Origin of the sequence: Citrobacter sp. XY323, from assembly GCF_025106035.1 — a bacterium.
GTDB classification, from domain to species: domain Bacteria; phylum Pseudomonadota; class Gammaproteobacteria; order Enterobacterales; family Enterobacteriaceae; genus Citrobacter; species Citrobacter braakii.
In genome coordinates this window covers 170420-228090 of record NZ_JANYUK010000002.1, presented here as the reverse complement: position 1 = coordinate 228090, position 57671 = coordinate 170420, and the positions used below count along the sequence as shown (strand labels likewise).

At 52.1% G+C, this 57671-nt stretch carries 52 protein-coding genes and 3 tRNA genes (2 of these 55 running past the window's edge); 19 read left to right on the top strand and 36 right to left on the bottom strand.

The window, feature by feature from the left end; genetic code table 11:
• Both mfd and N0B36_RS04580 read left to right on the top strand, forming a co-directional pair.
• On the top strand, positions 1–1614 hold the end of the coding sequence (gene mfd / locus N0B36_RS04585) for a transcription-repair coupling factor (protein ID WP_259686134.1). The gene continues 1833 nt to the left of window position 1, outside the view; only the last 1614 of its 3447 coding nucleotides appear in the window; its start codon lies beyond the left edge, outside the window; the stop codon is at positions 1612–1614.
• A 148-nt stretch (positions 1615–1762) separates the two neighbouring features.
• Positions 1763–2728, top strand: coding sequence for a L,D-transpeptidase family protein (locus N0B36_RS04580; protein ID WP_016156209.1), 966 nt, complete (start codon positions 1763–1765; stop codon positions 2726–2728).
• Between the two features lie 86 nt (positions 2729–2814).
• On the opposite strand, the gene bhsA is transcribed toward N0B36_RS04580, so the two are convergent.
• The gene (gene bhsA, locus N0B36_RS04575; RefSeq protein WP_029139491.1) at positions 2815–3072 is read right to left on the bottom strand and encodes a multiple stress resistance protein BhsA; all 258 of its coding nucleotides are present in this window, start codon (positions 3070–3072) and stop codon (positions 2815–2817) included.
• 243 nt (positions 3073–3315) lie between these two features.
• Between bhsA and comR the strand changes: the two genes are divergently transcribed.
• Entirely contained in the window at positions 3316–3951 is a 636-nt protein-coding gene (gene comR, locus N0B36_RS04570; protein WP_016156207.1) for a TetR family copper-responsive transcriptional repressor ComR, read from the top strand.
• Positions 3952–4205: 254 nt separating this feature from the next.
• Positions 4206–6386 (top strand): TonB-dependent siderophore receptor, encoded by a 2181-nt coding sequence (locus tag N0B36_RS04565; protein ID WP_259686133.1) that lies wholly within the window; start codon positions 4206–4208, stop codon positions 6384–6386.
• A 57-nt stretch (positions 6387–6443) separates the two neighbouring features.
• On the opposite strand, the gene N0B36_RS04560 is transcribed toward N0B36_RS04565, so the two are convergent.
• The 8 genes from N0B36_RS04560 to hinT all read right to left on the bottom strand — a co-directional run bounded on the left by N0B36_RS04560 (position 6444) and on the right by hinT (position 12488).
• Entirely contained in the window at positions 6444–6983 is a 540-nt protein-coding gene (locus N0B36_RS04560; protein ID WP_003030814.1) for a glycine zipper 2TM domain-containing protein, read from the bottom strand.
• A gap of 167 nt (positions 6984–7150) precedes the next feature.
• Positions 7151–8455 (bottom strand): NADH-quinone dehydrogenase, encoded by a 1305-nt coding sequence (ndh, locus tag N0B36_RS04555; protein ID WP_016152676.1) that lies wholly within the window; start codon positions 8453–8455, stop codon positions 7151–7153.
• 236 nt (positions 8456–8691) lie between these two features.
• Positions 8692–9234, bottom strand: coding sequence for an alpha/beta hydrolase YcfP (ycfP, locus tag N0B36_RS04550; protein WP_003030817.1), 543 nt, complete (start codon positions 9232–9234; stop codon positions 8692–8694).
• Positions 9235–9255: 21 nt separating this feature from the next.
• A complete protein-coding gene (nagZ, locus tag N0B36_RS04545) occupies positions 9256–10281 on the bottom strand; it encodes a beta-N-acetylhexosaminidase (protein WP_047359323.1) in 1026 nt (341 codons plus the stop codon).
• Between the two features lie 10 nt (positions 10282–10291).
• Entirely contained in the window at positions 10292–11116 is an 825-nt protein-coding gene (gene thiK, locus N0B36_RS04540; protein WP_259686131.1) for a thiamine kinase, read from the bottom strand.
• Positions 11097–11738 carry a penicillin-binding protein activator LpoB gene (lpoB, locus tag N0B36_RS04535; RefSeq protein WP_016152673.1) on the bottom strand — a complete coding sequence of 214 codons (642 nt, stop codon included), beginning with the start codon at positions 11736–11738 and terminating at the stop codon, positions 11097–11099. Before lpoB ends, thiK begins: the two co-directional genes overlap by 20 nt.
• Before the next feature lie 13 nt (positions 11739–11751).
• Positions 11752–12126: a YcfL family protein gene (locus N0B36_RS04530; RefSeq protein WP_019076489.1), complete on the bottom strand. Its 375-nt coding sequence runs from the start codon at positions 12124–12126 to the stop codon at positions 11752–11754.
• Between the two features lie 2 nt (positions 12127–12128).
• Positions 12129–12488, bottom strand: coding sequence for a purine nucleoside phosphoramidase (gene hinT / locus N0B36_RS04525; RefSeq protein WP_016156204.1), 360 nt, complete (start codon positions 12486–12488; stop codon positions 12129–12131).
• A 348-nt stretch (positions 12489–12836) separates the two neighbouring features.
• On the opposite strand from hinT, the gene fhuE reads away from it, so the two are divergent.
• Positions 12837–15023, top strand: coding sequence for a ferric-rhodotorulic acid/ferric-coprogen receptor FhuE (fhuE, locus tag N0B36_RS04520; protein ID WP_259686128.1), 2187 nt, complete (start codon positions 12837–12839; stop codon positions 15021–15023).
• 76 nt (positions 15024–15099) lie between these two features.
• Here fhuE and N0B36_RS04515 read toward each other — a convergent pair whose 3' ends face one another.
• A complete protein-coding gene (locus N0B36_RS04515; RefSeq protein WP_200010162.1) occupies positions 15100–15990 on the bottom strand; it encodes a LysR family transcriptional regulator in 891 nt (296 codons plus the stop codon).
• 145 nt (positions 15991–16135) lie between these two features.
• On the opposite strand from N0B36_RS04515, the gene N0B36_RS04510 reads away from it, so the two are divergent.
• The 5 genes from N0B36_RS04510 to N0B36_RS04490 are packed head-to-tail and all read left to right on the top strand — an operon-like array spanning position 16136 to position 21985.
• Complete coding sequence (locus tag N0B36_RS04510; RefSeq protein ID WP_047501958.1) at positions 16136–16735, top strand: cysteine hydrolase; 600 nt, start codon at positions 16136–16138, stop codon at positions 16733–16735.
• The gene (gene hypE, locus N0B36_RS04505) at positions 16732–17769 is read left to right on the top strand and encodes a hydrogenase expression/formation protein HypE (protein ID WP_049282090.1); all 1038 of its coding nucleotides are present in this window, start codon (positions 16732–16734) and stop codon (positions 17767–17769) included. Before N0B36_RS04510 ends, hypE begins: the two co-directional genes overlap by 4 nt.
• Positions 17744–20077 carry a carbamoyltransferase HypF gene (gene hypF / locus N0B36_RS04500; protein WP_259686122.1) on the top strand — a complete coding sequence of 778 codons (2334 nt, stop codon included), beginning with the start codon at positions 17744–17746 and terminating at the stop codon, positions 20075–20077. Before hypE ends, hypF begins: the two co-directional genes overlap by 26 nt.
• A gap of 22 nt (positions 20078–20099) precedes the next feature.
• Positions 20100–20819 carry an HAD family phosphatase gene (locus tag N0B36_RS04495; RefSeq protein ID WP_200046489.1) on the top strand — a complete coding sequence of 240 codons (720 nt, stop codon included), beginning with the start codon at positions 20100–20102 and terminating at the stop codon, positions 20817–20819.
• A 17-nt stretch (positions 20820–20836) separates the two neighbouring features.
• A complete protein-coding gene (locus tag N0B36_RS04490) occupies positions 20837–21985 on the top strand; it encodes an MFS transporter (RefSeq protein WP_259686121.1) in 1149 nt (382 codons plus the stop codon).
• 98 nt (positions 21986–22083) lie between these two features.
• On the opposite strand, the gene N0B36_RS04485 is transcribed toward N0B36_RS04490, so the two are convergent.
• Positions 22084–22159, bottom strand: a tRNA-Asn gene (locus tag N0B36_RS04485).
• A 160-nt stretch (positions 22160–22319) separates the two neighbouring features.
• On the opposite strand from N0B36_RS04485, the gene N0B36_RS04480 reads away from it, so the two are divergent.
• Entirely contained in the window at positions 22320–23807 is a 1488-nt protein-coding gene (locus tag N0B36_RS04480; RefSeq protein WP_049040618.1) for an EmmdR/YeeO family multidrug/toxin efflux MATE transporter, read from the top strand.
• A 99-nt stretch (positions 23808–23906) separates the two neighbouring features.
• Positions 23907–23982 (top strand) — tRNA-Asn (locus tag N0B36_RS04475).
• Positions 23983–24024: 42 nt separating this feature from the next.
• On the opposite strand, the gene cbl is transcribed toward N0B36_RS04475, so the two are convergent.
• Both cbl and nac read right to left on the bottom strand, forming a co-directional pair.
• Positions 24025–24975: an HTH-type transcriptional regulator Cbl gene (gene cbl / locus N0B36_RS04470; protein WP_016152661.1), complete on the bottom strand. Its 951-nt coding sequence runs from the start codon at positions 24973–24975 to the stop codon at positions 24025–24027.
• Between the two features lie 101 nt (positions 24976–25076).
• Positions 25077–25994 (bottom strand): nitrogen assimilation transcriptional regulator NAC, encoded by a 918-nt coding sequence (gene nac, locus N0B36_RS04465; protein ID WP_016156200.1) that lies wholly within the window; start codon positions 25992–25994, stop codon positions 25077–25079.
• A gap of 60 nt (positions 25995–26054) precedes the next feature.
• Here nac and N0B36_RS04460 point away from each other — a divergent pair, with 60 nt between their 5' ends.
• The 5 genes from N0B36_RS04460 (at position 26055) to N0B36_RS04440 (ending at position 31293) form a co-directional block, all read left to right on the top strand.
• Positions 26055–26207 (top strand): hypothetical protein, encoded by a 153-nt coding sequence (locus N0B36_RS04460; RefSeq protein ID WP_194831205.1) that lies wholly within the window; start codon positions 26055–26057, stop codon positions 26205–26207.
• A gap of 113 nt (positions 26208–26320) precedes the next feature.
• Positions 26321–26396, top strand: a tRNA-Asn gene (locus N0B36_RS04455).
• Positions 26397–26609: 213 nt separating this feature from the next.
• Positions 26610–27926 (top strand): shikimate transporter, encoded by a 1317-nt coding sequence (gene shiA, locus N0B36_RS04450; protein ID WP_016156198.1) that lies wholly within the window; start codon positions 26610–26612, stop codon positions 27924–27926.
• Between the two features lie 118 nt (positions 27927–28044).
• Positions 28045–29499: an AMP nucleosidase gene (locus tag N0B36_RS04445; protein WP_016152657.1), complete on the top strand. Its 1455-nt coding sequence runs from the start codon at positions 28045–28047 to the stop codon at positions 29497–29499.
• 15 nt (positions 29500–29514) lie between these two features.
• Positions 29515–31293 carry an aminopeptidase P family protein gene (locus tag N0B36_RS04440; RefSeq protein ID WP_235116497.1) on the top strand — a complete coding sequence of 593 codons (1779 nt, stop codon included), beginning with the start codon at positions 29515–29517 and terminating at the stop codon, positions 31291–31293.
• A gap of 55 nt (positions 31294–31348) precedes the next feature.
• Here N0B36_RS04440 and ptsG read toward each other — a convergent pair whose 3' ends face one another.
• The 14 genes from ptsG to yceD all read right to left on the bottom strand — a co-directional run bounded on the left by ptsG (position 31349) and on the right by yceD (position 43841).
• Entirely contained in the window at positions 31349–32782 is a 1434-nt protein-coding gene (gene ptsG / locus N0B36_RS04435) for a PTS glucose transporter subunit IIBC (RefSeq protein WP_016152655.1), read from the bottom strand.
• A 293-nt stretch (positions 32783–33075) separates the two neighbouring features.
• Positions 33076–33873, bottom strand: coding sequence for a metal-dependent hydrolase (locus N0B36_RS04430; RefSeq protein ID WP_016156196.1), 798 nt, complete (start codon positions 33871–33873; stop codon positions 33076–33078).
• Positions 33874–33883: 10 nt separating this feature from the next.
• A complete protein-coding gene (holB, locus tag N0B36_RS04425) occupies positions 33884–34888 on the bottom strand; it encodes a DNA polymerase III subunit delta' (RefSeq protein ID WP_259686118.1) in 1005 nt (334 codons plus the stop codon).
• Positions 34885–35526, bottom strand: a complete 642-nt coding sequence (gene tmk / locus N0B36_RS04420; protein WP_016156195.1) for a dTMP kinase — start codon at positions 35524–35526, stop codon at positions 34885–34887. The genes holB and tmk overlap by 4 nt, the downstream gene beginning before the upstream one ends.
• The gene (gene yceG, locus N0B36_RS04415; RefSeq protein ID WP_019076480.1) at positions 35516–36538 is read right to left on the bottom strand and encodes a cell division protein YceG; all 1023 of its coding nucleotides are present in this window, start codon (positions 36536–36538) and stop codon (positions 35516–35518) included. The genes tmk and yceG overlap by 11 nt, the downstream gene beginning before the upstream one ends.
• A gap of 2 nt (positions 36539–36540) precedes the next feature.
• Positions 36541–37350 (bottom strand): aminodeoxychorismate lyase, encoded by an 810-nt coding sequence (gene pabC, locus N0B36_RS04410; RefSeq protein WP_259686117.1) that lies wholly within the window; start codon positions 37348–37350, stop codon positions 36541–36543.
• 135 nt (positions 37351–37485) lie between these two features.
• The gene (gene fabF / locus N0B36_RS04405; protein WP_003036260.1) at positions 37486–38727 is read right to left on the bottom strand and encodes a beta-ketoacyl-ACP synthase II; all 1242 of its coding nucleotides are present in this window, start codon (positions 38725–38727) and stop codon (positions 37486–37488) included.
• A gap of 85 nt (positions 38728–38812) precedes the next feature.
• Positions 38813–39049 (bottom strand): acyl carrier protein, encoded by a 237-nt coding sequence (acpP, locus tag N0B36_RS04400; RefSeq protein ID WP_000103754.1) that lies wholly within the window; start codon positions 39047–39049, stop codon positions 38813–38815.
• Between the two features lie 155 nt (positions 39050–39204).
• Positions 39205–39939 (bottom strand): 3-oxoacyl-ACP reductase FabG, encoded by a 735-nt coding sequence (gene fabG / locus N0B36_RS04395; RefSeq protein WP_016152641.1) that lies wholly within the window; start codon positions 39937–39939, stop codon positions 39205–39207.
• Positions 39940–39951: 12 nt separating this feature from the next.
• On the bottom strand, positions 39952–40881 hold the full coding sequence (fabD, locus tag N0B36_RS04390; RefSeq protein WP_019076478.1) for an ACP S-malonyltransferase: 930 nt from the start codon (positions 40879–40881) through the stop codon (positions 39952–39954).
• 15 nt (positions 40882–40896) lie between these two features.
• Positions 40897–41850, bottom strand: a complete 954-nt coding sequence (gene fabH, locus N0B36_RS04385; RefSeq protein ID WP_016152639.1) for a beta-ketoacyl-ACP synthase III — start codon at positions 41848–41850, stop codon at positions 40897–40899.
• Between the two features lie 77 nt (positions 41851–41927).
• Positions 41928–43007 carry a phosphate acyltransferase PlsX gene (gene plsX / locus N0B36_RS04380; protein WP_071601761.1) on the bottom strand — a complete coding sequence of 360 codons (1080 nt, stop codon included), beginning with the start codon at positions 43005–43007 and terminating at the stop codon, positions 41928–41930.
• Between the two features lie 122 nt (positions 43008–43129).
• A complete protein-coding gene (gene rpmF / locus N0B36_RS04375; RefSeq protein WP_003036242.1) occupies positions 43130–43303 on the bottom strand; it encodes a 50S ribosomal protein L32 in 174 nt (57 codons plus the stop codon).
• A gap of 16 nt (positions 43304–43319) precedes the next feature.
• On the bottom strand, positions 43320–43841 hold the full coding sequence (yceD, locus tag N0B36_RS04370) for a 23S rRNA accumulation protein YceD (RefSeq protein ID WP_003036239.1): 522 nt from the start codon (positions 43839–43841) through the stop codon (positions 43320–43322).
• 197 nt (positions 43842–44038) lie between these two features.
• Here yceD and N0B36_RS04365 point away from each other — a divergent pair, with 197 nt between their 5' ends.
• A complete protein-coding gene (locus N0B36_RS04365; protein ID WP_016152637.1) occupies positions 44039–44623 on the top strand; it encodes a nucleoside triphosphate pyrophosphatase in 585 nt (194 codons plus the stop codon).
• 90 nt (positions 44624–44713) lie between these two features.
• Here N0B36_RS04365 and rluC read toward each other — a convergent pair whose 3' ends face one another.
• Positions 44714–45667 carry a 23S rRNA pseudouridine(955/2504/2580) synthase RluC gene (gene rluC, locus N0B36_RS04360; RefSeq protein WP_049259723.1) on the bottom strand — a complete coding sequence of 318 codons (954 nt, stop codon included), beginning with the start codon at positions 45665–45667 and terminating at the stop codon, positions 44714–44716.
• A 698-nt stretch (positions 45668–46365) separates the two neighbouring features.
• Here rluC and rne point away from each other — a divergent pair.
• Entirely contained in the window at positions 46366–49614 is a 3249-nt protein-coding gene (gene rne, locus N0B36_RS04355; protein ID WP_181220561.1) for a ribonuclease E, read from the top strand.
• Between the two features lie 242 nt (positions 49615–49856).
• Here the strand turns inward: rne and flgL are convergent, their stop codons facing one another.
• From flgL to flgE, 8 genes are all read right to left on the bottom strand, one after another.
• Positions 49857–50810, bottom strand: coding sequence for a flagellar hook-associated protein FlgL (flgL, locus tag N0B36_RS04350; RefSeq protein ID WP_016152634.1), 954 nt, complete (start codon positions 50808–50810; stop codon positions 49857–49859).
• Positions 50811–50824: 14 nt separating this feature from the next.
• Positions 50825–52483 carry a flagellar hook-associated protein FlgK gene (flgK, locus tag N0B36_RS04345; protein ID WP_046274758.1) on the bottom strand — a complete coding sequence of 553 codons (1659 nt, stop codon included), beginning with the start codon at positions 52481–52483 and terminating at the stop codon, positions 50825–50827.
• A 64-nt stretch (positions 52484–52547) separates the two neighbouring features.
• Positions 52548–53498, bottom strand: a complete 951-nt coding sequence (gene flgJ, locus N0B36_RS04340; RefSeq protein WP_016152632.1) for a flagellar assembly peptidoglycan hydrolase FlgJ — start codon at positions 53496–53498, stop codon at positions 52548–52550.
• Positions 53498–54574, bottom strand: a complete 1077-nt coding sequence (locus N0B36_RS04335) for a flagellar basal body P-ring protein FlgI (protein WP_019076467.1) — start codon at positions 54572–54574, stop codon at positions 53498–53500. The genes flgJ and N0B36_RS04335 overlap by 1 nt, the downstream gene beginning before the upstream one ends.
• 33 nt (positions 54575–54607) lie before the next feature.
• A complete protein-coding gene (gene flgH / locus N0B36_RS04330; protein WP_016152630.1) occupies positions 54608–55306 on the bottom strand; it encodes a flagellar basal body L-ring protein FlgH in 699 nt (232 codons plus the stop codon).
• Between the two features lie 57 nt (positions 55307–55363).
• The gene (gene flgG / locus N0B36_RS04325) at positions 55364–56146 is read right to left on the bottom strand and encodes a flagellar basal-body rod protein FlgG (RefSeq protein WP_003036202.1); all 783 of its coding nucleotides are present in this window, start codon (positions 56144–56146) and stop codon (positions 55364–55366) included.
• Between the two features lie 13 nt (positions 56147–56159).
• Positions 56160–56915, bottom strand: a complete 756-nt coding sequence (locus N0B36_RS04320; protein ID WP_016156188.1) for a flagellar basal body rod protein FlgF — start codon at positions 56913–56915, stop codon at positions 56160–56162.
• 20 nt (positions 56916–56935) lie between these two features.
• Positions 56936–57671, bottom strand: the 3' portion of a protein-coding gene (gene flgE, locus N0B36_RS04315; protein ID WP_153690524.1) for a flagellar hook protein FlgE. 518 nt of this gene lie beyond the right edge of the window; the window shows 736 of its 1254 coding nt (coding positions 519–1254); its start codon lies beyond the right edge, outside the window — the gene reads right to left on this strand; the stop codon is at positions 56936–56938.

Genomic DNA, 57671 nt, shown 5'->3' with positions numbered 1-57671 from the left:
GTACTCAGCGATATGTGTCAACCACTGGCCATGGACCGCCTGGTGTGTGGCGATGTCGGCTTTGGTAAAACCGAAGTCGCAATGCGTGCCGCCTTCCTCGCCGTAGAGAATCACAAGCAGGTTGCCGTGTTGGTACCGACCACTCTGCTCGCTCAGCAGCACTTCGACAACTTCCGCGACCGCTTTGCCAACTGGCCGGTACGCATTGAGATGCTGTCCCGTTTCCGTAGCGCCAAAGAGCAAGCGCAGATTCTGGAGCAGGTTGCCGAAGGTAAAATCGATATTCTCATCGGCACTCACAAACTGCTGCAAGCGGATGTGAAGCTAAAAGATCTGGGTCTGCTGATTGTCGATGAAGAGCACCGTTTCGGCGTTCGCCACAAAGAACGTATCAAGGCAATGCGTGCGGATGTAGATATTCTGACTCTGACAGCAACGCCAATTCCGCGCACGCTCAACATGGCGATGAGCGGCATGCGCGATCTGTCGATCATCGCCACACCGCCCGCTCGTCGTCTGGCGGTCAAAACCTTCGTGCGCGAATATGACAACCTGGTGGTACGCGAGGCTATCCTGCGTGAAGTTATGCGCGGGGGACAAGTTTATTATCTCTTTAACGACGTCGAAAATATCCAGAAAACCGCTGACAGATTAGCGGAACTGGTGCCGGAAGCGCGCATTGGTATCGGCCACGGGCAAATGCGCGAGCGCGAGCTGGAACGCGTGATGAACGATTTCCACCACCAGCGTTTTAACGTGCTGGTGTGTACCACCATTATCGAAACCGGGATCGACATTCCCACTGCCAACACCATCATCATTGAACGAGCTGACCACTTCGGTTTAGCGCAATTGCATCAGCTACGGGGTCGTGTGGGACGCTCACACCATCAGGCATACGCCTGGCTGCTAACGCCGCATCCAAAAGCGATGACCACCGACGCACAAAAACGCCTGGAAGCCATCGCCTCGCTGGAAGATTTAGGTGCAGGTTTTGCGCTGGCGACCCACGACCTCGAAATTCGTGGCGCTGGGGAACTGCTGGGCGAAGATCAAAGTGGCTCCATGGAAAGCATCGGCTTCTCACTGTATATGGAGCTGCTGGAAAACGCTGTCGATGCGCTCAAAGAAGGGCGTGAACCGTCGCTGGAAGATCTCACCAGCCAGCAAACCGAAGTCGAACTGCGCATGCCATCGCTTCTGCCGGATAACTATATCCCGGATGTCAACACGCGACTGTCGTTCTACAAGCGCATTGCCAGTGCGAAAGGCGAAACCGAGCTGGAAGAAATTAAGGTCGAGCTGATAGACCGTTTTGGCCTGCTGCCCGACCCGGCCCGGACGTTGCTGGATATTGCCCGTTTACGCCAGCAGGCGCAGAAACTGGGGATCAGAAAGCTCGAAGGCAATGAAAAAGGCGGTACTATTGAGTTTGCCGAGAAAAACCACGTTAACCCGGTCTGGCTAATTGGTTTACTGCAAAAACAACCGCAACACTTCCGTCTGGATGGTCCAACACGCCTGAAATTCATGCAGGAGTTGGGCGAGCGTAAAGCACGGATCGACTGGGTTCGCCAGTTTATGCGCCAGCTTGAAGAAAACGCCGTAGCCTAGCGTCAAGCCGGGTGAGCCCTCCGCTCACCCGGCCTGATGAATTTACAAACTCTTTGCACTTCCCTGCACTTCCCGACACTGCAAACCGCCATAATTCTTGTTTACTTTTACATAATAAAAACCACGTAAAAACAATGGATTTATGGTGATGTTAAACAATAAACGACTCTCTCGCTGGTTAGCATTTTTTACGCTTGCCGCGACCTTCGCGTTAGCACTTCCGGCCCAGGCAAATACCTGGCCGCTGCCGCCACCGGGAAGCCGCGTGGTGGGTCAGAATGCCGTTCACGTTGTCGAAGACAATGGCGGTTCTCTGGAAGCGATTGCGAAAAAATACAATGTCGGCTTTCTGGCGCTGCTACAGGCCAACCCCGGCGTTGACCCTTACGTACCACGACCTGGCAGCGTGCTGACTATTCCGTTGCAAACCCTGCTGCCGGACGCGCCGCGCGAAGGCATTGTTATCAACCTCGCCGAACTGCGTCTTTATTATTACCAGCCGGGGACAAATTCGGTGACCGTGTATCCTATTGGTATTGGCCAGTTAGGCGGTGACACGCTGACGCCCACAATGGTAACCACCATCTCTGATAAACGTGCCAACCCGACCTGGACGCCTACGGCAAATATCCGCGCGCGATACAAAGCGAACGGAATCGACCTTCCTGCCGTGGTGCCTGCCGGGCCGGATAACCCGATGGGCCATCATGCCATTCGCTTAGCGGCATACGGCGGCGTGTACCTGCTGCACGGAACTAATGCTGACTTTGGCATCGGAATGCGCGTCAGTTCCGGCTGTATTCGTCTACGCGACGGTGATATCGAAACCCTGTTCCGTCAGGTGAAGCCAGGGACCAAGGTCAATATTATCAATACGCCAATCAAAGCATCTGTTGAACCTAACGGCGTGCGCCTGGTTGAAGTACACCAGCCGTTGTCCGAAAAAATCAATGACGACCCGCAATTGCTGCCGATCGTGCTGAACGCATCCATGCAGACGTTTAAGAATGCGGCGCAAACGGACTCTGCCGTCATGGAACATGCGATGGAGATTCGCTCAGGCATGCCGGTCGATGTCACCCGTCATCACGACGTTGCTCAACAACCGCTGTAAACTCAGCGCATAAAAAACCCCCGCTGGATTTTATTCCAGCGGGGGTTTTTTATTTAACTCGCAGTGGCATTGCGATGGGTTAAATCTTATTTGTAGATAACTGCAGTCCCGTGGAGGGTGTTAGGACCGGTAACGGAAGTAATACGGAAAGACTTCGCCCCCATCTCATCCGCTTTCTGCGCCAGTTGATCTTCCAGAGAACCTAAGTTAGTCCCCGCATTCGCAGAAATAGTACCGACTTTCTGTTGGCCCGCAGGTGTGGCCTGAACTTCAACGGCAGCAAAGCTTGCAAATGAGAGTGAGCTAAGAACAGCAGCAACAAACAGAGTTTTTACGTTTTTCATGATAGTGACCTTTAGCAGATGAATGTGTGTCGCAAAGATTAACTTAACGATCGATAGGTAAATCATAGATGTGATCCAGGTCACACGTCAACACTTTTTTGTAATGATCGTTATATAAAATACAAAGACCTTATTTTTCATATCAATAGCGTTAAATTATTTTTATCGCTAATCCGCTGGAGTGTGCAGTCGAATATTTTTATAATGGTTATTCAATAAACCCAACAAAGGTACATCGGCGCCATGACAACTGAAATGACAGGTTGTGCTAAAAAAAGCCGTGGCCGACCAAAAGTGTTCGACAGGGAAGCCGCGCTTGATAAGGCCATGACACTCTTCTGGCAGCACGGGTATGAAGCGACATCGCTCGCCGATCTCGTAGAAGCAACTGGCGCAAAAGCGCCCACGCTGTATGCGGAGTTCACCAATAAAGAGGGGTTGTTTCGTGCCGTACTGGACCGCTACATCACTCGCTTCGCGGCGAAACATGAAGCCCAGTTATTTTGTGAAGAAAAAAGTCTTGAGTGCGCGCTGGAAGACTATTTCACCGCAATAGCGACCTGCTTTACCAGTAAAGACACCCCGGCGGGATGTTTCATGATTAACACATCTGCGACACTGGCGGCCTCTTCCCGGGATATTGCGCACACGGTGAAATCCCGCCATGCAATGCAGGAACAGACGCTTACCCAGTTCCTTCACCAGCGCCAGCAACGAGGCGAAATTCCGGCCCATTGCGACGTGCAAAAACTGGCCGAATACCTGAACTGTATTTTACAGGGTATGTCGATCAGCGCCCGTGAAGGCGCGACGTTTGAAAAACTGATGCAGATCGCACACACGACTCTGCGACTGTGGCCTGAACTTATCAAAGTTTAACCCTTTCCCGCTATTTCCCCGCAGTACTGACACCACCGGGAGCTGATTAAGCCCCCGGTTAGATTCCCGCGGATTATCCCTACATTATTCAGTGTTTTCAGCATCTTATCCGATCATTTTTTGTAAAATGTATTGATAACAACAATTATTATCAGCAATATTCGCATTTGTTTTAACGCCTGTTTCACAATGTAACCATCGGTTTCTCTACCGCCATAACAAAAACAGATCGACTCTTTTTAAAAGGAATACAAATGCATAAGCGTCTCTGGGTGCTCAATCCTCTCTTGTTGTCTTTAACTCTCCCAGCCATCGCGGCTGAGGAAGATAACCTCATCGTCAGTGCCAACCGTAGTCAACGCACCGTGGCAGAAATGGCGCAAACGACCTGGGTTATTGAAGGAAGCGAGATTGAACAGCAAGTTCAGGGGGGGAAAGAGTTCAAAGATGTTCTTGCTCAGTTAATCCCAGGAATCGATGTCAGCAGCCAGGGGCGCACAAACTACGGCATGAATATGCGCGGTCGTGCCATCGTAGTACTGATAGACGGTGTCCGTCTGAACTCCTCGCGTACTGACAGTCGCCAACTGGATTCTATTGACCCGTTTAACATCGCACACATTGAAGTCATCTCAGGTGCAACCTCACTGTATGGCGGCGGCAGTACCGGTGGGTTAATCAACATTGTCACCAAAAAAGGCCAGCCGGAGCGTGAAGTAGAACTCGAACTGGGGAGTAAAAGTGGCTTCAATAACAGTAACGATCATGATGAACGCGTTGCCGCGGCGGTGAGCGGAGGAACCGATCGCGCTTCCGGGCGCATGTCCGTCGCGTATCAACGGTTTGGCGGCTGGTATGACGGCAATCACGATGCCCTGCTGCTGGATAACACCCAAACCGGTCTGCAGCACTCCGATCGTCTGGATGTGATGGGCAACGGAACGATTGAGCTTGACGACAACCGTCAGTTACAACTGGTTACGCAGTATTATAAGAGCCAGGGGGATGACGATTACGGACTGGATCTTGGCGAGAACATGTCCGCCGTGACGGGAAACGGTAAGGCTTATACCAGCAGCGGACTGAATTCCGATCGTATTCCCGGCACCGAGCGTCATCTGATCAGCCTGCAGTATTCAGACGCGGATTTCTTCGGCCAGAACCTGGTCAGCCAAATCTATTACCGTGACGAATCGCTGAAATTCTACCCCTTCCCTACGCTGAGCAAAGGTAAGGTCACCAGTTTCTCCGCATCGCAGCAGGACACAGACCAGTTTGGTGCCAAAATCACCCTCAACAGCCAGCTGATGGACAACTGGGAGCTGACGTGGGGTGTCGATGCCGATCACGAAACCTTTGATTCCAATCAGAAATTCTTCGATCTGGCCTGGTCCCTGCCCTCCGGCGGTATGGACAACCGAACCGCTTATACCACCGGGCGTTACCCCGGTTACAGCATCACCAACTTCGCGCCTTTCCTGCAGAACAGCTATGACATTAACGACATCTTTACCCTCAGCGGCGGTGTGCGCTATCAATGGACCGAAAACAGGGTGGATGATTTCGTGGGCTATGCTCAACAACAGGGAATTGCCACCGGTCTGGCAAACTCCGCCGATACCATTCCTGGCGGTAAAACCGATTACGATAATTTCCTGTTTAACGCCGGTATTCTCGCCCACCTGACCGACCGTCAGCAGACATGGTTTAACTTCTCTCAGGGCGTGGAGCTTCCGGACCCGGGGAAATATTACGGTAACGGCACCTATTCCCTGGTTGGCGATCATTACCAGCTCCAGCGCAGCGTCAACGTGGCGGATTCACGCCTGGAGGGGATTAAAGTTAACTCCTACGAACTGGGATGGCGCTACACTGGCGACAGTCTGCGCACGCAGTTGGCCGCTTACTACTCTACTTCGGATAAATCGATCGTTATCAACCGCAGCGATATGACCATTAACGTCCAGCCCGACGATCGCCGTATTTATGGCCTTGAAGGTGCGGTGGATTATTTCATTGCGGATACGGACTGGAGTCTGGGCGGCAACTTCAACGTCATTAAATCGGAAGTGAAGCAAAACGGTAAGTGGCAGAAATGGGATGTCACCCTGGCTTCCCCGTCCAAAGCCACCGCGTGGGTCGGCTGGGCACCTGAACCGTGGACATTGCGCGTACAGAGCCAGCAAACATTTGATCTGACGGACGCCAGCGGCAATAAGCTGGACGGCTATAACACGATGGACTTTATCGGCAGCTATCAGCTCCCGTTGGGTAAACTGACCTTTAGCGTGGAAAACCTGCTGAATGAAGAGTACACCACGCTGTGGGGACAACGTGCGCCACTGCTGTACAGCCCAACCTACGGTAGCCCGTCACTGTATGAATACAAAGGCCGGGGCCGCACCTTTGGTCTGAACTACGCCTTAACCTTCTGATAAAAAAAGCCCCCCAGCCTGAGCGAATGGGGGGCTAATGTTCAGGATAATGCTATTTTACGCTTTGTTATTCAGTACCAACTGTCCGTTGTTATCCAACGGAATTTGCGCGCCGGGGTCCTTATCCATACGGATTTTCCCCTGCTGATCGCCAATTTTGTACGTCACGTCGTAGCCCAGCATTTTTTCAGATTTGTCATACACCGTTTTACAACGCTGCTGCGTGGTAGTGTACGTATCATTTTCTTGCATCGAACCCTGGATCTGGTTACCTGCATAACCGCCGCCTAAAGCACCGGCCACGGTAGCAATATCTTTACCGCGTCCGCCGCCAAACTGATGGCCGATAACGCCACCAGCAACCGCACCCAGCACGGATCCCGCGATACGGTTTTCATCTTGTACCGGCTTACGGTGCGTGACCGTCACGTTCCGACACTCCTGGCGCGGTGTTTTTACCGACTCTTTAATCGGTGTTGCAGAGACAACTTGTGCATACTGTGGGCCACGCTCGAAAACGTTAAGACTGGCCACCGCTGCAACACCCAGCGCAGCAGCTACGCCAATCCCTATACCCGCCAACATAGATTTATTCACGGGACTTCCTCCTTTTTTGCTATTAGCAACAACTTTGCAACAGAAGGTAAGGAATGCCAATCAGATTACGGATGAAAATAGCACGAGGAGGAGCGAAGGCAGGATGATTCGGAGAACTCTGAAGGAAGGCGCCGGATAAGTATAAACATCCGACGCCATAAGCCGTATTAATGCAGTTTCAGACGCGGGCGGATCACCCGGTTAATGCTGCCAACCAGCATCATCAGACCGGTTTTAAAGTAACCGTGCAGAGCAATCTGGTGCATGCGGTACAGTGAGATGTACACAAAGCGCGCAATACGCCCTTCTACCATCATCGAACCACGGGTCAAGTTGCCCATCAGGCTACCCACGGTAGAGAAGTTAGAAAGTGAAACCAGAGAGCCGTGGTCTTTGTACTGATACGCTTTCAGCGGCTTGCCGTTCATCTGCGCCAAAATGTTGTTCATTGCGCAGCTTGCCATCTGGTGCGCAGCCTGAGCGCGCGGCGGCACAAAACCACCTTCCGGGCGAGCGCAGGAAGCGCAGTCGCCAATCGCGTACACGTCGGGATCGCGCGTGGTCTGCAGAGTCGGCTCAACCACCAGTTGGTTAATACGATTGGTTTCCAGACCGCCAATGTCCTTCATAAAGTCTGGCGCTTTGATCCCCGCAGCCCACACCATCAGATCGGCTTCAATGTACTCACCATCCTTGGTATGCAGTCCGCCTTCATCAGCGCTGGTTACCATCGTCTGGGTCAGTACGCGTACGCCCAGTTTGGTTAACTCATTATGCGCAGCACTGGAAATACGCGGCGGCAACGCAGGCAGAATACGCTCACCGGCTTCTACCAGCGTAACGTTCAGCGCTTCGTTGGTCAGCCCTTTGTAACCATAGCTGTGCAGCTGTTTTACCGCATTGTGCAGCTCGGCTGAGAGTTCAACCCCCGTCGCACCGCCGCCGACAATGGCGATATTTACTTTGCCGTTAGCGCCCAGATTCGCGGAGTACTTCAGGAACAGATTCAGCATCTCCTGGTGGAAACGACGCGCCTGATGCGGGTTATCCAGGAAAATGCAGTTTTCTTTGACGCCCGGCGTATTGAAATCGTTGGAGGTACTGCCCAACGCCATCACCAACGTGTCATACGGGACTTTGCGCTCAGGAACCAGCAGCTCGCCCTTCTCATCGCGCAGCTCGGCAAGAGTAATGGTTTTCGCTTCGCGATCGATATCCACCACCGAACCCAACTGAAACTGGAAACCGTGGTTACGGGCATGCGCCAGATAGCTCAGCGCATCCACGCCTTCGTCCAGGGAACCCGTCGCGACTTCATGCAATAACGGTTTCCATAAATGGCTGTGGTTTCTGTCCACCAGCGTGATTTTGGCCTTTTTCTTGCGCCCCAGCTTTTTACCCAGCTGCGTCGCCATTTCCAGTCCGCCAGCACCGCCGCCGACAATCACGATTCTTTTTAATGGTGTAGTCAACGTGACCCCCTTAAATTTATTAACCAATTGTTAATTAAAAGTTATAGGTATAGCCTTTAATTAACAACAAGTTACGATAATGAAAATGTTCTTCGAGAGTGAGAATAACACGAACGGTGCATTGGTCATACCAAAATTGATGTGTATCAAGTTTTGATGCTGAAAAGATAGACAACACGAACTTTAAGAACAAAAAAACCAGCCCGAAGGCTGGTTTTTTACACGTTCATTGAGGATTAACCTAACGTCTTGAACGCTTTGATGCGCTGCAAATGCGGGGAGATATTCTTAAACTTGTGCGTCTGCTCTTCGTCCCAGACTATCTCGTAAAAGTGATGCAGCTCTTCTGACGAACGCTGACTATTGAGCGCTTCATCATGACGTGACAGGATCACCAGGCAGCGATCGCGATTCTTTTCGCGGAAATTGGTCACGCATTTTGTCGCGATATCGGCATACTCTTCAGGCCTGTCGATTTTTCCTTCCATGTTCTCATACGGGAACAGGTTGGGATTAAACACTACCTGACGAATATCACACAGGAAACCAATCCGTTCAGCCCAATATCCCCCGAGCCCCACGCCACAAATCAGCGGACGGTCGTCCACATTAAGCTGCAGCATTTTGTCCACTTCTTTCAGTAGATGCTGCATGTCATGTTTAGGATGCCGCGTACTGTAGCTAATCAGCCTGACATCCGGGTCGATGAACTGCAGCTGCAACACCTTTTCGTGGTTGCCCGGGCTGTTAGAGTCAAAACCGTGTAAATAGATAATCATCGCATCCTCGCCAAACTTGCGTTAATGACCTGCTTTCTCTTCCTGCCAGCGCTCATGAAGCTGGTTGAGCTGGGCGCTTACCGTCTTCCAGCGTGCCGAGTCCATCAGTTCCTGACGTGAAAATGAACCTTTATGATACAAACGTGTAACACGTTCTGCATTGATCGGCGACAGATTATCTAACACACTGACCGCGCCTTTACGATTATTGCAGACCAGGATCATATCGCAACCCGCATCCAGCGATGCCTGACCACGCTCAGCATAGCTTCCCATAATCGCCGCCCCTTCCATCGACAAATCATCGGAGAAAATGACGCCATCGAAACCAAGCTCCTGACGCAGCACCGTTTTCAGCCAGTGTGGCGAACCGCTCGCCGGACGCGGGTCCACGTCACTGTAGATGACATGCGCAGGCATAATGGCATCGAGTTTGTTTTCCGTAATCAACGTCTGGAACACGGACATATCTTTTGCACGAATTTCGGCTTCTGAACGTGGATCGGTTGGGGTTTCTTTATGCGAATCCGCCGTCACAGCCCCATGCCCGGGGAAATGTTTACCGGTAGTTTTCATGCCAGCAGCATGCATACCGTCAATGAAGCGAGTCGCCATAGCCAGCGCTTTCCGCGGATCGGCATGGTAAGAGCGTTCGCCAATCGCCGCGCTGATATGCCCCACATCCAGCACCGGCGCAAAACTGATATCTATATCCATTGCGATCATTTCGCTGGCCATTAGCCATCCGGCGTCCTGAGCCAGATTGCCGCCTTCTTCCAGACCGTGCAGTGCTGCAAAGGATTGGGCCGCGGGCAGACGCGTAAATCCTTCGCGAAAACGCTGTACCCTGCCGCCTTCCTGATCTACCGCCACCACCAGATGATTGCGTGATGCCGCGCGAATCTGGCGCACTAATTCACGCAACTGTTCCGGGTCATGATAATTTCGGGTAAAGAGGATCAACCCACCTACCAGCGGATGCGCCAGAATCTCGCGCTCTTCAGCGTCCAGCTCATACCCTTCGACATCCAACATTACTGGGCCCACACTGCTCTCCTTATCCTTTCATTATTAGCTGCCGCCAGGTTTCATCGGCCAGCCTGATAAATTGTCGATCGCCGGTTTGTCGCCAGCGATACTCAAACCACCCCGCTTTCAGCATTATGACCCAAGGCCGCCATCGTCTGACCTGCCGCCACAGCGCGTTTTGTTCAATGTGCGCTCGTTGGGCGTAGGCGCTAACCAGCCGTTGGTGCTGAGATTCGTCCTTGACCCAAACCGCCGCCAGCTCCAGAGCGATATCACCGTCTCCGGCATATTCCCAGTCAATCAGCCGCAGCCCTGATGCTGTACGAACGATGTTGTCACCGTGGATATCCATATGCAGAGGCCCCAGACGCAAAGGTCGAGGCTCACCGCTTTTCCTGAGTCGCTTCAACGCTCGCAACCAGCATGGCGTACGACGCGCCGGATCGCCACACTGCCAGTACTGTTCGAGTAGCGGCAGCAGACTGATTCGCCAGCCCAATTGGGGTTGTTGGTGCAGATGATACAATAAGCCAGCGAGTTCGTCGGCGTCCGGTAATCTGGATTCAACCTTACCGTGAAAAAAGTCGACCGCCATCCACCCACGTATATAAAAGCGGGGGCGCGGCGCAAGGCTTTCAGGCAGGTGCTTTAACGCGTGATAGTGGCGTAAGAAATGCGATTCCGGCGCGTCAGGGTCGTGATGACAGCGCAACACTAAGCGGTGGGTATCGTGTTCGATGATGCAGCTCCCGCCGCTCAGGCCGCTCTGGTTGGCTACGACGGGATAATACTGCGGGAAATAGCGCGACAACACCTCGTCGCGCCTTAGCCGGTTATTGTTGCTGTACGGCACCTTTACCTGACCAGATTATCTCGCCAGTTTGTACCAGCATTAATTGCATTTGCAGGGCCGGCGAATTGACGTTGCCGGAGGCGCTGGAATAGAGCACATACTGTGCGCCAACGTTACGGGCGATACCAATCGCTTTGCTGCGCGTTCCCAGACTGTCGTTCGGCGACAGACCTAACTGCTGTTTGGCGACAGCCAACTGCTGGGCGGAAACCAGGGTAAACTTGCCGTTATTCGCCAGCGCGTTCCTCAAGGTCTCGGTGGCTTCACCAGCATTCAACGAGCCGTTGGTCCGGTTATTCACGCTATCAACCAGCAGAACGCCTCCCGCTTTGACGCCGTCAGCCTGCAGCATTTTACCGACCATCGGCTGCATAGCCCCATTCCAGTCATAGTGACGTTGACGTGGCGTCGGCTGCGCCGTTTGGTCCTCGTGCTCAATCGGACCCGGCTGCTGCGGTATGCTTGGCACCGTTGGTACAACCGGCACCGGTTGTTGCGGCTGCGCGGGCTGTTCCGGCACTGGCTTTACTTCCTCTACAGGTGCGGGCTCACGTTGCGCCACACAGCCAGAGAGAAACATCGCCAGCGCGGCAATCAGTGCGTAGCGATTCATTTTGATCATCAAGATTCACCCCTTACAAATAAAGATAAAGTCTAACCTTGTGCGCCCCCAGAAAATTGGCGCTGCCGTACAGCGTCACCGACGAATGAGCCGGGATAGTCACGCTGCGTGGCGCTTCCAGAGGATGCATTTCCAGTCCTCTGGCGTCATACCAGTAAAACCGATAATGAACGGTAACGGGTTCTTGTCTTTCGTTATAAAGTCGCGAGGATGCTGAGGCCTGAATATCAGACGTGGTTAACGTCGGCTGTTCTGCTGTAATGCCCGACGCCAGAATCGTTGATTCCATCACCAGCGACTGTTCATCACTTACCGGGATTTCAGGATGTGCCCGACAGCCAGCCAGTAGCAGCAAGCTCAGTGAAAGTGCAATGCATCCTCTGGTCATGCTTAGAGACCTTTATGCGCAAGCATTGGACCCAGCGCACGTCCACCCAGCAGGTGCATATGAATGTGATACACCTCCTGACCGCCGTGACGATTGGTATTCATAATTAAACGATACCCATCCGCAGCAATGCCTTCCTGCTCGGCGATTTTCGCCGCTACGGTGATCATGCGACCCAACGCCTGCTCGTGTTCCGCTGTCACATCGTTGACGGTCGGGATCAGGACGTTAGGAATGATCAGAATGTGCGTAGGTGCCTGAGGGGAAATATCACGAAACGCAGTGACCAGTTCATCCTGGTACACGATATCTGACGGAATTTCACGACGGATAATTTTGCTGAATATAGTTTCTTCTGCCACGACGTTTTCCTTTTTCATTAACAGCCCAAGCGTTATGCCATGCTACGCCGGGTCACTCTGCGAGTATAGAGTATGAGCGAGTTACTCACGCTCTTTCAACTTTAACCCTCGATTTTTTAAGCAAAAAGCCCTGCCACTGCTGTTCTTATAACCATTTCCCGTCGCTATTGCTTAAGCATAGTACTGAAACAACATTTCACTTATGCCGTAGCATCTGTTTACACATTGAATGTGAATGCGTATATTTCGCATTTGCATTCATATGCAAACTTAATAATTTACAACCAAAGGGTTCATCACAACCTCAGCGATTCGAACTTAATATTAATAATTATCAAGGACTTTTCGATGTCTTTCACAACACACAACGGGGATGACCAGCGCCAACCGGGGCTTGCCCCTTCTGTACTGGCAGCCTGCATCACGTTAGCACTATTGCCTTCCACCGGCCTCGCAGCCCCTGCTGAAGAGACGGTGATCGTTGAGGGCTCTGCTCCAGCCACATCCAGCGAGGAGCAGGATTACAGCATCAAATCAACGACTGCTGGCACCAAAATGCAGATGACGCAGCGCGATATTCCGCAATCAGTCAGTATTATCAGTCAGCAGCGCATGGAAGATCAGCAACTGCAAACGCTGGGCGATGTGATGGACAACACGTTGGGGATAAGCAGAAGTCAGGCGGATTCAGATCGCAGTAGCTATTACTCTCGCGGATTTCAGATTGATAACTACATGGTCGATGGGATTCCGACCTATTTTGAATCCCGCTGGAATCTCGGTGATGCCCTTTCCGACACGGCCCTTTTTGAGCGTATCGAAGTGGTCCGTGGCGCAAACGGGCTAATGACCGGGACGGGTAACCCCTCAGCCTCGATTAATATGATCCGTAAGCATGCCACCAGCCGCGAGTTCACCGGTAATGTTTCTGCGGAATATGGCAGTTGGAATAAACAACGATATGTGACCGATCTTCAAAGCCCGCTCACGGCAGACGGCAACGTGCGCGGGCGCATCGTGGCGGGCTACCAGAATAACGACGCCTGGCTTGATCGCTACAATAGCGAAAAAATGTTCTTCTCCGGGATTGTCGATGCCGATCTGGGCGACACCACCAGCCTGTCTGCGGGTTATGAATACCAGCGCATTGATATCAACAGTCCAACCTGGGGTGGATTGCCGCGCTGGAATACCGACGGCAGTAAAAACAGCTATGACCGCTCGCGCAGCACTGCGCCGGACTGGGCGTACAACGATAAAGACTTCAACAAAGTGTTTGTCACCATCAAGCAACGTTTTGCCGATACCTGGCAGGCGACAATGAATGCCACCCACTCCGAGGTCAAGTTTGACAGTAAAATGATGTACGTCGATGCCTATGTCAATAAAGCCGATGGCACGCTGATTGGCCCGTATGGCAGCTATGGTCCGGGCTATGACTACGTCGGAGGTACCGGCTGGAACAGCGGCAAGCGTAAGGTGGATGCCGTCGATCTGTTCGCCGACGGCGGTTACGACCTGTTTGGTCGTCAGCATAATCTGATGCTGGGCGGCAGCTACAGCAAACAGAATAACCGTTACGAAAGCGCGTGGGCGAACGTATTCCCCAACGAAATCGGCAGCTTCTATACCTTCGATGGTAACTTCCCGGAAACCAACTGGAACCCGCAGTCATTGGCTCAGGACGATACCACGCACATGAAATCGCTCTACGCCGCAACACGTATTTCGCTGGCCGACCCACTGCATTTGATTGTCGGCGCGCGTTATACCAACTGGCGTATCGACACCCTCGCCTACAGCATGGAACAAAACCATACCACGCCGTATGCGGGCCTGGTGTATGACATTGACGATAACTGGTCTACGTACGCCAGCTATACCTCAATCTTTCAGCCGCAGAACAAGCGCGACAGTTCCGGTAAATATCTCTCCCCAATTACCGGCAATAACTATGAACTTGGCCTGAAGTCCGACTGGATGAACAGCCGTTTAACCACCACCCTCGCGGTCTTCCGCATTGAACAGGATAACGTGGGCCAATCAACCGGCGTACCAATTGCCGGTAGCAATGGCGACACGGCCTATAGAGCGATGGATGGAACGGTCAGCAAAGGGGTCGAATTCGAAGTTAACGGTGCGATCACCGATAACTGGCAGATGACGTTCGGCGCGACACGCTATGTTGCTGAAGACAACGAAGGCAATGCGGTAAACCCGAACCTACCGCGTACCACAGTAAAACTGTTTACCCGTTATCGCCTGCCAGCCATGCCGGAACTGACCGTGGGCGGTGGGGTTAACTGGCAGAATCGTGTTTATAGCGATACGGTCACGCCGTTTGGCACATTCCGTGCGGAACAGGGAAGCTACGCCCTGGTCGATTTATTCACTCGCTATCAGGTGACGAAAAACTTCTCTGTGCAGGGTAACCTCAATAACCTGTTCGATAAAACCTACGACACCAATGTCGACGGTTCTATCGTCTATGGCGAGCCGCGCAACGTCAGCGTCACCGCCAGCTATCAGTTCTGATTCGAAACACATCACGCTCCACCTGCTCGTCAGGTGGAGTGATATTGATACATTGCGGCGAAAACTCCCCCCTTTTTTACACCACAATAGAGGTATCTCCTGCTACGACCAAGCGCAAAAAATCATCCCGACGATGATTTTTTATTTTTGGGTTCCACACCACACCTATATCCCAGCGTATTTGCTTTTCCATAGGCATTAATAAATTAACATTGGCGGGCAAAAAAGTACGAACGCTTGCGGGTAAAAAGGCAACGCCGTTACCACCAGCAATTAATGCCAGTAACGACGTCATATCATCCGTAGCGGACACCGTAACAGCCTTCAACTGGTTACTTTGGAGAAAATATGCAGTTTGTTCAGCAAGGCAAGGGCTGGTAGACGGATCGAGTTGGAGTAAGGGATATGCCGATAGTGCACTCTGAATATTCATATTGTGTATATCGCTATTCGCCGGCATAGCAAGCGCCAGCGTTTCCTCATAAAGAATATATGAAACCAGACCTTTACTTACAGGTGCCCGCACAAAACCAATATGCAACCGCCCCTCCAACAGCATTTTCATTTGAACACTAGAAGGAAGATGATTAATAACAACCTCACACTCAGGAACTTGCTGATGAAATTGTCTTATCCACTTTGGAACTTGCTGAAATGACGAAATCCCAAAGCCCATAAATAACTTTTCACGATTTTTCGAATTTACCTCTCTCGCATAGTTCAGAAATTCAATATGGGATTGTAAAAGCTCATTTGCTTTAGAAAAAAGCTGCTGCCCCAATACAGTTAAACTTGCGCCATGACGTCCGCGCAAAAAAAGAACGCCACCTGTCAAATGTTCCAGCGTCTGTATCTGCTTTGATAGTGCTGGTTGCGTCAAGAAGAGTTCTTTTGCAGCATTGCTGTAACTTCCTTTCATCGCCAAGGTAACAAAAGCTCGAAGCAGTTTTATATCTATTCCTTTCATTTATTGAACCCTGAAAAAAATGGAATTATACAAATACCTATAACAGGCCCATGATAGCAAGGGATGGCAATAAAGAAAAATAACTGACCAGTAGAAAACTGTAAAAAAACTATCAATTAATATTTAATTATAAAGGAATATAAATATGCCAAATGTAGCCGTGCTAACAAATGATTTGCAATATGAGTTTACGTATAAAATCACCCGATCGGCTCAGGAATTAGAACAAAAACTAACAGCATTTAATCAATTTCTTGATGGTGTCAGAAACCAAAACCAGGCCGTCATCCATTTGCAGTTAATAAACGATCCCGACGACCCCGCAGTACAGCGCCGCTATAAAAATCGCGCTGCGGGTATTCCAGCTTTGGCCGGGCGGCCAGAAAACCAAATAATCGACAGTATTTACCACCCTTCTGACCTCATCGTAGTAAAAGGGAGAGACAGTGGTTTCTTTAACAATAACCTCGATGAAACGCTGCAAAATCTGGGCATCAAAACGGTTATCGTGACCGGTTTGCAAACGCACGTCTGCGTTCAAACCACCGCTGCAGATGCTTTTTTCCGCGGATACAATGTGTGGGTGCCAGAGGACTGCGTTTTTGCCCCTTCCACAGATGACACCACTCGCGCCTTAGAGTGGCTTGCCAACTATTGCGCAACCGTTGCCCCTTCAACTGAGATTTTATCGCTGTTGGCAAAACATAGCGATCTTCCTGAGCGCAATGAAGGGAAATCCGCATGAAAAATCCATTAATACAGGAACTGGAACCGACAGATACCGTTGTTCTGGACCATGGAACAGGCGCTCGCCTTAGTCGAGAACTTGTCGAACTAATTGCGGAAATTCTCGGCGATACCTATCTGGGTACCATGGAAGACAGCGCCTTACTCGACCTACCGTCGCGACAAATTGCATTTACTACCGACTCTTTCGTTGTTACACCACTGATCTTTGGTAATGGGGATATCGGTAAAATTGCGGTATGCGGTACCGTCAACGATCTTGCTGTGAGTGGTGCACGTCCGCTGTATCTGACGCTGAGTCTTATTATTGAGGACGGCATGCCCATATCCGAACTCGTCACTGTTATTGAATCGGTCCGCGATACTGCTATTGCGGCAGACGTCAAAATCGTTGCCGGGGACACCAAAGTTGTTGGGAAGGGAGAAGCCGATCGTCTGTTCATTAACACGGCTGGCTTGGGCGTTCTTGAACAGTCCCCTGTTTCAATTAAAAACGTTCGTCCTGGGCAAAAAATAATACTGAGTGGCTATATTGGAAATCACTCTATCCACCTGCTATCCCTGCGAGAAGGACTAGGATTTGAACGAAATATCCTCAGCGACTGCGCCCCACTCAACATGATGATTCGCCAACTTCTCGATACCGTTCCTGCCGGAAAAATTACCTCAATGAGGGATGTAACTCGCGGTGGCCTCTCTGCAGTGCTTCATGAATATGCGCGTGCAGCAAAACATGAAATGCGTTGCGAGCGACAATCTTTGCCGATCCAGCCTGAAACAGCGATGGCGGCAAATATGCTGGGCGTCGATGTCATCAATCTTGCTAACGAGGGATGCCTTTGCTTGTTTGTAGAATCGGATAGTGCAGAAGAAGTGCTCAAACTCTTACAAGCGCACCCGCTTGGCCAAAAGGCCGCGATTATTGGCGAGGTATTAACAATCCCTCAAGCCAAAGTCAGCATGCTTGAACAGGATGGAACCGTATCGACTATAGAGGAGCTCTACGGTGCAGAATTGCCACGACTCTGCTAAGCAATGCGACGCAGTGGAAACCCGGCGTTACCGCATTTGCGGTATCGTCCAGGGGGTAGGATTTCGTCCTTTAGTCCATCGACTGGCTCGCACCTTCGAAGCCACAGGCTGGGTACTTAATGATTCCGAAGGCGTATTGCTGGAGCTACAGGCCACGTCCAGACATATCGCGCAACTCATTGATGAGCTAGTATCTAAACCGCCACCAATGGCCCGCATCAATAGTATTGTGGAAGTACCACGAGAAAATTCGGTTCAACAATACGCAGAATTTAGTATCCGTAAAAGCCGTCAGTTGGCGCGGATGGATACTATTATCCCACCAGATTCAAACGTCTGTCAGGATTGCCTTAATGAAATGTCTGACCCGCTAAACCCGAGGTATCGGTACGCTTTTATTAATTGCACCAACTGCGGGCCACGATACTCAATTATCCAGGCAATGCCTTATGATCGTTCACAAACAACAATGCAAGCCTTTGCAATGTGTCCTGCCTGTCAGCGTGAGTATGATGACATCAATAATCGCCGTTATCACGCGCAGCCCAATGCTTGTCCAGAATGCGGACCAAAACTGGACCTAAGGTCTTGCAACGGCGAAACGATAATCACAAACGATATCGTCAAATTTGCCCTAGCAAGGCTACAAGAGGGCGCGATTATTGCGATGAAAAGCCTTGGTGGTTTTCATCTGGTTGTTGATGCGAATAATGAAAATGCCGTTTCGCAACTGCGAAAGCGCAAGCACAGAGATGCCAAAGCTTTTGCTATTATGGTAAGGGATTCAAATCAGGCAGCTCGCATAGCCCGTGTCAGCGCGCATGAAAAAAAAATTCTGGAAAGTGTTGAGCGCCCAATCGTATTACTGCGTAAACGTAAAAATACACTGCCGGAAATTATCGCACCGCATAACCCCAATATTGGTGTCATGCTCCCATCCACACCACTTCAGTATTTAATGCTAGAAGATACCACAATGCCAGCCCTGGTGATGACCAGTGGTAATCTCTCAGGCCATCCAATCGTATTTGATAATACGAGTGCTATTGTGCAGTTGGGTGAAATCGCAGACTATTTTATTCTTAACGATCGTGACATTCATACTCGTGTCGATGATTCCGTTGTCCGTGTCATGACCCATGGTAATAACCTTTCATTCCTTCGGCGCTCACGAGGTTATGCCCCCTATCCTGTACACCTTACTTCCCGGGTTGATCCGATCATCGCTCTTGGCGCAGAACTAAAAACAACCGTGAGTATAGCGAAGGGTAATGAGGTGTTTATGAGCCAGCACATTGGCGATCTCAAAAATGATCTTACGTTTACATCACACCTTACGTGCGTTAATCATCTGCAAAAGCTTCTTAATATTGAGCCGAAGGTTGTGGCTTGCGATCTCCATCCAGCGTTTCGCTCGACGCGTCGTGCACTGGAACAATCGCAACTGCGGGTTATTCAGGTGCAGCATCATCATGCACACATGGCATCGTGCATGGCTGAAAACGGACTCAGTGGAAAAACTATTGGCGTTGTGTTCGACGGTACGGGCTACGGCGTTGATGGCACTATCTGGGGTGGCGAATTTCTTGTAGGGGATACCAGAAGCGTTAAACGTGCAGCACACCTTCGTTATATCGGCCTACCAGGCGGTGATAGCGCGGTTAAAGAACCCATTCGGATTGCTATTTCGTTATTAACGGAAATCTACGGGGAATATATTCCTGAGCTTTCTATTCCTGGCCTACAAACATTGTCGGCTGTCCAGAGGGACGTTTTCGCCAAAATGACTTACCGAAGGATCAATACACCAGTGACCAGCAGTATCGGCCGACTTTTCGATGGCATTTCCGCATTAATGGGCATTTGTACACATATTGAATATGAAGCACAGGCCGCCATTGAATTGGAAGCATTATTGCAGAGCGATCTTCATATGTCGCAACCTTTTTCTTTCTCGATTGTCGAGTCAGAAGACCATCTCGAGGTGGATTATCGCCCGATGGTTCATGAGATGATTACAGCATTAACAGTACACTCCCTCGATTTACCTGAATTAAGCAGGCGCTTTCATTCAACTATCGTAGAGATTATTACCGCAGTCTCTACCCGTTTATCTGCCCTTGCCATGACACGGCAAGTTGTACTGAGTGGAGGTGTCTTTTGTAATGCGTTCCTTCTCTACAATGCCCTTGACAGACTGCAAGCGGCCGGACTTAAAGTTTACTGCCATCAACTCGTCCCCACTAATGATGGTGGCATCTCTTTAGGGCAAATTGTCGTTGCATCCAGCCTAAGCCAAACGAATTAACTTAATAATAAGGAAATAAAATATGTGTAATGCCATCCTGAAAGCTGCTGCCGTATTATTTGATATGGACGGTGTGCTTATTGATTCAAATGAAGTGATTGAAAGAGCCTGGCATGAAGCGGCTGCAATGTATGGTAAAACAATATCGGAACAAGAAATTATTAAGCATATCCACGGACAGCCTGGTCCGCATACTATTCGGGCGCTCTTCAGTGACCTACCGCTCGTTGATCAGCAAAAGGTTCAGGCTCATATTATTCATGTTGAAAATACTGCGTCTTATAATCCTATCCCGGGAGTCGCAGAACTTATTACCGTACTGGATGCTTCAGGTATTCAGGTTGGCATTGTAACCAGCGGCTGGCGTGAGAAAATCGACCGTGTGACGGCGATGCTTCAGATTCAGTCCTGCATTTCTGTGATTGTTGAGCGCGATGACGTCGCCCGAGGGAAACCTTTCCCAGACCCTTATCTTCTTGCAGCCGAGCGTTTTGCTATTCCCGCGGAGAAAACAATCGTCTTTGAAGATTCCAAAAGTGGCGTCACGTCTGCTGTTGCAGCTGGAGCTTTTTGCGTCGGGATCGGTAGCGCTGAACTGATTTCCTGCGGAGCTCGGCTTACTATTTCGGACTTTACCGGTGTTGAAGTCATATCACGACTGGATGGAAACATCGCGATTTCATTTTGCCCAGGGCATGTTTTGATGATCGATAAAAAAGACGCATCTCAAGAAACAAAGTAGAGTTAAAAGGGCCATCAATGGAAATCGCGCAAAAAGGACGCTGGGCTGTTACAACATTATTTTTTGTTAATGGATTAGTTACCGGTGCCTGGGCTGTGCAAATTGCCCAACTGGTTTCACGTTTTCACATTACTGATAAAGTAATAGGCCATTTGATACTTATTTTCGGTCTGGGTGCATTATTTATGATGCCGCTATCCGGCATGGCGATGGAAAAATATGGCTCACAACGCATCGTGCGTATTTTTTCCATCGCAGCCTCGCCTGCTCTTATTCCCGTGGGACTCGCACCTGATATCTACCTGTTAACACCGATACTCTTTTTTCTTGGTGCCATGATCGGGGCAATGAACGTTGCGATGAATTCGAATGCAGTTGCCGTCGAGAAAGCCTTATCACGCACAGTGTTATCTTCATGCCACTGTTTTTGGAGCATAGGGCTTTTCACTTCAGGCCTGATTGGGGGGTATCTGGTTAAGCAGTTCGGTTTTCTCACGCACCTTTTTTTGATTGGCACGTTTTCCTTAGCGATAACATTGTCGGTATGCCCACATGTCATCAAAGATAAATCGATAAAAATTAAACGTTCAATTAAAGAAAAACAGCCTCATCATTCGAGCACCATCTACGTTATCGGTGTTATTGCCCTGCTGGCCATGATCCCGGAATGTGCGGTCGTTGACTGGTCGTCACGTTATTTACTGAAAAACCTTAATGCAACTACGGAAACGGCAAGTCTTGCTTTTGCCTGCTTCGCGGGAACCATGGCGATTTTTCGCTTTTTGGGGGATTTCATTCGCAATCATTTCGATGCCATTTTTGTAATGCGCACATCCAGTCTGGTGGCTGGAATCGGACTGCTGGCAGCGGCAGCGGCAAATACCCCTTGGCAGGCTACCGTTGGTTTTGCTATTGCTGGTATCGGTATCGCCAATCTGGTACCGATTGCTTTTTCCGCGGCCGGAAACCAGCCTGATATCTCAACCAATGCAGGAATGGGTATCGTTACCACCATTGGTTATCTGGGCACGTTGCTGGCACCTGCTCCTGTTGGTCTGGTCGCTGAACTGACGGGATTTCCTGTCGTATATATAGGGATGGCCGCCATGATGGGCGTGATTATGCTGCTTGCCCCTCTCGTTCGGGTAAAACCCTGCGAAACTTGAGGCAAGCTGGATGGGAAAGCCATTGGCAAGCCTGATGTCGCCTAACGCATTGAAAACAAAAAGCCCGCTTAAGTTTCCTTAAGCGGGCTTCTTAAATATGGCTCCTCTGACTGGACTCGAACCAGTGACATACGGATTAACAGTCCGCCGTTCTACCGACTGAACTACAGAGGAATCGTTGTGGAGGCTTATCTTAGCGGCGAAAAAATTTTTGTCAAACCCCATTTCCCCGAATAAGTTTCAATTGATGCTTCTCTCGACAGTTTGTTGCATTTCCAGACATTTTAAATGGAAAAAACTTTGCAGCTTTTTGGATTCTCCCTCATCATTTGAAATGAGGTTTCAACTTTCTTCTTTAAGGTCCACTTTGAACGTCTCCGCTGCCTTACGCCAGGTCGCTTCCCGCACGCCCTGGTATGCCAAACGCAAGAGTTATAAGGTTCTCTTTTGGCGCGAAATCACTCCGCTTGCGGTCCCCATTTTTCTGGAAAACACCTGTGTGCTGTTGATGGGCGTACTGAGTACCTTCCTTGTTAGCTGGTTGGGAAAAGAAGCAATGGCTGGCGTTGGTCTCGCCGACAGTTTCAACATGGTCATCATGGCGTTTTTTGCCGCCATCGATCTGGGAACCACGGTGGTGGTAGCATTTAGCCTGGGAAAACGAGATCGTCGACGGGCAAGGGCAGCAGCCAGACAATCGCTGGTGATCATGACGATTTTTGCTACCGTGCTGGCAGCGGTCATTCACTATTTTGGTGAACAGATTATTGACGTTGTCGCCGGTGAAGCCACCCCCGATGTTAAGGCTTTGGCACTCACCTATCTGGAACTAACGGTGCTCAGCTACCCGGCGGCAGCCATTGCTTTGATCGGTAGCGGCGCACTCCGCGGAGCCGGAAATACAAAAATTCCGCTGTTGATTAATGGCGGTATGAATATCCTAAATATCATCATCAGTAGCATCCTGATCTACGGGGTCTTTTCCTGGCAAGGGCTGGGATTTGTGGGGGCAGGACTCGGGCTGACCATTTCACGCTACATCGGTGCGTTCGCCATTATCTGGGTGCTGATGATTGGTTTTAATCCGGCACTGCGTATTCCCTTCAAAAGCTATTTTAAGCCGCTCAATCTCGCCATTATCTGGGAAGTTATGGGGATCGGTATTCCGGCAAGTATTGAGTCAGTGCTATTTAATGGCGGTAAACTGTTAACGCAGATGTTTGTCTCCGGCATGGGAACCAGCGTAATTGCCGGAAACTTCATTGCATTTTCCATCGCCGCGCTCATCAACCTGCCGGGGAATGCTTTAGGCTCCGCGTCGACAATCATTACCGGCAGGCGTCTGGGAAATGGTCAGATTGCCCAAGCGGAAATCCAGTTACGCCATATATTCTGGCTCTCAACAATCGGCTTAACCGCCATCGCCTGGCTAACCGCCCCCTTTGCCGGCGTTATGGCCTCATTTTATACCCACGATCAGGATGTAAAAGAGGTCATAGTCATCCTAATTTGGCTCAACGCAGCGTTTATGCCGATATGGGCAGCATCCTGGGTGCTACCATCAGGGTTTAAGGGCGCGCGTGATGTGCGTTTTGCGATGTGGGTATCGATGTTGGGCATGTGGGGCTGTCGTGTTGTGGCGGGTTACACGTTGGGAATCGTATTAGGATGGGGTGTAGTCGGCGTTTGGTTAGGGATGTTCTTCGACTGGGCCGTGCGCGCCGCGTTATTTTACTGGCGTATGGTCACAGGCCGCTGGTTATGGAAATACCCTCGTCCCGAGCGTGAAAAGTGCATAAAACAACCGGTTGCGTCTGAATAAGCGGCGAAATGGGGAATATTTCAGCAAACGATCGCATTTATCTATTCAGGCTTTGACAACGCTGAGTGGCATCGCTAATATTCGCCTCGTTCACACGATTCCTCTGTAGTTCAGTCGGTAGAACGGCGGACTGTTAATCCGTATGTCACTGGTTCGAGTCCAGTCAGAGGAGCCATATTTAAGAAGCCTGCTTAGGAAACTAAGCAGGCTTTTTGCATTATATCTGATAATCAATCACGGCTTCATCTGGCTCCATCGCCTGGCGCTTGATTTCATCGACGGATAACCCTGCGTTGCATAGCTCAATGAATCGCCAAACGTAGTTGCGCTGCAGTTGCCCGCGTTTCAGGCCCAGCCAGACGGTATTTGCATCAAATAAGTGCCGGGTATCCAGACGTGTTAAGCTCCCCTCCTCCTGCTCTCCACTGGATTGTTCTGCCACCAGCCCGATTCCCAGCCCCAGCGACACATAGGTTTTAATCACATCCGAGTCCTGGGCGCTGAGGATAATATCCGGCACTAACCCTTTACGGGCAAATGCCTCATCGATACGGGAACGCCCCGTAATCCCCTGACGATACGTAATTAATGGCCAGTGGGCGATAGATTCCAGTGTGAGAGGAGACGTTTTCACCAAGGGATGGTCGTGAGGAACAAGCAGGCTGTGGTGCCAACGGAACCAGGGAAAAGCTACCAACAGCGGATCGCTGCTAAGTCGCTCGCTGGCAATCCCAATGTCTGCCCCACCGTTTTGCAACAGTACGTCAATCTCCTGCGGAGTACCCTGGATCAGTTCCAGACGCACCTCAGGGAAGAGCTCACGAAAGGCTTTAATCACCGCGGGCAGGCTATAGCGTGCCTGTGTATGCGTGGTGGCAATCGTCAGTACACCGGACGTGTCATTGGTAAACAGATCCGCCAGTCTGCGAACGTTGCTGGCCTCATTCAGAATACGCTCGGCAATAACCAGCAAGGCTTTGCCCGGTTCGGTCATGCCCAGCAGGCGTTTACCGCGACGGATAAAAATCTCAATGCCAAGTTCATCTTCAAGTTCACGAATATGTCGGCTGACTCCCGACTGCGAGGTGTACAGTATATTCGCGACTTCCGTCAGGTTGTAATCCTGACGGGCCGCCTCGCGGATTATTTTAAGTTGCTGGAAATTCACTTTTTGCTCCGGGCACATCAGACATTACGCTATTGTTAAAGTCTGATGCCCGGCATAACAAATAATAAAAACCCGCATCTTATTCCTGAAGGGAATAAGGTTTAGCTGACCAGCTGTAGCTCGCGGTTTTCCAGTGCCGGACGGCTTACCAGCGACAACAGGATCTCCTTCACGGCCTGTGCCTGCGGCGATAAGCTCCCTCTGGCTGAGACGTTCAGCGATAACGGCAGATTCATCGACGGGGTTGTTATCCGCGCCATCCAGCCGTTCGCGGCATTACATAATGAACGGGCCGCCGACTCAGGCAACACTGTGACGCCCATCCCACTGGCGATGGCAGCCGTTAAGGTGGCGATAGATTCAATTTCGCCAATCACTTTGGCCGTCAGGCGACGAAGCGAAAAAGCTTCATCTACACGCAGGCGAACTGCGCTGTAATCCCGTGGCAAAAACAGATTCATCTGCGCCACCGCGGCTAAATCGACGCTTTGCCCCGGGCAATCACGCGTCCCGACCAGATACAGATCCTCTTTAAGCAACGGTTGACTGCTGATACCCGCCACGGGAGAGCGCTCGTAGAGCACCGCCATGTCTAAATGCCCGCTGAGCAGCTTGTCATTCAGCACCGCCCCACTGTTTTCATGCAAATAGACCAGCACATCGGGCAGCTCTGCTCGTACTGTCTGCAATAACGGCATAGTGATGGCTGACGCCGCCGTCCCCGGCGCCAGGCCAATAGAGACCTGTCCCCCCAGGGTCTGACCTACGTTATTGACCGCAAGTTGCGCCTGCTCGCACTGGCGTAAAATCGTCCGCGCATGGGCATACAACACTTTCCCCGCTTCCGTCGGTGTGACGCCGCGTTTGGTGCGAATCAGCAGTTGCTGATCCAGTTCGCCTTCCAGCGTAGCAACCTGCTGGCTCAGCGCGGGTTGCGCGATATGCAACACTTCCGCTGCCTGGGTCAGGCTACCAATATCGACGATTTTCACGAAATATTTCAGTCGTCTGAAGTTCATTTTGCCTCCTGTCGGAATACCAGAACCCGTGCTGGCAGTCATTAAATTCAGGATTGCAAGATGCTTGCCAGTTTAGTCAGCAGCCGTGTTTTACGGTTAAAACCGCGTAAAGTCAGGATCAAAGGTGAAGAATGGACTTTTTGCACACCTGAATCTCTCATTCTGGCTGCCCTGGAAGAGGTAGGCGCGCACCAGAATGGGGCAAAAGCATAAAAAGACGGAAAGATCACCGCTTTGCTGATTTTGTCAGCAAACGAACGCACAAATGTATTTCCCCCTTTGACAAGCCTCATCGCCCTCGCTAATATGCGCCTCGTTCAAACGATTCCTCTGTAGTTCAGTCGGTAGAACGGCGGACTGTTAATCCGTATGTCACTGGTTCGAGTCCAGTCAGAGGAGCCATATTTAAGAAGCCTGCTTAGGAAACTAAGCAGGCTTTTTGCTTTTCTGTTTTTCATTCGTCTTATTTTTCATGTAGCCCTCTGGTGAGGGAGATAATCGTTTTCTCTTCCCGTCTGTCGCGGTAATCTCATAACGGTCGTTAATATATCGACTGCAATGTGTGTAGCCCAATTCAAATACTAATAACTAAAAGACAGTACAGACAGGATAACTATGGATTCCACTCTCACCTCCGCGGGTCCCCAAGAGGACGTCTCTTCGCTTCATCGTGCCCGACGCGCTGCGCTTGGTAGCTTCGCTGGCGCCGTGGTCGACTGGTATGATTTTCTGCTTTATGGCATCACCGCCGCACTGGTCTTTAATCGCGAGTTCTTCCCGCAGGTTAGCCCGGCAATGGGAACACTTGCCGCATTTGCCACTTTTGGCGTCGGATTTTTGTTCCGTCCGTTAGGCGGGGTTATCTTCGGCCACTTTGGCGATCGCCTTGGCCGTAAACGCATGCTGATGCTCACCGTCTGGATGATGGGGATTGCCACTGCGTTGATAGGGATTATTCCTTCTTTTGACACTATTGGCTGGTGGGCCCCTGTGCTGCTGGTGACGCTGCGCGCCATTCAGGGATTCGCCGTTGGTGGTGAATGGGGCGGCGCGGCGTTGCTCTCGGTCGAAAGCGCGCCGAAAAATAAAAAAGCCTTCTACAGCAGTGGCGTTCAGGTCGGTTACGGCGTCGGACTGCTGCTTTCTACCGGTCTGGTCTCACTGATTAGCTCGCAAACCACCGACGAGCAGTTCCTGAGCTGGGGCTGGCGTATTCCGTTCCTGTTCAGCATCGTACTGGTTTTGGGCGCGTTGTGGATGCGTAACAGAATGGATGAATCAGCCGAATTCGAACAGCAGCAACAGGCAGCGCAACCAGAGAAAAAGCGGTTACCGGTGGTCGAGGCGTTAATCCGCCATCCGGGCGCATTCTTAAAAATTATCGGCTTGCGCTTATGTGAACTGCTGACGATGTATATCGTCACCGCGTTTGCCCTTAATTACTCTACGCAGAACCTGGGCCTACCCCGCGAGCTGTTTCTGAATATCGGTTTGTTAGTGGGAGGACTGAGCTGTCTGACCATCCCCTGCTTTGCCTGGCTTGCCGACCGCTTTGGTCGACGGCGCGTGTACATTACCGGTGCACTGGTCGGTACGCTGAGCGCCTTCCCGTTCTTTATGGCGCTGGAAGCACAGTCTATTTTCTGGATCGTGTTCTTCGCGATTATGTTGGCCAATATTGCGCACGATATGGTGGTCTGCGTACAGCAGCCTATGTTTACCGGTTTGTTTGGCGCAAGTTATCGCTACAGCGGCGCAGGCGTTGGCTATCAGGTGGCAAGTGTGGTTGGCGGTGGTTTTACCCCCTTCATTGCTGCGGCACTGGTGACATTCTCTGGAGGAGACTGGCACAGCGTGGCCATTTATCTGATGGCCGGGTGTCTTATTTCCGCCGCCACTGCATTGCTGATGCGGGATAAGCAGCACAGTTAAGCCCTGATGCGAAGGTCATTCGGCCTTCGCACAATCTTCCTCAACGTCTGACTTTTGTTTCATATTCCTGTGACATACTATCGGGAGAGCAGTACATCTGTGGAACAAGGAGACAGACATGAACAATAAGGGCTCCAGCCTGACCCCAACTCAGGCACTGGATAAACTGGACGCGCTGTACGAGCAGTCGGTTAAAGCACTGCGTAGCGCCATTGGTAAGTACATTGAAACAGGGACGCTCCCTGACATAATCGCCCGCCATAATGGTCTTTTTGTTTACCCATCGCTTTGTGTCACCTGGGATGGCAGCGCCACCAATCCTCCGAAAACCCGCGCTTATGGCCGTTTTACCCATGCGGGCAGCTATACCACTACGATCACCCGTCCGTCGCTTTTTCGTCCCTATCTTGAAGAACAACTCACGCTGCTGTATCAGGATTATGATGCGCATATCTCCGTCGAACCGTCGCAGCATGAAATCCCTTATCCCTATGTGATCGACGGTTCTGAGCTGACGCTCGACCGCTCAATGAGCGCCGGATTAACGCGCCATTTCCCCACTACCGAGTTGTCACAGATCGGCGACGAAACAGCCGATGGTACCTATCATCCGGCGGAATTCTCCCCGCTGTCACACTTCGACGCCCGACGAGTTGATTTTTCGCTCGCACGACTGCGTCACTACACGGGAACGCCGGTTGAACATTTCCAGCCATTTGTGCTGTTCACCAACTACACCCGCTATGTCGATGAGTTCGTGCGCTGGGGCTGCAGCCAGATCCTCGATCCGAACAGCCCCTATATCGCGCTGTCATGCGCAGGCGGGATCTGGATCACCGCTGAAACGGAAGCTCCGGAAGAGGCCATCTCCGATCTCGCCTGGAAGAAACATCAGATGCCCGCCTGGCATCTAATCACCGCCGACGGTCAGGGGATCACGCTGGTCAATATCGGCGTTGGCCCGTCTAACGCCAAAACCATTTGCGATCATCTGGCCGTCCTGCGCCCTGACGTCTGGCTGATGATTGGACACTGTGGCGGCCTGCGCGAAAGCCAGGCGATTGGCGACTATGTTCTGGCCCACGCTTATCTGCGTGACGACCATGTGCTGGATGCCGTACTACCGCCGGATATTCCGATTCCGAGCATTGCGGAAGTACAACGCGCACTGTATGACGCCACCAAAGAAGTCAGCGGCATGCCCGGCGAAGAGGTTAAACAGCGCCTGCGTACCGGTACCGTCGTCACCACCGACGATCGCAACTGGGAGTTACGCTATTCCGCTTCTGCGCTGCGTTTTAACCTCAGTCGCGCGGTGGCTATTGATATGGAAAGCGCCACTATCGCCGCCCAGGGCTACCGCTTCCGCGTCCCTTACGGCACGCTGCTGTGCGTTTCCGATAAACCGCTGCACGGCGAGATCAAACTGCCTGGTCAGGCCAACCGTTTTTATGAAGGTGCCATTTCCGAGCACCTGCAAATAGGTATCCGGGCAATCGATCGTCTGCGTGCTGAAGGCGATCGACTGCACTCCCGTAAATTACGTACGTTCAACGAACCGCCGTTCCGTTAAGGCCTGAAGGTAACTATGCACAACTCAACTCCTCTTTCCGCTCTGCGCAACCTGCTGTTAGCGCAAGGGCTGGATGGCATGATTGTTCCGCGCGCCGACGCTCACCAAAGCGAAGATTGTACACCGCATGACAATAAGCTGGCCTGGCTGACCGGTTTTAGCGGCTCCGCTGGTCTCGCGTTGGTCCTGCGCGACCGCGCATTAATGTTTGTCGATGGACGCTATCAGGTCCAGGTGCGCAATGAAGTCTCGCTGGATGATTTTGAAATTCACCATTTACATGACGAACCGCTGGCCGACTATTTGCAGTCTCACGTTGCTGCGGGCGCGCGTATCGGTTTTGAACCGTTGCTGATGGTCAACAGCCAGTTTGAAGCACTGTCGGCGACCCATTGCGAGCTGGTGCCTCTTGAGCAAGATCCTTTCGACCAGGTATGGCTTGACCGCCCGGCTGCACCCTGCGGCATCATTCGTGAAATGCCCATTGAAATCAGCGGGGAAAGCAGCACACAAAAACGTGCCCGCGTCGTGGATCTGCTCACGCAACAACAGGCCGACGTTCTGGCGATCACGCTGCCGGATAACATTGCCTGGCTGCTGAATGTGCGCGGTTCCGATCTGCCAATGGTGCCAGTGCCGTTTTCGTTCGCCCTGCTCCATCGCAGCGGCGAGCTGGAATGGTTTGTTGATAGCAACAAAACCCAGCAGCTCCCTGCTGCACTGCTGAATACGCTCACGCTGGCCCCACAAGAGAGTTTTCTTGCCCGCTGCCAGCAGTTGGCCAAAGGGAAACGCTTTTTGGTCGATAAAGACTACGCCCCGGTCGCGCTGCGTTTTGCCATTGTAGAACACGGTGGCGAAGTCTTATGGGCACCCGATCCCATCACCTTGATGAAAGCGCACAAGAATGACGTTGAACTGGCGGGCTATCGGGAATGCCATGAACAAGATGGCGCGGCCTGGGTTAACTTTCTGGCATGGCTTACGCATGAAGTTCCCTTGCGCGAAGCGGCAGGCAATCCGGTCACTGAGCTGGAAGCGCAGGCCAGGCAACTGGAATTTCGCCAGCAGCAGCCGGGATTTATCGAGCAAAGCTTCAACACGATTTCGGCCTCAGCCAGCAATGCCGCAATGTGCCATTACCATTCCAGCGAAAAAACCAATACGCCCATTACCTCTCAGGCCATGTATCTGAATGATTCCGGCGGCCAGTACCATAATGGTACGACGGATACAACGCGCACCCTCGCGTTTGGTCCACAGGATCCGCAGCGTCGTCTGCATTACACCGCTGTGTTGAAAGGCTTTTTGTCGCTTATCTCACTGCAATTTCCCAGCGGCACTCAGGGTCATCAACTGGATGCCTTTAGCCGTCGAGCGCTGTGGGATCTGGGTCTGGATTTTGATCACGGTACGGGACACGGCGTAGGCCATCAGCTCCTGATCCATGAGCAGCCCCATCGCATTGCCAAAAAAGTAAACCCCTGGCCTCTGGTCGCGGGCAATATCATTACCATCGAGCCGGGTTATTATCTGGCCGGAAAATATGGGATCCGTATTGAGAATCAGGTGGAGATCATCAACAGTCGTCCTGGCTTCTGTCGCTTCTCAACGCTGACGCTGGTGCCAATTGATTTAAGTCTGGTTGAACTGCATCTGCTAAGTGAGGCTGAAAAGCAGTGGATTGATGATTACCACCAGCAGGTCAGAGAGACGTTATCCCCACGCGTGAACGCAGAGGCTCGTCCGTGGTTGTTCGCCGCCACTGCGCCGATTCGCATTCAGGCCAATTAATGCATTAAAAAAGGCAGCCCGCAGGCTGCCTTAATTCTCCCCAACTTTTTACTGCTTAGCTGTGACGGATGTACTCATCCATTTCAGTTTTCAGGTTATCGGACTTAGTACCGAAGATAGCCTGAACACCGGAACCCGCCACTACAACGCCCGCTGCACCCAGTTTCTTCAGGCCAGCCTGATCCACTTTGGCAACGTCAGCGACGCTGACACGCAGACGAGTGATGCACGCATCGAGGTTAGTGATGTTTTCTTTACCGCCGAATGCCGCAACCAGGGCCGGAGCCATTTCGCCGGACGCACCCGCTTTGGTGTCTTCGGTAGCATCTTCACGACCCGGAGTTTTCAGGTCCAGCGCTTTGATCAGCACACGGAAGATGGTGTAGTAAACAATCGCATAACCGATACCGACAATCGGGAACAGCCACAGTTTGCTGCTGTTACCGGACAGAACGATAAAGTCGATCAGACCGTGGGAGAACGACGTACCGTCACGCATACCCAGCAGGATACAGATCGGGAATGCCAGACCAGCCAGAATTGCGTGGATGATGTACAGGATCGGTGCCACGAACATGAACGAGAACTCGATCGGTTCGGTAATACCGGTCAGGAACGAGGTCAGCGCCGCGGAGATCATGATACCGCCCACTTTCGCGCGGTTTTCTGGTTTAGCAGAGTGCCAGATAGCGATAGCGGCAGCCGGCAGACCGTACATTTTGAACAGGAAGCCACCAGACAGTTTGCCCGCAGTCGGGTCACCCGCCATATAGCGAGGGATATCGCCGTGGAATACCTGGCCCGCAGCATTGGTGTATTCACCGATCTGCATCTGGAATGGAACGTTCCAGATATGGTGCAGACCAAACGGCACCAGGCAGCGTTCAATGAAGCCATAGATACCGAACGCTACGACCGGGTTCTGGTATGCAGCCCACTGGGAAAACGTCTGAATAGCAGTCCCGATCGGCGGCCAAATGAAGGACAGAACCACACCGGTGAAGATAGCGGCCAGACCAGAAATGATAGGAACGAAGCGCTTACCCGCAAAGAAGCCAAGATACTCAGGCAATTTGATACGGTAGAAACGGTTGAACATATACGCTGCAATCGCACCGGAGATAATCCCCCCGAGAACACCCGTATCAGCAAGGTGTTTAGCTGCGATCTCTTCAGCAGGTAAATGCAGAACCAGCGGCGCAACAACAGCCATGGTCTTAACCATAATGCCGTAGGCAACAACGGATGCCAGTGCAGATACGCCGTCGTTATTGGTGAAGCCTAACGCGACACCGATGGCAAAAATCAGCGGCATGTTTGCAAAAACAGAACCGCCTGCTTCTGCCATTACGTGCGATACAACGGCTGGCAGCCAGCTGAAGTTAGCGGAACCGACACCCAGCAGGATACCTGCAATCGGGAGTACGGATACCGGCAGCATCAGCGATTTACCGACCTTTTGCAGGTTAGCAAATGCATTCTTAAACATAATTGAGAGTGCTCCTGAGTATTTGTGCTTTTCTACGTTCTCACGCATTAGCGAGGGGGGAGAACCTCGCCGTGTACAGGGCATCTAAGTACCCTTTATTTATTACACAGAGTAAAATAATTCAGTTTGTTTTTGTTTGACGGCTATCACAATTCAGTCGTGGATGGCCGTAAAATCCGCACATTCCGATAAAATGCGTTTCTGAATGTGTCAAACCGGTTATTCACCGCCCATTTTGAGGCGGTGAACTTTACTCGCTTTGCTTATTAATTACGAGCTTTAAAAAAAGTCAGTTAACGAACGGATTGCAGGCGTGAAGCGTCGATGTGAAACAGGCGGGCAAAGTTATCAGTGGTTGCCTGCGCCAGTTCTTCAACGGCAACACCTTTCACTACGGCCATATACTCCGCAACGTCACGGGTCATGGCGGGCTGGTTCTCTTTTCCCCGATGCGGTACAGGCGCAAGGTAGGGAGAATCCGTCTCAACCAGCAACCTATCCAGAGGAACATAGCGGGCGGCATCACGGAGCTGATCTGCGTTACGGAACGTGACGATGCCGGAAAACGAGATATAAAATCCAAGGTCTAGCAATTTGCCCGCCGTTTCTCTGTCCTCTGTAAAACAGTGTAGTACGCCACCACAATCCGTCACTTTTTCTTCGCGCAGAATAGACAGCGTATCGGCTCGCGCATCGCGGGTATGTACGATAACTGGCTTTTGTAACTCACGGCCAATCTGAATATGATGGATAAAAGATTCCTGCTGGCGCACCTTTGTTTCCGGCGTATAGAAATAGTCCAGCCCGGTTTCCCCCATTGCCACAACACCCTCTTCGGCGGCAAAACGGCGCAGGTCTTCAACATCATAGGCTTCATCCTGATTTAACGGATGCACGCCGCAGGAGAACACCACATTGTCACGTTCACCGACCAGTTCGCGCATACTGCGGTATCCTGGCAGAGTGGTCGCGACGGCAAGACAGAATTTCACATCGCGTGCGGCAGCTTTCGCCAGCACGTCATCCACGTCCTTATGCAGAGATTGATAATCCAGGCCATCAAGATGGCAGTGTGAGTCGACTAAAAACATAATGTCTCTCTCAAAGATGGGGAACAGGCAGTACGGTGCCTGGTTGCAGGTAATGCTCAATACGCAGGATAAGATCGGTTAACACCAGCTCACGGTTTACGCCTGTTACGTTCAGCAACTGCTGACGGCAATGACAAACGCCACCGAGTATCGCCTGTATCCGGGCGACGGATAACCGTTCTGCGATAGAAGATATCAGGTCCAGCGCGTCAGGATTGGTTAAATGGGAAATTCCATACGGACGCTTCAAGGCATCCGTCAACAACGTTGCCAGCCAGTGTAAACGGGCGGCAGCCTGATCGTGGTTTAACGCCGCGAGCAGGATATACCAGTCACCTGCGTTTAATGTGTTTGCCAGTGCCGCACAAAAATCTGTGCGATGCGCCCAGCTTTCAGCCTGTAACAACGAGAGTGCCGCACCAGGCGAACCCGCGCTCAGGCGTAATGCGCTCAACAGAGCTTCTGGAGATGCGGTCACTTCGCGGGCGAGCCAGGAGATAGCGTACGACTCAGCCGGCGGCGCAAGATGGTGTAACCGGCAGCGGCTGCGCAATGTCGCCAGCAATCGCGCAGGCTCTGTGCTGGCGAGGAAAAACCAGGTTTGTGCCGGCGGTTCTTCCAGCGTTTTTAGCAGGGCATTGGCAGCGGCATCAGTTAACTGGGCGGCATCAGGGATCCACACCACTTTCGCACCGCCAAGGCGTGAATGCTCGTACAGTTTTTCACTCACTTCACGTACCGCATCAACTCCCAGCGTGCTTTTACCTTTTTCCGGCAGCAGCGAATAGTAGTCAGGATGCGTCCCCGCCTGCATCAGCTGACAGCCCCGGCAGTGTCCGCAGCTTTTATGCCCTTCCGGCTGCTGGCACATTAAATAGCGACTGAGCGCGTAAATCAGCGCGTCGTCACCCATTCCGGGTAATGCCTGAATCAGTAACGCATGGTGACCACGACCCGCCTGGTAGCTGGCTACCAGTTTTTCAAAATCTGGTCGTAACCATGGGTACCATTTCATGCGCCCTGCTCCTGCACCCACTGGGTGATGGTATTGCGGATATCAGCCATCACAGCTTCCAGCGGCTGCGTCGCGTCGATGGTACGAATGCTGGCATCTTTGGCAGCCAGTTCAAGATAGCGCGCGCGGGTGCGATTAAAGAAATCGAAAGATTCCTGCTCAATACGATCCAGCTCGCCGCGCGCACGGGCACGTTTCAATCCGACCTCTGGAGTCACGTCCAGATAGAGCGTCAGGTCCGGGCGAAAATCACCGAGCACCGCATCGCGCAAGGTTGCCAGCATGTTTTGATCGATGCCGCGTCCGCCCCCCTGATACGCCTGGGTCGACAAATCGTGACGGTCGCCAATTACCCATGCGCCTTTTGCCAGCGCAGGTTTAATAACGGTTTCGACCAGCTGTACGCGCGCGGCGTAAAACATCAGAACTTCAGCTTTGTCAGTGATGACCTCGTCACCCACCGACTTAATGTCCAGCACCAGACTTCTTAGTTTCTCAGCGAGCTGCGTTCCCCCCGGTTCGCGGGTAAAAACCATGTCACGAATACCAAGTTGCTCAAGTGTCTCTACCACCACGTTACGCGCGGTGGTTTTTCCGGCGCCTTCCAGGCCCTCGATGACGATATAGTTACTGCCCATTTTTTTCCTTAAGCACTTTCAGGTAATCCTGCACGGACCGGTTGTGGCTGGCAAGATTGGTGTTAAACGTGTGACCGCCTTTACCGTCAGCCACGAAATAGAGGTACGGCGTTTTTGCCGGATGCGCCGCGGCCTGCAATGAGGCCTCTCCCGGCATGGCAATCGGGCCAGGCGGCAACCCCGTAATGGTATAGGTGTTATAGGCGGTCGGGGTATCTAAATCCACACGCGACAACTTGCCATTATACCGTGACCCCATCCCGTAAATCACCGTCGGATCGGTCTGTAAACGCATGCCAATCCGTAAGCGGTTAATAAAGACGGAAGCCACCTGGTCACGCTCGCTGGCAACCGCAGTCTCTTTTTCGATAATAGAGGCCATGGTTACCAGCTGATTTTTGTCCTGATAAGGCAGGCCTTCAGCGCGCCCTTCCCAGACGGAGTCTACCGCTTTAACCATTTTCTGATGCGCGCGTTTTAGCAACGCCACGTCGGTTGTATTGGCGGTATACATCCAGGTATCTGGCCAGAACCAGCCTTCTACCCATTGCGGGTTCTCCAGCTTCAGCGCCTGAGCAACGGTCTCGTAATTATCATCGCTCAGCGTATGTTTGATGTACGGGGCGTCGCGCAGCTGCTTGAGGTAGTCGCTCAGACGCATCCCTTCAACCAGACGTAACGGGAACTGCGCCTCTTTACCGCTTTCCAGCAGTTGCAACATGTCCCGCACCGTCATGTCGGGCGTAAAACGGTAGGTTCCGGCTTTAAAATGCGACAGTTCGGGTTCCACACGCAGCAGCCACTGGAACACACGCGGACGATTGATAACGTTGTCCGCATACAACTGTTCACCGAGAGCCAGACGGCCCGTACCCGCTTTCAGCGTAAAAATCGTCTCTTCTTTAATCAATAATTTACTGTCCGCCAGATGGCGAACTTTCCACATTCCCACTCCCGCAGCTATGCCCAGCACAACCAGCAATAACAGGACAACAAGTAACAGTTTTTTCATGACTAATTCGGGTGCTCACAAAGTGGGGCTAAAAAATCGAACAACATACGTGCAGACAGCAGCGTGTCGCCACAGGTGCGTACGGGAATAACAGGCATTAACGCATTACAGACGACGATTTCATCGGCCTGCATAACCTCTTCCAACCCGGCATACACTTCGACAATGCTGAACGACGATTGTGCCAGCATCCGGATACAGAATTGTCGCATAATGCCGTTCACTCCGGCCTGATCCAGCCGGGGAGTGTAAACCACATCCCCCTTACGCCAGAACAAATTAGCCGCACAGCATTCCGTAACCCATCCCTCACTGTCAAGAACCAGTACTTCATCAGCTGCCGTCTGCTCAAGATGAGAGCGAATCAACACCTGTTCCAGTCTATTCAGGTGCTTAAGTCCGGCAAGCAACGGATTACGCCCCAGACGCACTGGACTTAACGCCAGCGTTATCCCCTCCAGTCGCCAACGATCGTAATGATCGGGCCAGGCTGAAACAGAGAGAATACGTGTGGCACTGCGACAGTTTGCGCCGCTGTAACCACGGCCACCGCTACCACGGCTGATAATCACTTTTAACACGCCACGCGCATGCCCTTGCGCCAGCATTTTCATTTCACTTTGCAGCTCTGACCAATCTTCGAAAGAGATCAGCAATTTTTGGCAGGCGTCTTGTAAACGCGCAAGATGCGCTGCAAAGAGGCAAATTTCGCCGTCAATAATACGCGCAGTGGTAAAACAGCCATCACCGAATTGGGTCGCTCGATCGCTTGCGGCCAGCATATTCTGCTCGCAGCCATTAATTAAGAACATGGTGGCTCCTTATTTCTGGTCCGCTAGTTTGGCAGGATGAACAACACAGGACAAGGGTGGAAAACCGAATAAAAAAAGGCCCGACAAGCGGACCTTTTTAAATTGCTATCGATGCTAACGCACCACCTGGCAGACTTAAATCTTTTTAAAGATCAAAGAGCCGTTGGTCCCGCCAAAGCCGAAGGAGTTACACAGTGCGTACTCCAGACCACTAACCTGACGCGCTTCGTGAGGTACGAAGTCCAGGTCACAACCTTCATCCGGGTTATCCAGGTTGATGGTTGGCGGAATAGCCTGATCGCGCAGCGCCAGGATAGAGAAAATAGACTCTACCGCGCCCGCCGCACCCAACAGGTGTCCGGTCATGGATTTAGTGGAGCTTACCATCACACGGCTTGCCGCATCGCCAAAGACAGATTTCACTGCCTGGGTTTCGGCTTTATCGCCAGCAGGAGTAGACGTGCCATGCGCGTTGACATAGCCGATCTGACCCGCTTCGATAGCCGCATCGCGTAGTGCGTTGACCATTGCCAGCGCAGCGCCCGCACCGTTTTCAGGTGGTGACGTCATGTGGTAAGCATCGCTGCTCATGCCAAAACCAACGACTTCAGCATAGATTTTTGCACCGCGCGCTTTCGCATGCTCGTACTCTTCCAGTACCACCATGCCTGCGCCGTCGCCCAGCACAAAGCCATCACGTTCTTTATCCCACGGACGGCTTGCCGCTTGCGGGTTATCATTACGTGTAGACAGCGCACGTGCCGCGCCAAAACCACCCACGCCCAGCGGGGTACTGGCTTTTTCTGCACCACCCGCAACCATCGCGTCTGCATCGCCGTATGCAATGATACGTGCTGCATGACCAATGTTATGCACACCTGAGGTACAGGCGGTCGCAATGGAGATGCTTGGCCCTTGCAGGCCGTACATGATGGTCAGGTGACCTGCCACCATGTTAACAATCGTTGACGGAACGAAGAACGGGCTGATCTTACGTGGACCGCCATTCACCAAAGAGGTGTGGTTTTCTTCGATCAATCCGAGACCGCCAATACCAGAGCCGATAGCGGCGCCAATACGGTGAGCGTTCTCTTCCGTAATTTCGAGACCAGAATCCTGCATGGCCTGAACGCCAGCGACAATTCCATATTGAATGAAAGCATCCATCTTGCGCTGTTCTTTGCGCGAGATAATGTCTTCACAGTTAAAATCCTTTACTAAGCCAGCAAATTTCGTTGCATAGGCGCTAGTATCGAAATGGTCGATCAGGCTGATGCCACTCTGACCGGCAAGGAGAGCTTTCCAGGTAGACTCTACGGTATTGCCGACAGGAGACAACATGCCCAGTCCGGTCACAACTACACGACGCTTAGACACGGTTGTCCTCCAGGGAGGGAAAATAATTCAAGTGGGATAAAAAGATAAAACTCAGGCGGTCGAATGACCGCCTGGAGATGTTCACTTACGCCTGGTGGCCGTTGATGTAATCAATGGCAGCCTGAACGGTAGTGATTTTCTCAGCTTCTTCGTCCGGAATCTCAGTATCAAACTCTTCTTCCAGAGCCATTACCAGCTCAACGGTGTCAAGAGAATCTGCGCCCAGGTCTTCAACGAAGGAAGCATTGTTGGTTACTTCTTCCTGCTTAACGCCCAGCTGTTCGCCGATAATTTTCTTAACGCGTTCTTCGATAGTGCTCATACTCTTAAATTTCCTATCAAAACTCGCTTTCGCGATGGTTTTCGTAGTGTATAAAATGTTGAAAAATTTGCAACTAAATCCCGGCAGGTCTTACCACGATTTTACGTTATTTTGAGGGCATTCACCCTAATAACGCAAATTTTTTTATCTCGTGGTTAAACCATGTACATCCCGCCGTTGACGTGCAAAGTCTCACCTGTGATGTAACTTGCTTCGTCAGAAGCTAAAAATGCAACCGCACTGGCGATTTCCTGAGCGCCGCCAAGGCGACCCGCAGGAACCTGCGCCAGAATACCCGCACGCTGATCATCAGACAGCGCACGCGTCATGTCCGTTTCAATAAAGCCCGGAGCAACAACGTTTACAGTAATGCCACGAGACGCAACTTCGCGCGCCAGTGATTTACTGAAGCCGATCAGACCCGCTTTCGCCGCAGCGTAGTTTGCCTGACCCGCATTTCCCATGGTACCAACCACAGAACCGATAGTGATAATACGCCCATGACGCTTTTTCATCATAGCTCGCATTACCGCTTTTGACAGACGGAAAACAGATGACAGGTTGGTTTCGATGATATCGTTCCACTCGTCATCTTTCATGCGCATTAACAGATTATCACGAGTAATCCCGGCATTATTGACCAGGATATCGACTTCACCAAATTCTGCGCGAATATTTCCCAGAACAGATTCGATAGATGCTGGATCGGTCACATTCAACATCAGACCTTTACCATTTGCACCTAAGTAATCGCTAATGGCCTGCGCACCGCTTTCGCTGGTTGCAGTACCGATAACTTTCGCGCCACGGGCAACGAGTGTTTCAGCAATTGCGCGGCCAATGCCACGGCTTGCACCGGTAACCAGCGCGACTTTTCCTTCAAAACTCATGGTCTTCCTCATTTATTGCTCTAGCGCCGCAGAAAATGCCGCCGGCTCATTCAGTGCCGAAGCAGTCAGGGTGTCAACAATACGTTTCGTCAAACCGGTCAGAACTTTGCCCGGACCAACTTCATACAGGTGCTCTACGCCCTGGGACGCCATAAATTCAACGGTTTTAGTCCATTGAACCGGGCTGTACAGTTGGCGAACCAGCGCATCGCGAATAGCGTCTGCGTCTGTTTCGCACTTCACGTCGACGTTGTTCACAACCGGAACAGTCGGCGCGTTAAAAGTGATTTTTTGCAGTTCAACGGCCAGTTTCTCAGCAGCAGGCTTCATCAGCGCGCAGTGAGAAGGAACGCTGACCGGCAGTGGCAGAGCACGCTTAGCGCCAGCCGCTTTACAGGCTGCGCCAGCACGTTCTACGGCTTCTTTGTGCCCGGCAATAACCACCTGACCTGGTGAGTTAAAATTTACCGGTGAAACCACCTGGCCTTCGGCAGACTCTTCACACGCTTTAGCAATAGCAGCGTCGTCCAGACCGATAATAGCAGACATGCCGCCAGTGCCTTCCGGTACCGCTTCCTGCATGAATTTGCCACGCAGTTCAACCAGACGAACGGCATCGGCAAAACCGATAACACCCGCACATACCAGCGCAGAGTATTCGCCCAGGCTGTGACCTGCCATCAGCGCAGGTGTTTTACCACCCTGCTGCTGCCATACGCGATAAAGCGCAACAGAGGCAGTCAACAGTGCTGGCTGCGTCTGCCAGGTTTTATTCAGCTCTTCGGCCGGTCCCTGCTGAGTCAACGCCCACAGATCATAGCCCAGCGCAGCTGATGCTTCAGCAAAAGTTTCTTCAACAATTGGGTAGTTTGCTGCCATTTCAGACAACATCCCAACGGTCTGGGAACCCTGCCCCGGGAACACAAATGCAAATTGCGTCATGTTTAAATCCTTATACTAGAAACGAATCAGCGCAGAGCCCCAGGTGAATCCACCCCCAAAGGCTTCAAGCAATATCAACTGACCAGCTTTAATACGCCCGTCGCGGACGGCTTCGTCCAGCGCGCACGGTACGGAGGCCGCGGAGGTATTGCCATGTCTGTCGAGCGTCACGACAACATTATCCATCGACATACCCAGCTTTTTCGCGGTTGCGCTAATAATGCGGAGGTTTGCCTGATGCGGCACCAGCCAGTCCAGTGCAGAACGATCGAGATTATTTGCTTCCAGCGTTTCATCAACGATGTGTGCAAGCTCGGTCACCGCGACTTTAAATACTTCGTTACCCGCCATCGTCAGGTGGATCGGGTTTTCCGGGTTCACGCGATCGGCATTAGGCAGCGTCAACAGTTCGCCATAGCGACCATCAGCGTGCAGATGCGTAGAAAGAATGCCGGGCTCTTCTGATGCGCTCAGTACAACCGCACCTGCGCCATCGCCGAAAATAATGATCGTCCCGCGATCGGTTGGATCACAGGTACGAGCGAGGACATCTGAGCCAACCACCAGAGCATGCTTCACTGCGCCAGACTTAACGTACTGGTCGGCAACGCTCAGGGCGTAGGTGAAACCGGCACAAGCGGCTGCAACGTCAAACGCCGGACAGCCTTTGATCCCCAGCATACTTTGGATCTGGCATGCCGCACTTGGAAATGCGTGTGTGGATGATGTGGTGGCAACCACAATCAGACCAATTTGTTCTTTGTCGATGCCCGCCATTTCAATTGCACGGTTTGCGGCGGCAAAGCCCATCGTCGCAACTGTTTCATTTGGCGCTGCAATATGGCGTTCACGGATACCTGTGCGAGTGACGATCCACTCATCAGATGTCTCAACCATTTTTTCCAAATCGGCGTTAGTACGCACTTGTTCAGGCAGATAGCTGCCAGTACCAATAATCTTCGTATACATGTACGCTCAGTCACTTTTTGGTTATATACCGCCACGAGCAAATCGCTGATACGTTGGCAGCATTCACAAACGCACCGTTATCTGTGTGCTCGCGAGTTTGCGTTTTCGCCACCGTCCAGCAGTTCGAATCCAGCTGGGTATACAGATTCCAGGCGAGCGGCAATTCGCTGAGGAACTTGTCGCTGCACCGCCTGCACTGCCTGTTCAATCGCGACTTCAAATGCTCGCTGATTGGCCGCACCATGACTCTTAATCACCGTGCCGCGCAATCCTAACAGACAGGCGCCATTATACTGGTCGGGGTTGAGGTGACTAAATCGCCTTGTCAGGCTTTTTTGTAACCAACGTTTTAATAACAGCAGCCACCACGACCGTTTTTTGCCCTCACCCTGAGACTTCAGCAGTGAAAGGAACATTCTGACAACACCTTCCATCGTCTTTAATGTGACATTACCTGTAAAGCCGTCACAGACCAACACATCAGTTTTGCCAGTCAGTAACTCATTGGCTTCAAGATAGCCGATATAATTGATAGAAGGGATTGTTTTTAGCACTGCAGAAGCATCCCGAATACTGTCGAGACCCTTGGTTTCTTCTTCACCGATATTGAGCAACGCAACACGGGGATTGGCAATTCCAACCACCTCTTCTGCCAGCACGGACCCCATGACGGCAAATTGCACCAACATCGTGCTATCACAATCCACGTTGGCACCCAAATCCAGCACCACCGTTTTGCCCTTTTGCTGATGGGGTAAAACCGTCACCAGCGCAGGACGCTCAATCCCCTCAAGGGGTTTGAGCAATAACTTCGCAAGACCCATTAGCGCACCTGTATTACCGGCGCTCACACAGGCTTCCGCTCGTCCTTCTTTCACGAGCTCCAGGGCAACACGCATTGAGCTTCCACGACTGGCGCGAATAGCTTGCGAGGGCCGGGCATCACTGGCAATAACTGACTGAGCAGGGATAATCTGCAGACGTGAACGTTGTTCGAAGTCAGCTTTGGCAAGTAATGGCGTGATTGTATCGGGATCCCCGACTAAAAGAAGTGTGAGTTGCGAATTAGAATTCAGTGCCTGCAATGCTGCAGGCACTGTCACGGTAGGGCCAAAATCACCCCCCATGACATCTAACGCCAGGGTTAGACGTGTCAAGGTATCGTCGCTGCCCGGTTAGGTGTTTCCCCAGTTACCCGGGGAAAGCCTCACTAAGCTTCATCACGCGTGTACTCTCTGTCTTTCTCACCGTAGCGGGAAAGCCATTGAGTCATGCGTGATTACTTAGCGATTACCTTACGGCCACGGTAAAAACCGTCGGCAGTGATGTGGTGACGCAGGTGTTGTTCACCAGAAGTTTTGTCTACAGACAGGCTGGTGACTGCGGTCAGAGCGTCATGAGAACGACGCATGCCACGTTTGGAACGGGTTGGTTTATTCTGTTGTACGGCCATGGACCTTACTCCTCAATTACTTACGCTTTAAGCTGGCTAATACGGCAAATGGGTTTGGTTTTTGCGCTTCATCAGGCAATTCGCCAAAGACCATGTCCGCCTCGGACACTTCACAGTGTTCAGAATCATGCACCGGAACTACCGGCAAGGAGAGGATAATCTCATCTTCAACCATTGCAAGCAGATCGATTTCACCGAATTCGTTAACCTCAATCGGCTCATACGCTTCCGGGAGTGCTTCAGCCTGCTCGTCAGAACGGACAGGACTAAAACAATATGTTGTGTGAACATGAAGTGGGAACGGTTTCCCGCAACGCTGACATTCGAGCGTAACCGACACCTTTGCATCACCGGTTATAACGGCAAGGCGCTGGTTATCGATAGCGAACGACATGGAGCATTCCACATCACTGTCCACACTGACTACAGAATCGGCGACACGCTCAACCAGATCAGAAGTATAGATACCTTCATAATCGAGGCGTTTCTGAGCCGTACGAACCGGATCAAGAGTCAGGGGTAATTTTACCTTTTGCATAGGGCGCGCATATTAACTTTGTAACGTCATATAGTCAAAGAAAAAGGCAGCCTGTGGTTGCCTTTTGCCAATAATTCGCACACATTGCGGGTCATCGACTTAAAATCGCTCAACACAAGCCATTACAGCCAGCTTGTAGGACGAAGTCCATAGTTTAAATTGGCTCTCATCAATACGCTATATGCGAGGGAAAAAATATGCCTCAACTTATTCTTGCTTCTACCTCTCCCTGGCGTCGCGCTTTACTAGAAAAACTGGCAATCCCGTTCGAATGCGCAGCACCAGAGGTTGATGAAACGCCGTTACCAGGCGAAGCCCCCCGGCACTTAGTCTTGCGACTGGCGCAGAAAAAAGCGCAATCTCTCGCCCACCGTTATCCATCGCACCTTATTATTGGTTCCGATCAAATTTGTGTTCTCGATGGTGAAATAACCGGCAAACCGTTAACAGAAGAAAATGCACGCCAGCAGTTACTCAAAGCCCGTGGCAATATTGTGACGTTTTATACCGGACTGGCACTGTATAATTCTGCGACCGGACATTTACAAACTGAAGTTGAACCGTTCGACGTCCATTTTCGTCACTTAAGCGAAACGGAAATTGAAGATTACGTGCGCAAAGAGCGCCCGCTGCATTGTGCCGGTAGTTTTAAAAGCGAAGGATTGGGCATTGCACTTTTTGAGCGCCTGGAAGGCCGCGACCCAAATACCTTAATCGGTTTGCCGCTAATCGCACTGTGTCAAATGCTGCGACGAGAAGATATGAACCCGTTAAAAGCCTGACGGGTTGACGGCTGTACAGGCCAATCCTGTAGGCCTGATAGGCGCAGCGCCATCAGGCCTACAGGTAATGCGCGATAATATCAATGCGCATCAGCCTTTACTTCGTAACACCTCGAGGCAGCGCTTCAACTGCTTATCCATTGGCGCTTCAATACGCATTACTTCACCCGTCCCAGGATGAGTAAATTTCAACGCTGCGGCGTGCAAAAAGAGCCTGCTCAGCCCGGTATCCGCCAGTTGCTTATCGAATTCACGATCGCCATAGCGGTCGTCAAAGGCAATCGGATGTCCGGCATATTGTGTATGCACGCGAATCTGGTGCGTGCGTCCGGTCACCGGACTGCAGCGCACAAGCGTAGCGAACGCATAACGCTCTTCCACTTTAAAGCGTGTTTCCGATGGTTTGCCTTCCTGATTCACCCGCACGATACGCTCGCCGCTTTGCAGAATATTCTTTAACAGCGGGGCCTGAACGGTTTTGACATGGGACTGCCACTGGCCGCGTACCAACGCGAGGTAGTCTTTCTGCATGCCTTTTTCACGCAGTTGTTCATGCAACGAACGCAAGGCAGATCGTTTTTTGGCCACCAGCAGCACGCCGGAGGTATCCCGGTCGAGGCGATGCACCAGTTCAAGGAAACGCGCTTCCGGGCGCAGCGCACGTAAGCCTTCAATGACGCCAAAGCTTAATCCGCTTCCACCATGCACGGCCGTACCTGAAGGCTTGTTAAGCACCAGAATGTGGTCATCTTCATATAAAATGACATCGGTCAGCGCCGCGACCTTCTGCAAATTCGGTGAAATGGCCTCTTCTTCACGTTCAGCGACACGTACAGGTGGAATACGCACAATGTCCCCGTCTTCGAGTTTGTACTCGGGTTTAATGCGTTTTTTGTTCACCCGCACTTCGCCTTTACGCAAAATGCGATAAATCATACTTTTCGGCACGCCCTTGAGCTGGGTGCGCAAAAAGTTGTCGATGCGTTGCCCTGCTTCGTCGGCAGTAATGGCAACTGTTTTTACGGCTGGAGTCTCTGTTTTCATGGGGGCCGATTTTAAATAGCCATCAAGATTCGCGCCACACATTTTTCTATGCTTATATTAACTGCTATACCTTATTACTTAAGTTTGACATAGCCGATTTGGTGGTTATTAAAGCAATCACTACGCGGAAGTGAAAAAACTGTGAGTAACCGGGTGATAAATGGCAAAAGTCATCTTGCTATAACAAGGTTAGCAGTGGAATAATGAGGTTGTTTCCGTGTTGAATCTTGTTAAAACAAGAACTTTTCCGGAATGACCCAATTTTGCCCGACCGATCATCAACGCAGCAATGGCGTAAGACGTATTGATCTTTCAGGCAGTTAGCGGGCTGCGGGTTGCAGTCCTTACCGGTAAGTGCTCTATAGATTTCGCGTTGTAGGAAGGCGGCAAGTCTGGGAACCCCAGGTGCTTACTCCTGTAAGTGGTTGGGGTAAGAAGATGAAGCCAACGCACCCACAGCGTGAAAGACGATAAGCACAATGGAAGCTTCTCTGGAGAGTAACACCCAGACTGTTCCCCTGATAATTGCGCTGTGTTTCCGTATGAAATACAGGCAACCGACACTCTGCGCCTCTTTGAGCTGACGATAACCGTGAGGTTGGCGACGCGAATAGACACGAGGCCATCGGTTCACACCCGGAAAGGCATTACTCTGCCCGCAGCTTAGTCGTCAATGTAAGAATAATGAGTAAGTTACGATGAAAAGAATGTTAATTAACGCGACTCAGCAGGAAGAGTTGCGTGTCGCCCTTGTAGATGGGCAGCGTCTGTACGATCTGGATATCGAAAGTCCTGGACACGAACAGAAAAAAGCCAACATCTATAAAGGCAAAATTACCCGTATTGAACCGAGTCTGGAAGCTGCTTTTGTTGATTACGGCGCTGAACGTCACGGTTTCCTCCCGTTAAAAGAAATTGCCCGCGAATACTTCCCCGCTAGCTACAACTCCCATGGTCGTCCCAACATTAAAGACGTGTTGCGCGAAGGTCAGGAAGTCATTGTTCAGATCGATAAAGAAGAACGCGGCAATAAAGGCGCTGCGCTGACCACCTTTATCAGCCTGGCAGGTAGTTATCTGGTTCTGATGCCGAACAACCCGCGCGCGGGCGGTATCTCCCGTCGCATTGAAGGCGACGACCGTACCGAATTAAAAGAAGCGCTGGCAAGCCTGGAACTGCCTGATGGCATGGGGCTTATCGTGCGTACCGCAGGGGTCGGCAAATCTGCCGAAGCGCTGCAGTGGGACCTGAGTTTCCGCCTGAAGCACTGGGAAGCGATTCAAAAAGCCGCTGACAGCCGCCCTGCTCCGTTCCTGATCCATCAGGAAAGCAACGTTATCGTTCGCGCATTCCGTGACTATTTACGTCAGGACATCGGCGAAATCCTCATCGACAACCCGAAAGTTATGGAGATGGCGCGTCAGCACATCGCCGCGCTGGGTCGTCCGGATTTCAGCAGCAAAATCAAACTGTACACCGGTGAAATCCCGCTGTTCAGCCACTATCAAATCGAATCTCAGATTGAGTCCGCATTCCAGCGCGAAGTGCGTCTGCCGTCCGGCGGCTCAATCGTTATCGACAGCACAGAAGCGCTGACCGCTATCGATATCAACTCCGCACGCGCGACCCGCGGCGGCGACATCGAAGAAACTGCGTTCAACACCAACCTTGAAGCAGCCGATGAAATTGCTCGTCAGCTGCGTCTGCGCGACCTCGGCGGCCTGATTGTAATCGACTTCATTGATATGACGCCGGTTCGTCACCAGCGTGCGGTTGAAAACCGTCTGCGTGAAGCTGTGCGTCAGGACAGAGCGCGTATTCAAATCAGCCATATTTCTCGCTTCGGCCTGCTGGAGATGTCCCGTCAGCGTCTGAGCCCGTCGCTGGGTGAATCCAGCCATCACGTATGCCCACGCTGCTCCGGCACGGGTACCGTACGTGATAACGAATCACTGTCGCTGTCTATTCTGCGTCTGATCGAAGAAGAAGCGCTGAAAGAAAATACGCAGGAAGTTCACGCTATTGTTCCTGTGCCGATCGCATCCTACCTGCTCAACGAAAAACGTACCGCGGTAAATGCCATCGAGACGCGTCAGAATGGCGTGCGCTGTGTGATTGTGCCAAACGATCAGATGGAAACCCCGCATTACTCCGTGCTGCGCGTACGCAAAGGGGAAGAAACACCAACCCTGAGCTACCTGCTGCCGAAACTGCATGAAGAAGCGATGGCATTGCCGACGGAAGAAGAGTTCGTCGAGCGTAAACAGCCAGAGCAGCCGGCATTGGCCACCTTTGCAATGCCAGAGGTGCCGCCAGCCCCTGCTTTGCAGGAACCTACTGCGAAGGCCGCCGCGCCTAAAGCCGCAGCAGCGACCGCGACCGTCGCCGCACAGCCAGGTTTGATTAGCCGTTTCTTCAGCGCACTGAAGTCCATCTTCAGCGGTAGCGAAGAAGTGAAACCGGTTGAACAACCTGCGCCGAAAGCGGAAGAGAAAACCGACCGCCAGCAGGATCGTCGTAAACCGCGTCAGAACAATCGTCGCGACCGTAACGATCGTCGTGATAATCGCGACAACCGTGGCGAGCGTGATAACCGTAACGAGCGTTCAGAAAGCGGCGAAAACCGTGAAGATAACCGCCGTAACCGCCGTCAGTCGCAGCAGCAAAATGCGGAAGCGCGCGATAACCGCCAGCAGTCTACTGAGGTCGCCGACAAAGCGAAATCCGGTGATGATCAGCAGGCTCCGCGTCGCGAGCGCAACCGCCGTCGCAACGATGATAAGCGTCAGGCGCAGCAGGAAGTTAAAGAGCTGAACCTGGCAGAACAACCTGCGCAGGATACCGAGCAGGAAGAGCGCGTTCGTCAGCCTCAGACTCGCCGTAAACAGCGTCAGCTGACTCAGAAAGTTCGTTACACAGACAGCCCGGCTGTTGAAGCCGAAGTCGCGACTGCCGAAGTGGTCACTGAAACGGCAGTCGCTCAACCAACTGAACAGCCCGTACCGGCACAGCGTACTGAACTGGCGAAAGTTGATCTGCCTGCCGTCGTTGCGACTGAGCAGGAAGACAACAGCGAAGCGCGTGACTCTAATGGTATGCCGCGTCGTTCCCGTCGCTCACCTCGCCATCTGCGCGTCAGTGGACAACGCCGTCGTCGTTATCGTGACGAGCGTTACCCGGTTCAGTCGCCGATGCCGTTAACGGTTGCCTGCGCATCTCCAGAATTAGCGTCCGGTAAAGTCTGGATCCGCTACCCTGTTGCTCGTCCTCAGGATCAGCAGGTTGCAGAGCAGCGCGAGCAGGAAACGGTTCAGGGGCAAGCTGTACCTGTCGCCGTAGAGCCTCAGGTTGCTGCAGCTGCCGTTGAGCATATTGTGAACGCCCCTGCGTCGGTTGAAACCGTACAGCCAGAGGTGGTCATTGCTGAACCTCAGGCTACCGTCGTTGAAACCACGCATCCGGAAGTCATCGCTACTCCGGTCGAGGAACAACCGCAAATTATCGCTGAATCTGACGCGCCTGTTGCTGAGGATACCGCGGCGAAAGCCGAACCTGTCGCTGAAATCGTGGCTGCGCCGGTTGTCGAAGAATCTGCGGAGGTTGTTATTTCTCAGCCTGAAGTGGCTGAAGAGATTGCAGAGGTTGTGGAAACAGCGCCAGTGGTTGAAGAAGTTGCCGCGCCGCAAGAGGTTGTTGCAGCACCGGTCGTCGAAGACGCAGTCGTTAAGGCTGAAGTTGTCGCAACCCGCGTTGACGCAGAACATCTTCACAGCCATGCGGCCGCACCGATGACCCGTGCTCCGGCACCAGAGTATGTGCCTGAAGCGCCGCGTCATAGTGACTGGCAACGCCCGGAATTCACCTTTGAAGGTAAAGGTGCCGCAGGTGGACACAGCGCCACGCACCAGGCGACTGCGCCAGCAACGCGCCCGCAGCCCGTTGAGTAAGTCATAATCAACATCAAAGCCGACCTTCGGGTCGGCTTTTTTTTATCTCTGCTCTACACACTGACAAACTGAGAAGGCGTGGTTACGCTGGCAATCTTTAGCGGTGCGATTGCGCGGGTAATAAGATTAACGGGGAATCTGTCGCTGAGAAAATAACAGTGGCCTAAAAAAATGCCCGCTCCGGGGTGTTAAAGGAGCGGGCAGACAAACATATCCAGTTTCATGATATGTTCAAAAAGGTGTTACCGGTTCAGTTGAAATAGCGACATTCCCTGCATATCGGTAAACGTTTTGTACGATGCCTGCAGTGCGGCCTGCTGCATCACGTAGGACGAAATCGCTGCATTCCAGTCAACATCCACCAGATTGCTCATCTGCTGAGTCTGGCCCAATGCGCGATCGGCGCCCAGTGAATCCAGTGAACTTAGCTCGCTGAGCTGAGTCCCTAATTCTGCACGAACAGAAAGCACGTTATTCAATGAATTTTTCAGGCCACGACTGGTTTTATCAATGGCTGCAGAGGCGGTAGCTTTTGCCGCGTCATTGCCCTCAATCGGGGTTTTGAGCGCATCAATAGCGGTATCCAGCATTTTGAACAGGTTCTTTTCCTGAGTACCGCCGCCTGGTTCCGGTACGGCATTACTGGTCAGATTAACAAATACTTTATCGCCAGTATGACCAATCACCATGGTACGGGAGGCATCGACCTGCTGGGTCACATTTGTTGTACCGCCACTGTAAGCGCCATCTGCCTGAGCAAACGGTGCAGATTCTGTTTTATATCCGCCAAAAATATAGCGTCCATTACCGTCGGTGCTGTTCGCCAGGTTCATCAGTTGATCGCGGATCCCCTGCAGGTCGGTGGCCAGCGATGCACGGTCGTCATCGCTTAACGTGCCGTTCGCGGCATAGACAATTTTTTCCTGCGCGGTCTGAATTGCCGTCGTTACCTGACTCAGTACGTTCTCTTCCAGCGATACTTTTTGCGTCGCAAATGAACGTGCCAGCGTATATTGGCTGTTCTGCGCCTGTGCTTGAGAAAGCACCACGGCCTGCGAGGCGGCGATCGGATCGTCAGATGGGTTGATCACACGTTTGCCCGTTGACATCTGCTCGCCGAACTTCATCCATTCAGCCTGAGAGTTAGTGATGCCACGCATATTCTGCTGGTACATCATCTGGGTGCTGATACGCATTGTGTCCCTCTCCCTTAGCGAATATTAATCAGTGCATCAAACAGCGCATTTGCAGTTTGCAGCACTTGCGCGTTAGCCAGGTAATACTGTTGATAGCGCTGTAAGTTACCGTATTCTTCGTCGAGGTTGACGCCGGAAATAGACTGCTGCTGCTTATAAAGCTGCGTTACCACGTTGTTTTGGGTAATGGCGCTGGTTTTCAGCGTCGCGGTTTTGTTCCCGACATCGCTTACCAGCGTGGCATATGCATCGTTGAAGGTCTTATTACCCACGGTAGCTTTGGTCTGCAGATCCAGCAGTTTCTGACCGTTACGGTTATCGCTTTTTCCCTTATCAATATCCGGGTCCGGATCATTTTTTGAGACCTGGGCCATGGCGATTTTCGACTCATCGGTCACCATGACTTTCATATCAACAACGGCGTTACTGACAGGTTTCACTGTAAAGCTGTCATTTGCTTTTGCGCCAGCATTAACGGTGATTTCCATCCCGTCAAAGGACATCTTCCCACCGGTAACGGTAGCTTTGAAGCTGGTATTATCCGCCAGGCGAGTAACCTGCCAGTCCGTCCCGTCATAAACGATTTTATAATCGGTCGCCTGTACAGCAGAGCTGTCGGTAATCTTCGCGCTTAACGATCCTGTTCCTGTATTTTTAGCGTTGTTGAATACTGCCGGGCTACCGATAGCAAAGAAATCCTTACCCTGATCGCCGTTCGCGTCAAAACCCTCTTTATGCTGGGTGTTAAACGCATCGGCGAACGCCAACGCCAGTTGGCCCAGTGTGTTACGCGTCTGGTCAAGCTCTTGAGAACGGAAGGTTAACAACCCACCCAGTGAACCGGTATTCAACAGTTTTTCGGGAATTTCAACCTCGCCGGCAACCCCGTCGACGTAGGCCACTGTGGTTCGATTGGGATCGTCACTGGAGGGCACAGCCGCCAGCTGGCGTGCATTGCTGCCCTGCACCAGTGAATAGCCGTTCGCCATGGTTATGTTGTAAGTCCCGCCGTCCTGAACGCTGACTTCAACACCAACAATCTGGTTCAGTTCACTGACCAGTTGGTCGCGCTGGTCGAGTAAATCGTTAGGCGATGCGCCCGCGCCGACGCCGGTCAGACGGGAAATCTGATCGTTGAGGCTGGCAATCTGTTTTGAATAGTTGTTGATCTGGTCAACGCTGGCCTTGATCGCAGTATTAACCTGCTTGTCTTGATCGCGCAGATACTGGTCGGTTGTTCTGAACTGGTTGACTAAACCATCAGCTTTACCGATCAGCGCCTGGCGCGCCGCCGGGTCTTCCGCGTTACTGACAAGCGTTTGCAGGCTGGTAAAAAAGTCCTGCATTGAGGTCGAAATGGAACTGGTTTTGCTGGAGAGCAGATTGTCGATTTTCGACATTTGTTCATAGCGCGTTGTCAGGCCGCTGCTTTGGTTCTGCGCGGCACGTAACTGATTCGTGATAAAGGAGTCATACTCGCGCTGTACGCCAGAAACATAGACGCCATTGCCAACCCAGCCCCCCGCACCCAGCGTGCTGTTCGCTTGCGCCATAATTGTCGTTTGACGGGTGTATCCGGCAACGTTATAGCTGGAGATGTTATTACTGGCAGAATTCAACGCGGCCTGCGCTGCGGCGAGTCCACTCATCGCGTTATTAATCAAGCTGGACATGGAGGTTCCTTGTAATCCTTCAATACTCGTTATTATCGGCAGCAGGTTGGTAGACTTGAGCTATTTAAAAGAGATTATCGATATTCGTACTGTAGGTTTTGCTCACTTTTTCGCTCATCGATTTCAACTGCTGGATCATGCTGGTTAATTTACGCGCATAGTTAGGGTCAGTCGCGTAACCGGCATTCTGCAAAGCCTGTGCCCCCTGCTCGGCGGTAGCAGCGGCGGTTACCGCCGCATAGCGCGGGTTACGCGATATCAGACCGACATAATCCGACAGTGCCTCAAGGTAAGAGCTATAGACGCGGAATCGGGCTTTCACCTTTTTCGCCTCGCCGTTTTCATATTCGGTGGTGGTGATTTCGGTGGTTGGGCCTTTCCAGCTTCCCGAAGCCTTCACGCCAAAAATGTTAAAGCTCGGTTCACCGTTCTCACGGCGGATTTGTCGCTGGCCCCATCCGGACTCCAGCGCCGCCTGCGCCAGAATCAGATGATGCGGAACCCCGCTTTGCTGACTTGCCAGCTTAGCCGGCAGCGATAGCTGGGCGAGGAAGTCTTTACTGTCACCTGACAGCGGCTCATCATTGCTTTCCGTCGCGCGGGGAATGGCTTTACGGACCAGTTGCGTCAGCGCCTGGTTTTGATAGCTGGTCACCGTTTCCAGGGAGAACTTCATTGGCACCTGCGGCGCATCGTCTGCGGGTTGCGCCTGCCCTTCAGTCATCTGCTTAACCATCATTTCAGCCAGTCCCAGACCTTTACCTGCGGTCATCTGCTGCGCAATTTGTTGGTCATACATGCTGGTATACAAACGTGTCGAATCACTGCTAAAAACGCCATCTTTCGGCAGCGCTTCACGCATGCTTTTCAGCATCATTTGTACGAACATCCCTTCAACCTGACGGGCAACCGGGCGGATATTCGCCGCCGGGTCCTGACCCGCTTTCGCTTTCAGTTCGTTCAGTGATTGCGCATCCCAGGCGGCACTGGTCAGCAGTTTGCTGTCACCAATCATTAGATGATTTCCAGTTTGGCGCGTAAGCATCCCGCGCTCTGCATCGATTGCAGAATGGACATCAGATCCATCGGCGTTGCCCCTAGCGCATTAAGCGCACGCACAACATTGTTCAGGTTGGCGCTGGAACGCACGCTTTGCAGCGAACCGCCGCTCTGGCGCAGATCGATCTGGGTTTGAGGCGTCACCACGGTCTGTCCACCGCCAAACGGTGTATCCGGCTGGCTGACGTTCGCCTGGCGGTTTACTGTTATCGACAAGTTGCCTTGCGCGACGGCACAGCTATCCAGTGTGACTTCACGGTTCATAACGACGGATCCAGTGCGCGAGTTGATAATCACTTTCGCATCCTGCGGCGTGACGTTCACCTCCATATTCTGGATGTCAGCAAGGAAACGCACCTGCGAACTGTTGCCGCTTGGCACGCGTACCTGAATCGTCCGGGCGTCCAGCGCAGTGGCGCTACCAAAGCCGCGCGAACGGTTAATGGTGTCGGTTATCTGCTGCGCCATAGTGAAATCTTCATTATTGAGCTGCAGATTAATGGTGTTACCGCCACCGAACTGGCTGGGTAATTCACGTTCGATGGTCGCGCCGTTGGTAATACGCCCGCCATTGAGCTGGTTTACCTGCACGCTGCTGCCACCCGCAGCCGCGCCTGCACCGCCTACCAGAATATTCCCCTGCGCCAGCGCATATACCTGGCTATCGACCCCTTTCAGCGGGGTCATCAGCAACGTTCCGCCGCGCAGGCTTTTGGCGTTCCCCATGGAAGAGACCACCACGTCAATGGTTTGCCCCTGACGACCAAAGGCCGGGAATTGCGCGGTCACCATCACCGCCGCCACGTTTTTCAGCTGCATATTGGTGCCGGTTGGCACGGTAATTCCCAACTGCGAAAGCATGTTGTTGAGCGTTTGCGTAGTAAACGGCGTCTGGGTGGTCTGGTCACCCGTGCCATCCAAACCGACCACCAGCCCATAACCGATCAACGAGTTTTCCCGCACGCCCTGAACGCTGGTCAGGTCACGAATACGGTCGGCATGCGCAAAGGTGGTTATCAGCACCAGTACCATTCCAACTAAAGATTTAAACACTGGCTACCTCGCTTACATCGGCGACAAGTTAAGGAAGAAACGCTGCAACCAGCCCATATTCTGCGCTTCATTGATGTAGCCGTTGCCGACATACTCAATACGTGCGTCCGCAACCTGAGTTGACGGTACGGAGTTGCTGCCACTGATGGTGCGCGGGTTAACGACCCCGGAGAAGCGAATGAATTCAGTGCCCTGATTAATGGCGATCTGTTTTTCACCCACAACATGTAAGTTGCCATTCACCAGTACCTGATCGACCGTTACGGTCAGCGTACCGCTGAAGGTATTGCTGGCGTTCGCGCCGCCTTTACCGTTAAAGGTGTTACCGCCTGAAGCTTCTACGTCAGCACGCTCGTTGCCAAACAGTCCTTGCAAATAACGCGGTACGGTATCAAAGCCAAAGTTGGTTTTGCCGTCGCGGCTGGCATTAGCCGAAGAACTTTTGCTCGCGCTGACGTTTTCCTGCAATACGATGGTCAACGTATCGCCAATATTGCGCGGACGGCGGTCTTCGAATAACGGCTGATAACCGTAGTTAATCGGTTGGGCCGACTGGAAGATTGATCCATTCGCCACCGGCGTCGGGCCAGGAACAGGCTGGGCAGACGTTGCGCCCTGCACGAGGGGCGTGGCCGGGATCCAGGCGCATCCTGTCAATGAAACCACCAACAGGGCTAAAATTGGGTATGGGTGAAGCGCGTATTTTCGCATTGCGGTCATCTTCAAAATCAGTGTGCCGGTGAGGCTTTCACCCCACCGGGCCACACTTTAGAGTTGCGTCAGTTTTTGCAGCATCTGATCGGTGGTCGATACCGCTTTACTGTTGATTTCGTAAGCGCGCTGAACCTGGATCATGTTTACCAGCTCTTCCGCCACGTTGACGTTAGAGGTTTCAACATAACCCTGGTACAGCAGACCCGCGCCGTTCAGCCCCGGAGTGCTCTCATTCGGCGCACCGGATGACTGCGTTTCGGTGTACAGATTCTCACCAATGCTTTCCAGACCAGTATCGTTCATAAAAGTAGTCAGGTTAAGCTGCCCAACCTGAACCGGTGCTGCCTGGCCCTGCTGGGTTACGCTGACGATACCGTCGCGTCCAATGGTGATACTGAGCGAGTTAGCCGGGATGGTGATAGCCGGCTGAACCTGAAAACCACCCGCAGTCACCAGTTGGCCGTTCTGATCCACCTGGAAAGAACCGTCACGGGTGTAGGCGGACGTGCCATCAGGCAGCATGACCTGGAAAAAGCCCTGCCCTTTAATCGCCACATCTTTACTGTTGTTGGTCTGCGACAGATTCCCCTGGCTGTGTAAACGCTCGGTCGCGACCGGGCGCACACCGGTACCAATCTGCAAACCAGACGGCAGTGTGGTTTGTTCAGAAGACTGTGCGCCAGGCTGGCGAATCGTCTGGTACAACAGATCTTCAAACACGGCACGTTGACGCTTAAATCCGTTGGTACTGACGTTTGCCAGGTTGTTGGCAATCACATCCATGTTGGTTTGCTGCGCATCCAGGCCGGTTTTGGCGATCCATAATGAACTGATCATAAAATGTCCTGTATTAACTCATCGACAGCAGTTGGTTGGCGCGACCCGCGTTATCATCCACGCTACTGATAATCTTCATTTGCATTTCGAAACGACGGGCGTTGGCGATCATGTCACTCATCGCGGCTACCGGCTTAACGTTACTGCCTTCCAGCACACCCGACATAACGCGAATGCTGGGGTCGGCCTGTAACGTAGCGCCACGGGTAGCCTGCGCGGCCTGAGTCAGACGGAACATACCGTCATCGCCACGTTGCACTTCACTCCCCGTGGCCTTCACCAGTTTCAGTCGCCCAACTGGCGCAACGGTGTTAGCCGGATCGCCAGGGTTGAGCGCCGAGATCGTGCCGTCTGCCGCAATGGTGACTTCTGAACCTTCCGGTACGGCTATTGGTCCGGCTTCGCCAATCACCGGGTGTCCCTGAATGGTCAGTTCCCCCGTAGGGCTTACCTGAATGGCGCCATTTCGGGTATATCCTTCGCTACCGTCCGCGGTCTGCACAGCCAACCAGCCATCCTGTTGCAGCGCCACGTCCAGCGGACGTGAGGTATAGTCCATCTGACCCGGTGTCATATCGGCCCCCGGCGTGGAGGCCACCACCAGCGTACGCGTCGGTAAAGACAATCCTTCAACGGGAACCGCGCGCAGTGCATTGAGCTGCGCACGAAAACCCGGCGTTGAGGCGTTTGCCAGGTTGCTGGCCGTCACCGCTTGTTGATTCAGCGTCTGACTGGCCGCGCCCATGGCGGTATAAATTGCGTGATCCATTAAGCCATCCCGTCAGGCGCTTAGCGCAGGTTGACCAGCGTGTTGAGGATCTGGTCCTGGGTTTTGATGGTCTGCGCGTTCGACTGATAGTTACGCTGGGCGACGATCATATTCACCAGTTCTTTACTCAAATCCACGTTTGATGCTTCCAGCGCGCCGTTGGTCAGCTTGCCGAAGTTACCCTCGCCTGCGGTACCCAGCAGCGCCACGCCGGAAGACTGAGTAGCTGCCCAGACGTTGTCACCCTGAGAAGCCAGACCTTCGTTGTTGGCAAAGTTTGCCAGCACGATCTGCCCCAGAACCTGTTGCTGTTCGTTGGAGTAGTTACCGACCACAGTACCGTCATTGTTAATCTGGTAGCTCACCAGGTCGCCCGGCTTATAGCCATTCTGATTCGTGGCAACGATGTTGTTGGCGCCAGTGTTCTGCTGCATGGAGTTCAGGAAGCTCAGAGAGAAATTTGCCGCATCAGCACCGTTAATCTGCCCGGTTGTGATGTTGATTTCCTTTGGCCAGACGGTAGGAGGCGTCGGTACCGCCTCGGCGGCTGTGGCGCTAATCCCTAAGAACACACCATTTTCATTAAAGCGCATAAACCCTGCTGATTTTGCAGCGGCTCCGGTTGAAGCATCCTGTGTGTGAACTTCCCAGGTGTTGCTCTGCGCATTTTTGACATAAAAAATATTCATGTCGTGGGCGTTACCCTGGCTATCGAAAACGGTAACTGAGCCTTTTTTGTTGTAGGAATCCGCATCG

What these genes read in the sequence shown, in the direction of transcription:
- N0B36_RS04580 (WP_016156209.1), top strand. Translation starts at nt 1,763, where the DNA reads ATGTTAAACAATAAACGACTCTCTCGCTGGTTAGCATTTTTTACGCTT.
- bhsA (WP_029139491.1), bottom strand. Translation starts at nt 3,072, where the DNA reads ATGAAAAACGTAAAAACTCTGTTTGTTGCTGCTGTTCTTAGCTCACTC.
- comR (WP_016156207.1), top strand. Translation starts at nt 3,316, where the DNA reads ATGACAACTGAAATGACAGGTTGTGCTAAAAAAAGCCGTGGCCGACCA.
- N0B36_RS04565 (WP_259686133.1), top strand. Translation starts at nt 4,206, where the DNA reads ATGCATAAGCGTCTCTGGGTGCTCAATCCTCTCTTGTTGTCTTTAACT.
- ycfP (WP_003030817.1), bottom strand. Translation starts at nt 9,234, where the DNA reads ATGATTATCTATTTACACGGTTTTGACTCTAACAGCCCGGGCAACCAC.
- lpoB (WP_016152673.1), bottom strand. Translation starts at nt 11,738, where the DNA reads ATGATCAAAATGAATCGCTACGCACTGATTGCCGCGCTGGCGATGTTT.
- N0B36_RS04530 (WP_019076489.1), bottom strand. Translation starts at nt 12,126, where the DNA reads ATGACCAGAGGATGCATTGCACTTTCACTGAGCTTGCTGCTACTGGCT.
- fhuE (WP_259686128.1), top strand. Translation starts at nt 12,837, where the DNA reads ATGTCTTTCACAACACACAACGGGGATGACCAGCGCCAACCGGGGCTT.
- N0B36_RS04515 (WP_200010162.1), bottom strand. Translation starts at nt 15,990, where the DNA reads ATGAAAGGAATAGATATAAAACTGCTTCGAGCTTTTGTTACCTTGGCG.
- N0B36_RS04510 (WP_047501958.1), top strand. Translation starts at nt 16,136, where the DNA reads ATGCCAAATGTAGCCGTGCTAACAAATGATTTGCAATATGAGTTTACG.
- hypE (WP_049282090.1), top strand. Translation starts at nt 16,732, where the DNA reads ATGAAAAATCCATTAATACAGGAACTGGAACCGACAGATACCGTTGTT.
- N0B36_RS04495 (WP_200046489.1), top strand. Translation starts at nt 20,100, where the DNA reads ATGTGTAATGCCATCCTGAAAGCTGCTGCCGTATTATTTGATATGGAC.
- N0B36_RS04490 (WP_259686121.1), top strand. Translation starts at nt 20,837, where the DNA reads ATGGAAATCGCGCAAAAAGGACGCTGGGCTGTTACAACATTATTTTTT.
- N0B36_RS04480 (WP_049040618.1), top strand. Translation starts at nt 22,320, where the DNA reads ATGAGGTTTCAACTTTCTTCTTTAAGGTCCACTTTGAACGTCTCCGCT.
- nac (WP_016156200.1), bottom strand. Translation starts at nt 25,994, where the DNA reads ATGAACTTCAGACGACTGAAATATTTCGTGAAAATCGTCGATATTGGT.
- N0B36_RS04460 (WP_194831205.1), top strand. Translation starts at nt 26,055, where the DNA reads ATGCTTGCCAGTTTAGTCAGCAGCCGTGTTTTACGGTTAAAACCGCGT.
- shiA (WP_016156198.1), top strand. Translation starts at nt 26,610, where the DNA reads ATGGATTCCACTCTCACCTCCGCGGGTCCCCAAGAGGACGTCTCTTCG.
- N0B36_RS04445 (WP_016152657.1), top strand. Translation starts at nt 28,045, where the DNA reads ATGAACAATAAGGGCTCCAGCCTGACCCCAACTCAGGCACTGGATAAA.
- N0B36_RS04440 (WP_235116497.1), top strand. Translation starts at nt 29,515, where the DNA reads ATGCACAACTCAACTCCTCTTTCCGCTCTGCGCAACCTGCTGTTAGCG.
- ptsG (WP_016152655.1), bottom strand. Translation starts at nt 32,782, where the DNA reads ATGTTTAAGAATGCATTTGCTAACCTGCAAAAGGTCGGTAAATCGCTG.
- N0B36_RS04430 (WP_016156196.1), bottom strand. Translation starts at nt 33,873, where the DNA reads ATGTTTTTAGTCGACTCACACTGCCATCTTGATGGCCTGGATTATCAA.
- holB (WP_259686118.1), bottom strand. Translation starts at nt 34,888, where the DNA reads ATGAAATGGTACCCATGGTTACGACCAGATTTTGAAAAACTGGTAGCC.
- tmk (WP_016156195.1), bottom strand. Translation starts at nt 35,526, where the DNA reads ATGGGCAGTAACTATATCGTCATCGAGGGCCTGGAAGGCGCCGGAAAA.
- yceG (WP_019076480.1), bottom strand. Translation starts at nt 36,538, where the DNA reads ATGAAAAAACTGTTACTTGTTGTCCTGTTATTGCTGGTTGTGCTGGGC.
- pabC (WP_259686117.1), bottom strand. Translation starts at nt 37,350, where the DNA reads ATGTTCTTAATTAATGGCTGCGAGCAGAATATGCTGGCCGCAAGCGAT.
- acpP (WP_000103754.1), bottom strand. Translation starts at nt 39,049, where the DNA reads ATGAGCACTATCGAAGAACGCGTTAAGAAAATTATCGGCGAACAGCTG.
- fabG (WP_016152641.1), bottom strand. Translation starts at nt 39,939, where the DNA reads ATGAGTTTTGAAGGAAAAGTCGCGCTGGTTACCGGTGCAAGCCGTGGC.
- fabD (WP_019076478.1), bottom strand. Translation starts at nt 40,881, where the DNA reads ATGACGCAATTTGCATTTGTGTTCCCGGGGCAGGGTTCCCAGACCGTT.
- fabH (WP_016152639.1), bottom strand. Translation starts at nt 41,850, where the DNA reads ATGTATACGAAGATTATTGGTACTGGCAGCTATCTGCCTGAACAAGTG.
- rpmF (WP_003036242.1), bottom strand. Translation starts at nt 43,303, where the DNA reads ATGGCCGTACAACAGAATAAACCAACCCGTTCCAAACGTGGCATGCGT.
- yceD (WP_003036239.1), bottom strand. Translation starts at nt 43,841, where the DNA reads ATGCAAAAGGTAAAATTACCCCTGACTCTTGATCCGGTTCGTACGGCT.
- N0B36_RS04365 (WP_016152637.1), top strand. Translation starts at nt 44,039, where the DNA reads ATGCCTCAACTTATTCTTGCTTCTACCTCTCCCTGGCGTCGCGCTTTA.
- rluC (WP_049259723.1), bottom strand. Translation starts at nt 45,667, where the DNA reads ATGAAAACAGAGACTCCAGCCGTAAAAACAGTTGCCATTACTGCCGAC.
- rne (WP_181220561.1), top strand. Translation starts at nt 46,366, where the DNA reads ATGAAAAGAATGTTAATTAACGCGACTCAGCAGGAAGAGTTGCGTGTC.
- flgL (WP_016152634.1), bottom strand. Translation starts at nt 50,810, where the DNA reads ATGCGTATCAGCACCCAGATGATGTACCAGCAGAATATGCGTGGCATC.
- flgK (WP_046274758.1), bottom strand. Translation starts at nt 52,483, where the DNA reads ATGTCCAGCTTGATTAATAACGCGATGAGTGGACTCGCCGCAGCGCAG.
- flgJ (WP_016152632.1), bottom strand. Translation starts at nt 53,498, where the DNA reads ATGATTGGTGACAGCAAACTGCTGACCAGTGCCGCCTGGGATGCGCAA.
- N0B36_RS04335 (WP_019076467.1), bottom strand. Translation starts at nt 54,574, where the DNA reads ATGGTACTGGTGCTGATAACCACCTTTGCGCATGCCGACCGTATTCGT.
- flgH (WP_016152630.1), bottom strand. Translation starts at nt 55,306, where the DNA reads ATGCGAAAATACGCGCTTCACCCATACCCAATTTTAGCCCTGTTGGTG.
- flgG (WP_003036202.1), bottom strand. Translation starts at nt 56,146, where the DNA reads ATGATCAGTTCATTATGGATCGCCAAAACCGGCCTGGATGCGCAGCAA.
- N0B36_RS04320 (WP_016156188.1), bottom strand. Translation starts at nt 56,915, where the DNA reads ATGGATCACGCAATTTATACCGCCATGGGCGCGGCCAGTCAGACGCTG.